Source organism: Streptomyces sp. AgN23, from assembly GCF_001598115.1.
Classification (GTDB): Bacteria; Actinomycetota; Actinomycetes; order Streptomycetales; family Streptomycetaceae; genus Streptomyces; species Streptomyces antimycoticus.
Genome location: NZ_CP007153.1, coordinates 1 through 55,902 on the forward strand (window position 1 = coordinate 1; position 55,902 = coordinate 55,902).

A 55,902-nucleotide genomic window follows, 5' to 3' on the forward strand; every position below is an offset into this window, starting at 1 on the left:
GATCGGCAGCGCCCGCCAGGCGCTGGAACGGATCCTCGCCCTGGCCGACTGGCCGTCGATCAGCAAGACCGACGATCTGCACCAACGCAGCCAGGCACAGCGATGGCGAGCCATCTACAAGACAGCGTTCGACCAGGCGTCAGGTGCCGAACACGCCGACGAGATGACCAAGGACTTCTCCTACAGCCGCGGGGAAGCCGAAGCCCTGATCGGAATCGCCGCAAGCCTCCTACGAGCAGCCCCAGCACCCGGCATCTGACGCTCGGCGCCCCGCCCGACGAGCCGGAGTCGCCGCCGTCGTCGCCAATTGGCGACAGCCGAGCGCGCCCTCTCGGCTGTGGACGGACCGCCACCGAGCCACCCACCCCACTCGACGAGGACCAGCTCCAGACGCGGCCGCCGGGACGCCGTCGACTGGAGCCGGGCCAGCTGTGAGCCCTCACAGGGCCCCAGAGTCCTAGCTCAGTCACCAGCCGCAAGGGCGCCTGCTGTCGAAACCGCCGATGTCCTGCGGTTCCGGCGTGCTTTGGTTGCCCTCCCTCATGGCACGATCGCCAGATGCTCGCCTTATTCAAGGAACCGGAAGTCCTCGCTGTCCTGGTTGGCGCCCCCCTGGTGCTGATAACAGCCTGGGCCTCCTACGCGGCTGGTAAGCACTCCGCCCGTGCGGCCATCGACGCCGTCCGCCGTCAAGAGCTGGAGACCGCACTGCGCGACGTCGCTGACGCCGCTCTGGAGTTCCAAAGTTACTGCTCCGAGGCCCTGCGCCCTGTAATTGACGGAGGGCCCCGTCCGGACAGGCCGCACCCGTGGGAAGTGACAGAGCGGTTCATTACCACGCTCGGCCGTATCCAGAACGGCACCCTGGCCGCAGGAAATCTGGTCCACGACGCTGGCGGCGACCTCCAGGAGGCCGCCGCCGCCCTGCAGGCAACCGTCCGCGAGGCGGTTACCGACAACCCTCCGCAAGCGGCGCGGTATGCCTTCGATGAGGCTCAGGCCGTCTTCGCTGACGCCCGCGGCGCCTTCCTCCTCGCCTGCCGCATGGAGCTGTCCGTCTTCCCTAAGTACTCCTTGGGAACCGGCCACAGACTGACTGCCAGCTGGTCAGCCAGCGGTCCCAACGGCAGTCACCACCGCACCGGCACCATCGGCCCCCACAACGACGAACCTGTCACCTGATCGGGCCCACGGTCCTGCGGTCGCCGACACCACGGCAAGCGCGGGCAGGCATACCGGACGGGGCAGGAGGACCAGCTCCGCGCGCTCGGCCTGGTGCTGAACGCCGCAGTGCCGTGGACCACCCGCTACCAGGACGCCGCCGTCACCACCCTACGGGCGCTGCCCGCCGACCAGCGGGAGCACGACGTTCTCAACGAGGACGTCGCCCGACTCTCCCCACTCCGCCACGCCAACCTCAACATGCTGGGCCGCTACAGTTCCCGCGCCACCGTTCCGGCTGGCGGGACCCTGCGGCCCCTACGCGATCCAGACGCCACCGGGCCCGACGAGGACGGTGTAGAGGGCTGACAGGGGAGCGCACCGAAGGGCCCGATCCTTGATCGGGCTCTGTTCGTCCGGGCCGGGCCAGGGCGGCGCGGCGCGGCGAGCGTAGCGGTGTCCCGCCCTGAGTAGCCGCCTCCGCCTTTCTCCCCATCAGCAAGGCGGCGTAGGAGGGAAGTCCGGCTGTTGACTACGGTCGTGACCTGCGTAAACGGCCCTGCTTACGGGGTCGGGGTGTACCAGATAGTGCGCGGGACGGTGTGCACCGTGGTGTGCAGGATGGTGTCCGCCATGCCGCGCCGGGCCGGCGGGCCGAGATTGCCTTCCGGGTTGCCCGGCAGAGAGCCCCAGGGGTTGCCCTGCGAGACGTCTCTCGGGTTGCTCCTCACGTCGCCCCCAGGCCCGGACGCGAGGGGACGACGCCGCAGCTCAGGCCCCGTGGTCAAGGGGTGCCGCCCGCGCCGACTACTTCTCATAGACACCCCCTGTCTCCTCGAACACACCTCCGACGCCCACCAGGTCCGCGATTGATGAAGAACTTCTCAATCGCCCAGCGCCGCAGACCAGGTCACGCTCCCGGGGCCCCGCCGGGCCCCGGGAGCGCCAGCGTGAGGGCTCGCCTCGGACAAGGCACCCGAAGTCCCGCGGCGCAGCAGCTGCTTCCCGCAGCGGGGGGTCAGCTCGTGCGGGGGCGGCGCTTTCCGGGCGTCCCGTCCCCGCACGAGCGTCCCGGGTCACCGGGCGCCGGCGGTCACCGCGAGGGTGACCAGAGCGGCCAGCAGCATCGCCCCGGAGAGGGCGACGACCACCGGCTGGGTCAGCACCGGACGGCGGTACACGGCGTAGGCGAGACCGCCCACGGCCATCAGGCCGACCAGCACCAGGACCAGGACGAGCAGCAGGGCAATCGTTGACATAGCGGTGGATTCCTCCAGGGTTCGGGCATACGTGTCTCGCATGCGGGACATGGCGGTGGAGCGTGTGAACTCCCATGCCTTGAGGCGGCATAGGGAGACCCCGGACAGGGCGACGCCAGGATCGAACGCGGAGGGGTTAGCGGGGCAACCACGGCCTGAGCAGGGCATTCACCGGCGACTGTGACCCTGGTCACGTGGTAGTCGGGGCTTGCGGCCCCGGGAGCCTCCGGAGGGGTTGTTCCGAAGGTTGGCCGGGTCGTGTGCTGCGGGGTGGGACCGGACGTTGCACCGAAGGTCACACCGAAGGTGTGAGCCCCCCAAATCGGACACCGCTCGTTTTTGCAGATCAGACCCCGTGGGCAAGTGGGTCCGCGACGGCGACACCTCTTCCCGCAGCCAGCCGGGAGAGGTCTGGACAGTTCCGGGCGGGGCGGCGGGCGCCTCCTGGAGCCCGGCGTCCCCGGCCGGGACCGCGGCTGTGACCGGAACGGTGACCACGGCTGTGACACGGCGCTGTGACGGCCGAAAGCAGGCCGACCCGTACGGGCACGCGCACGTACGCGTGGATCGCGCGCACGTGAAAGCGCGGGCGAGCGGCACGGGCAGCACGCCACACACGCGGCACGCGTTGGCCCCTGCCCGCGCCCCGTCCCCGGCGCTCCGTCCGGCCGCCAGAGCGAGCGGGACCGCCGCGCCGAGCAGCCACGGCTCCTGCCACCCACCCGCGCCTCGACCGCCCAGCGCTGCTACCTCTCGTGTGCACACGCGTGCACGAGCACCCGTGCATGCCAAACGCGCGCAAGGCCCCGCCGGGCCCAAACCGACCCCGAAGACCCCTTCCGGCTATCCGGCCGCAACCAGCCCACCGCGCCGCCCCGGACGGGCCTCTCACGGACGCGGACGCGCCCAGACGCCCAGACGCCCAGACGCCCACCCGAGCCCGCAGACGCCCCCACAGCGGCGCGCAGCCGCGTGGCCCCGGGCGCGGGTGAATGAAGACGTCGGCCCCGGTGATTCACGAACTCCGGCGCGGTGATGAGAAACTGGCCACCGAATCGGGACCCGGGCAAAGTGACCGCGGTGGCTCCTGCCCCAAGCGCAACAACCGCCCCAGAATCCCGGCGACGGCGGCGGCCTGGTCAACGACCCGTCCCGGGATGCGTCCGAGATGCGGTCCGCACCCGCCACAACCTGTCCCCGAACCGCCCGGATGCGTCCGCGGCCCGGACGCGGCTGTCCGCCAGGACGCAACTCGGACGCAACGCGAACCTGCCGCGACGTGCGCTGACACAGCGGACGCATCAGATCGACACCCCCCACCCCCAGCCCCCCAATCCCCCAGAAGTGCCTATTCACCTGGGGAAAGAGGCCTCCAGTCCCCCAGTTCCCCCAGTTCCCTCAGCCGCTCCAGGCCGGTCCCTGACCACTGCACTCCAAGGGAACGCCGCGTTGACGGCCTCGAGCTGCGCGCGCCTTCGCGGTCCCTCGAACGGGTGCTTGGAGAGACGTCACGTTCCCGTCTTCTACTCCGGTTTTGCTGCGGAGCGCAGCGAGCGTTCGTCGGCAGGGCGACATCGTGCTCGAAACGCGGCGAGCCCGGCCGGGCTCGCCGCGCGCCAGTTCGTGGCCGGCCAGTCGGCGGCCCCGGCCGAGGGCGGCCGGTGCGGGCGCACCCCGCCTACGCCCCGGGATCGGTGCTCCAAGGCGCTGGGGAGCCGCTCGCTACGTCCCTTCGCAGTGGGAGTGCCCGGCAGGTTGTTCCGCTGGGTTTGCAAGCTGGGGGCGGGATGATGAGCGCCATGACCGAGGCAGGGACCATCACCGTCACCGCCCGCGTGGCGTTCGGCACCAAGGAAACCCTCAGGGGCCTCAAGCCCCTGTTCAAGGCCGAGCGGGAGCGGGCCAAGAGATTCGCGCGCGAGCCGGAATGGAGCACCGAGGGGCTGTCCGGCCGGGAGGCCGCGGCGAAGCGGGCGCAGTGGGAGATGTTCAAGGAGCACCTGCGCGAGACCGGTGAGCTGGTGGACACCCTGGACGTGCTGGTGGCGTGTGGGGTGCGGGCCGAACTGGCGGAGCGGGGCTGGGATCGGGAGTGGCCGCCGGTGCCGGCGCAGGCGTTGCTGCCGGGGCGCTGGCCCGGTTCCCGGGATGGGGCGTGGCCTGAGGGGGTGACGGTGCGTCTGCCGTCTGGTCTGGTGAACACGGTGTGGTCGGCGTGCTGGCACACCTCGGAGGAGGCGATCGGGCAGTTGCGCGACTGGCGCGACAGGTACCCCGATGCGCTGCCCAATCGGCGGTTCCGCTCCGAGGGTGAGGACGAGGCTCTGGCCGAGTACGAGCGGCTGGCGGCCCAGGTGACGACGGCCGGCGCGATCTGGCGGGCGGGCGTCCGCCGCGGCATCGACTCCGAACCTACCATCAGCGCACGAATTGCAAGCTAAGAACACCCATGTCAAAGGGCATTTTGATGGTTGTGCAAGGAGGAATGGAGGGCTACCGTCACACCCCATGGGCGGTGACGGATTGTCGCCGCGCGATCACAAGGGACGGGTGTGCAGTGGACCGGGTGGACGAGCTCGAGCACGGCCAGGAGCAGCGGCAGGACGACAGCACGACGGTCGGGAACAGCGCGGCGCCGCGGCCGCGGGATTCCGCGAAGTCGCCGGTGTCGTATCGGTGGTGGGGTGAGGTGCCGTGGACGCTGGCGTCGAAGTCGCAGCTGGGACGGGCGGATCTGCCGCGTGAGCCGGGCGGGCCGGTGCGCGGCTGGGTGACCGGGCGGGATTTCCGCGGCCGTGAGATGGACATCGAGCTGTACGCGGTGGCCGAGGCGGTGCCGACGAAGGCCAGTGGTGGGCAGCTGGCGGCCGCCGACCGGCGCCGTACCGCCACGGTGCGCGTGTGCTCGGACTGCGGGGCCAACTGCCAGCAGCCGCTCGCCGAGCGGCGCGGCCGGTACCTGTGTGCGATGTGCGCGAAGCTGGCGCGCATCGTGGACTTCCAGATCGAGCTGCGCGAACGGCGCGCCGAACTGGCCGAGTGGGCGCAGAGGGTGCTGGCCGATCCGGCGCTGGCGGTGGTGTGGGTCGAGGTGCTGGAGGCCGAGCCAACACCGTCCGGCCGGCGGCGGCCGCCGCTGGCCGCCCGCATCCACGCGGTCGACGGCCACGGCCGCCTCCTGGTCGACGTCCTGGTGCGGCTCGCCGGGCCGCGTACCAAAGGCGCCCCCGCCGGTGCTGTCCCGCCGGAGGAGGGCGCCAAGGCCCTCCAGGCGGCCTTGGAGGGCCGCAGGCGCATCACCTGGACGGCCGATGTGCTCAAGGGCGTGACGGAGCGTCTGGCGGCTCTGGGGTGCCCTGTGCAGCTCGGTCCGGCCATGCCGCACGGTCAGGTCGAGACGGGGGTCTGGAGCCCGCACCGCAGGGTGTGGCCGGGCCAGGTTCGCGACCGCCTCGCGCAGTGGCGCGGCGAGCTGGACCCGGCGACCGGGGAGCTGCGCGCCCCGTGGCCGCCCGGCACCGCCGACCGGCTCCTGCTGTGCCTGCAGCGCATCGCCGACGGCACCGGTGCGGGACGGCCCGGGCGCAGCCGGGCAGCACGCCGTGAGGACGAAGGCGCCGGGCCCGAGGGCGCGTACGAGATGCGGATCGCGGTCACCGGCCCGGCCGGCGCCGCCGAACGCCTCGCAGGAGTCCTGGCCGCCATGGGCGCCGCCGAGCACGGCTCCCTGGCCGGACCGGTGCCCTCCCGCGAAGTGCCCGGCGCCCAGGTGACGTACTTCGCGGGGAACCCCGAGGTGCTGCTGCCCGGGGATGATCCCGCCGATGCCGCGCAGTGATCACAGTGCTCCGCCGAAGCTGTCACGCTGTCACGGAACGGCGGGAAGGGGCCCCGTCCGGCAAGCAGGACGGGGTTTCCCCAGTTCGGAAGTGTCACGCTGGAGAGCGTGACACCTCCGCCGTGACAGTTACCCCGCCCCTCACGAACGCCGTGAGGAGTGGCTGAGCGCCTTCTTCAGGCGGTTGCTCGTCGCGGATGTCGCAGGTGTCTGATGCTCTGGGCGGCCGTCACCTCGCGAGCGGAGAGATGCTGTTCCCACAGCTGCTGCTGCCCGGATACGTACCGCTCCATCTGCTGCTGCACGGTGCTGAGCCGCCAGGTCTCCTGACCGTCGGAGTTGCGTGAGCGGTCCACATAGACCTCCACTTCTCCGCCCGGGTGGCGGATGACCTCGAACGCGGGGCGCCGTCGCTGTATGACCGCTTTAGGGCCGCCGAGCCGCTGCTCCTCGGCCCGGTCCCACGCCTGGCCCCACCCGTTGAGGGCCAACCCCTTTATGCCGCATGCCTGGGCGAAGGCCAGGACGAACAGGCGAGTGGGGCGCCCGGTCACGCCGCCGATGACGCGCGCGACCGTGGAATGGGCCAGCACACCGTCGCTGGCCCTCTCCAGTTCCTCGTACGGCCGGGAGCCGTCCTTTTCGTAGAGGTCCACGAGCGCGGCGCGCAACTCGGCGAAGTTGCGCACGTAGTTGATGTGCTGGGGAGGGACTGTGTCCCGCCGCTTGGCCAGACTCTGGCGGTACCGGGCGCGTTTCCACAGGCGCTCGGCTTCTGTCTGGTCCGCGCCGCAGGCGTCGGCGTAGGCGGTGACGGTCTTCAGCCGCGGTACAGCGGCACCGGATGCGGCTCTGGCCAGGGTGTCGGCACTGCAGCGGGCAAAGGTGCCGTCGGCCGCGGTCAGATGATGGATGCGCTCGGCGAGCTGGACGTAGCTCAATCCCGCCTCGATCCGCCGTTCACGGAGCCACCGTGCCAGGGCCTCCAGGTCCTTGTCGCACGGGGCGATGGGCTTCTCCGGCCGTCCCATGGTCACCCCTGCTCCGTCATGAGCGGCTTGGCGGCGCTCAGTCGGCGTGCCAGGCGCAGGCCCGTGTCGGTGGCCTCGGCCAGCAGCACGAGCACGGAGAGGGACGGCATCCCCGCGAGAGCGAGGATCACGGAAAGGATCAAGACGACCACGACGATCGTCACATGCGGCCAGGTCAGCGGGAGTGCACCGGACTCCACGCAAGCGGCGCCAAGGGGTTGTCGGGACATGCGTCCTCCATCGGTTGTGGCTCCACACGTGTCTGCACTCGGGGGCGGTTGCCGTCGCCCGTTCGAGTGGCATGCACCGATGTTGTCGCACGTTCGCACCCGGCCTGACACCGAAGGGATGTTCGTGCGGGTTTAGCCGCATGCTCATCCCGTACTGGGCACGCCGAATCGAGACCGCCGCACCGACCGTTTCCGCAGGGCAACGCCCGGATCCGTCAGGGGTTTCCGCATCCCTATCCCAATTGGGATTGCCTGCCACCTGCACTGCAGTAACCATTCTCAGAAGCACCCAGGCGGTACACACCTCTGGGACACCTCTCCCGTCGGCTTGTGGCTCCACACAACCCCGGGACGATGCGGGCGGCCGCGTTGCCGCGAGGGCCCCCGCACCCGTGTCGGCTTCGGCACCGGCACTTGGCGAGGCCCAGCGAGTTTTGTCGCTGGGCCCCGCCAAGGCTCACATGGTGGCCGACAGCCCAGGACGGCTCTCTCGGTCGCCAGCAGCACCGCCGCGTCCCGGTGCTGCGGTACGAAACCAGCTGCGGAGCAGCGTGATGCCCCATCGGCTCTTCTCCACCGGATCGCGGCGGGGCCGGGGGCGTCCCAGGGCGGCGCCGGGCTCGGTGGTTGTGGAGGTCTAGGGGGCGGGGGCCTCAGGTGGACTGGACCTTCTGGGGCTGGGGGACTGGGGCGGAGCGTTTATCCAGCCCAAGGAAGCAGGAGACGGATGCCAAGTGCAGGCGCGGGTTGCCGGTCACGGGACGTTCCTCGGGGTGGGCACGGCAGGCGATGGGGGCGTGCAGGTGCCGCATTCGCTCCGGTTGCCGTCGGCAGGGAAGGGGCGAGCACAGCGCGTGCAAAGGGCTGTCTCTGTGGTGAAGTGGCAACAGAAGCAGAAGTACCGCGGCCGGTCCGGGGCATCGGCGAATAGGACGTCGCCCCGGAATGTCTCCTCTCCGCAGGTGGGGCACGCGGTCGGCACGGTCGATGATCCGGTAATGAACTGGTTACCCGCTTGCGCCAGGTACCAGATCGCGGCCTCGAGGGGGTGATCGCGCTCGGTGTTACAAAACAGGCAGCGCACTCCGCCCACGTCCATCACGAGGGCTGCCCACTTCCCGCAGTCCGCGCATTGGAGCGTGTACTCAGGGCAGCTGGCCAGAACATCCTTGATGTTGTTCATTCGGGCGTCGACGAACCTCTCGATTAGTGGCAGGTCGCTACGGATCGGGCCAAGTTCGCGCTCGGCGTGATCCCGCTGCTCCTGATCGAGGCGCCATAGCAGTTGCAGATGGATGAAGTCCATCAGAAAGTGCAGCACCACGGCGGCGCGGGCCTCTACCGCGTAGGCGTTATGGGTAAGTCCGTAGTGCTGGAGCTTGTTGCGGTCCAGGGTCAGGGCCTTGATCGCCTGATGATGCTTGTGCTCGATGCGAATGCTGGCGAATCGCTCTAGGCGGTCGATGGTTTCCTCGACGCCGCAGCTGGTGAAGGCACCGCTCCCGAGCTTCTCGCGGGTGGCGGTGAGTGGTTCGAGGAAGACCAGGCTCCAGTGCTCAATCTGGAGGCGGGCCTTGAGCAGTACCTCGGTGGCGGCGTGAAGGTGCAGGACTGCGTACTTCAGGTCCCGCGGATCGGGGCGGGTGTGGGAAAGGTGCTCGACCACACTGGTGAGGTAGTCGATGCCGTTGTGTACCGGCGGGAAGTCCACCTGGGGTGGGGGCGTGCCTTGACAGGTGGGGACGGTCTGCTGGCCGTCCTCCGGGAGTTGTTCGCTCATCGGTGCGGCATGTCCTCGCGTGGTCGGGGCACTGGATACTCCAGGGAGAATCATCGCCTTTCGCCGGTCATTCGACAGAGCCGTTTTCAACGAGCCTCATCAGGGGCGAAGTGGGGTGACGCGGCCGCCGTCGGCGGCGAGTTCCTGGCGGAGCTGGGTGTTGTCGTCGTGAAGGACTGCGATGGCGATTGCGGCAGCCTCCAGGCGCCGACTTATGGCGGTGCACTCGCGAGTCTTCTCGGCGAGCTTTCGGCGGAGCCGGGTGATCTCGTTATCGCGCCGGGCTTCGCCCGGCGTGGTGGTGCCGTGTTCGGCGATGTGGCTGTCCCACTCGGTGAGGATGGCGGTGGCTCGGTTCATGATGGCCCGGCTGACCTGGGCTTCTCGCCAAAGTTTCTCCTTGGTGAGGCCTCCGTCAATGTGCTGTGGTTTGCCGTCGAAGAGCCGTTGCATCGCGGCCCGTAGGGCTGCGGCAGTCTTCGCGGAGACACCGTCTTCGGTGAGAGAGTGGCTGTGCGGTGTGGTCACGGCGCCTCCTCGCGGACCTTGGCCAGGACGGCTTCGGTCCGCCCCAGTTCTCGGCTGATCAGTACCTTGCGGGTGGCGAGCAGGTCAGGGCTGTCCAGGAGCTTGAGCTGGGTGCGTCGGGTGTTGCGCAGCCACGGCCCGCTGGCCTGCCGTGGTCAACCTCGTGGTCACCGTTGACCGGTGGGTTGACCGCGGCGTACGCCCGGACTTCTCGGCACAGCGACCGGAGATCCGCGCATGGCATCGAACTAATATTCGTATCGTGAGTGGTAGGGCAGACACCCCGGTCGCGGGCAGCGGACCGTGGGTGCGCGTGCGGCTGCCGGACGACCAGGTCGTCCGGGCCGCCTTACGTGCTCGCATCCAGGAGCGGGACGGCTCCTGGTGGTACGCCCTGGAGCTGACGTTGTGGGGACGCCTGGAGACCCGGGACGGGCGTCTGGCGGGCGAGCCGGTCCCGGTCGACTTCCTGGCCCCGGCAACGGATGTGCGCCCCATCGAAGACCAGCGCAAGGCGTATGCGGCGGTGCCCACCCGGAGGCATCCGGTGGCGGTCCGGCGAGCCGCGCAGCGCCGCACGCCTCTCAGCCGCAGCGGGCCGATGCCGTGGGACGTCGGCGGCGCGTAGGAGTTGCGCACCCCTGCCGCGTGCGCGGTGCGCGCCCTGCCGCAGGGAGTGCGCATCGTCGCTGGCTGCCGTATTGCGCAGCCCGGCCGGAAACCGCCGCGTCATCCGATGGGGCCATGGGGAGAGATGGGCTGCTGTGGCGCTTGACGGCGAGGGGGCTGTATGACGCGGAGACAGGACATCGAGAAGATCCTCAACGAGCTGGGCGAGGTACGGCGGGTGCTGGACGACCCCGCCGTCGGCCTGGCGGCGTTCCACCAGGATCAAGAAGAACTGCGGCGCAAGGTGCTGGAGAACATCCAGCTCGGCACGACCGGGTTGCGTGAGGAGAACCGGGAGCTGCGGCGCCGCCAGGAGAAGATGCTCGGCGATCTGTCGGACACGCGCGCCGCGGTCGAGGCGCTGCGGCGGGAGATCGCGCAGGCCTGGGCGCACACGATCAGCGCCTCGAATCCGGCGGTCGCGCCGAGTTCGACGGCAGCGGAGCTGACACATCATGAGCAGCGGGCTCTGGAGGCCGGCGCCGACGGCAACGGCGGCGGCGGCGAGGGGGAGGAAACGGTGCACGAGGGTATGCAGTCGGCCGACGCGGGTGGCGGCACGAAGGACGTGCCGCTCGAACAGCAGCGCGCGGGCGAGGTCCCTTCCGCCCCGCCGGAGGAAGAGGTGCCGGCGCTTTCCTCCTCCGGGACCGCTCCGGAACCCGCCGTACCGTCTGTCGAGGCCTCGGTCGTGCCGCCGGGGCAGGAGACCGTGGAGGAGCGGAAGGCGCGGAAGGAGGCCGACTACGACCAGCACCTGCAGAGCGTGCTGACGGCGGCCGCTATCGCTTCCGCCCGGCTGGTGTGCCACCGGGACACCTGGGCGTTCGTGCTCGAGCAGACCGCCCAGCACCCGCATTTCCGTCTTCCCGACCGCACCAGCGACATCGCCGACGGACAGATCGAGGCGTTCCTGTCCGGCCGGTCCCTGCTGGCGGTCCTGGTCACCATGCGCAAGATCCTCGACGACCGTGTTGCGGGCGATCCGGAGATGGCGACCTGGGCACTGGCCAGCGCGGTCTACCGACGCACTGTGCTGGCCGTCACCGACACCACGCATACGCGGCCCGATGGCAGCGAGGTCACCACCATCGTCCTGGATGACCGGCCCGTGCCTGCCAGCACATCCTGACCGTCAGCAGCATGCCGAGGCCCGGAGACCGCCGGCGGTCTCCGGGGCTCCGTCGCTGAACGTGCCGGTTCTGCGAACGGCTTCTGACACACTTGTGGCCCGGCCAGACTGGCCGGGCCACCTGCTGTCCTCAGCTTTGCTCACCTCATAGGGTGCATGCCGAGAAGTTGGTGGGGGTTCCGCTGCAACGGAAGCTCCCCGTTTGTCCCTGGGTGCGTCCACAGCAATACGGATCGTCGCCCGGAGAGACCGCGCTGAAGTGCGCGTTCCTACGAGATAAGAGTCTCGCCCGCCAAAGTGATCAACAGCAACCTCTGGGCGCCGGAAGTTACACCGCACAAAAAACTCCCTGCTGTGACCTGCGGAAACGTGAGTCCGGCATGCGCGATCACAGCGGATTATTCGCGACACATCCGCGACACTCCGCGAAAAACTTCAAAGAAGCGGAGCGCGGACAGTTATTTACTCCCTGTCGGAGAATTACAAGCTTCTCTTCCTCCGAAGTAACTGCGGCCGTGACCTGCGGAAACGGTGCCGCACATTCTTGGAAATCCTATCTTCCGGGCGAATCCATGCAATCCGGCCAACTGTGCAGCGTGCCACGCGTGTCGCGGATCCAGGGCGTGTTGACCACGTGTGCGAGTACCGCAACTTACGTCGTACACAGGCGCGTTGGTCTCAGTAGCGTGAGGAATAGCCCTGGTCCACCGGCTGCAACCGGTCCAGGGCGCGTCCGCAGCAATCCCGTCCGGACCTGGAGTTCGCTTGTCCCTGATTCTTCCTGAAGACCCCGGCACCTCCCAGTCTCCTTCCCAGCCCGAGCCCTCGGCCCCGCGCCCCCGCCTGTCCTGGATCGACGTGGTCCTCCTGGTCGTGGTGCTGGGCGCGCTGGTCGCCCTCCTCGCACTGGGGATCGATCTGCCCGAAGCTGTGACCGTGGTAGGCGTTGCCGGGCTCGTCAGCGTCGAAATGCGCCGCCGTTTCACCCAGTCCTGACCATTCCTCCGGCCCGGGGCCCAGCACCCCGGGCCGCGGGCTCACGGAAAGGAGACACGGTGGCCCGCCCCATGAACGCCCTGCCCACCACCAACGAGGGCGAGAACAGCTCCTTGGTGGACTTCGCCTCCGCTCTGCGCGCGCTGCGTGCCCGGGCGGGGGAACCGACGCTGGCCGAGATGGCGCAGCGCTCCGGCGTCTGCACCGCCTCGCTCTCGGACGCGCACAACGGTCGCGCGTTGCCCACCTGGCGCACCGTGCGCGGGTACGTCCGTGCCTGTGGTGGCGATCCGGCGCTCTGGCGCTCGCGGTGGGAAGGCGTCCGGCTTGCCCAGCGCACCGGTCATGCCGAGGACCATCACGCTGCGCTGATGAGCCGATGGGCCCGCACGCGGCAGCTCACTCCGCCTCAGTGGGTGAAGAGCCAGGCGGAGCTGGCGCAGCTCCTGGACCACATGCGGCGCTTCTGCGGCCTGAGCCTGAGGGACATGGCGCGCCGAAGCGGCGGCTTCTCCCACCACACCTTCGCGGCCGTTCTGCGCGGTGAGCGGCCCGTGACGACCGACATCCTCATGGCCATCATCCGCGCCTGCGGAGTGGATCCGGGAGCTGCCCAGCGCTGGCTTTCGGCACTGGCCCGAGTACGGCCTGCGGAGGCACTGCGCGTGCAGACGTACAACGCGAGCATCGAAAACTACCGGCGTACGCAGCACGCAGGGGGGCGGCCCCGGGCCGCGCGCCAGGACCGGCAGCGGAACGGTCTCCCGCTGATGGGTCCCAAGCCGGCGGCGCCCTCACGTGCCGAGCTGAGGGCGGGTGTGCTGTAGTGCCGGATCGCCCGTAGGCCAACTGCGCGGTTGCCGACCCTGCCGATGAAATGGGGAGGCTGCCGGTGCGTCCAGGCGGTACCGGCAGCCTCTCCGATGAGACGTCAGGTGGGTGTCCAGCCGCGGACTTCGAGGTGGGTGAGCTGCGCGTCGGGGGCGAGGCGGCCGGTGTCCACCATCCAGGCGCGTACCGCGGCGGCGACGTCGCCGCCGTGCGCGTCGACCCGGTCCTTCCACTCCCGTGCGTCGAATCCGGCTTCGCCCAGGCCGGGGCCGGCGCTGTTGCCGTACGCGCGCTCTTCGGTGCTGTCCCTGCGCTGGACGACGTTGCGTCGCACGCCCGGTGAGTCCCGCATGCGGCCGGAGTCGATCAGGAAGTCCTTCTTCTTGGCCCGGACGGTGAACGCGATCCGGCCCTCGGCCGCCGCGCTGTTCTCCACCACCGGGCGCAGCCGGGCGGCGCCGGAGGCGATGTGCTGCTTGGCGGCCCGGGCCATGGTGGAGCGGCCCGGGGTGGCGATCACGTCCTTGGTGCGCACCCGCGCGGTCTTCCCGGCCTTGGTGGTGCGGCGGTGGACGTAGGGCTGCGCCACTGCCTTGAGCTCGGGGACGGTGGTGGCGGCGCCGACCTGGAGCTCCTGGACGGCGTAGTGCAGCGCCTCCACGTAGGAGGCGCCTTTGCCCTTGGTGAAGAACTGGCTCACCAGGGAGGGGTTGCGTCCGATGATCTCGCCGACGTCGCGTTTGGTGAAGCCGGCGTTCAGCAGTTCCTGGGTCAGCCGGGCCGCCTCGTTCGCCTGCGGCCGTCCGGCACGGCCGCGTCGGCCGCCGCCTGTCCTGCGCCTGCGCGGTGTCACGCCGCCTCCTGAAGGTCGTTGCCGCAGTCGTGGTCGGAGTAGGTGACGGTGTCGTCGTCGAACAGGTCATCGCCCGTCGCACCGCACTCATCGCAGTGCCACTCCGCGTGCCAGGTCACCTCACCGTCGCGGCCGCAGGCGTGCTGGGAGAACACGGTGTCTTCGTCCGCCCACGCCTGCTCACCGGTGGCGCCGCACGCCGGGTGTTCCCACTGGCCGCCCCACTGCACGCTGCTGCTCACTGCCCGGCCTCCTGTTCCTCGGCGAGGTGGGCGCGGCCGAGGGTCTGCAGGGTCAGCAGTTCCTCCTCGGTGCGCGGGCCGGTGATCGGTCCGGGCAGGTGGCCTTTCATGAGGTAGTCGCCGGGCTGGCCGTGGTAGGGCCAGGGGGCGTCGTGGGTGGTGTAGATGGCGTCGGTGCGGAAGGCCACGATCGAGTCGGGCGGCAGGTGCAGCGCGCCGACGAACGTGTTGTCCTCGCGCATCTTGGTGGACAGCAGCGCGGCCCGGGCGCCGGACCACACCCCGGCCGCCCACTCGGGGTGCGCGTAGGGGTCGCGGGAGAATCCGGCGCTGCGCTGCCAGGTGATCGTCTCGCCGTCGGAACCGATGATCTGCGCGCCGGCCGGGATCTCGTGCTCGTGGCCGACGGGGACGGAGCGGGTGGTGATGCGGGGACGCTGGGCGAAACCGCCGATGCCGTACAGCAGGATGCTGCGGACCGCTCGGGAGGCGAGGTGGGCGGCGGTGCGCTGCCGCTCGTCGCCGTGGTTGGCCGCGAGCGCCTGCAGGGATGCCCAGGCGTCCTTGAGGTGGGTGGACCAGTCGCGCAGCGGGGTGCCGGATTCCCACAGCAGGCCGTCGAGGATCTCGATCCGCCAGGGGGTGATCGGGTTGCGCAGGGCGAGGTTGACCTCCGCTCCCCCGGCCCAGGTGGTGAAGGTCTGGCCGGGCTCGGCCGGGTAGTACCAGGCCCGGTCCCCCGCGGCCGGCGCCGGGAGGATCCCGACGTGGTTCCAGCCGTCGGGCACCGTGACGCGGATCTGCCAGTGGCTGGGGGCGAACAGCGCGTTCGTCTGCTCCTTCTCCGACATGGCGGCGAACGCGGCCGCGGTGATGCGGCGGGGGGCACCGACGCCGGAGGCCCAGGTGTGCTTGGCGTAGGCGAAGGTGCGGTCGCACTCCACCAGCCGCGGCAACTTCTCCGGTACCCGCGGGGGGAGGATGAGCTCGGTGCGGCCCTGCCCGGCGGTGGCGTGCAGCAGACCGCGGATCTCCTCCGACATCACCGGATACCCCTCGGCCCACCGCGACCCGGCCTTGGCGGGGATGGTGCGCGACCAAAGGTCGCGGCCGGTCTGCGAGGGCGAGCCCATCAGCGTCACATCCGGCCAGTGGTGGCGCAGCTGCTTCCACAGCAGCACGAACGCGTCCCGCACGGTGGCCGGGTCGGCGCCGTCGGGGTCGAACCACTCCCCCACCGACCGGATCTCGGTGTGCTGGTCGCCGCGCTGCCAGCGGCCCACCGGGTTGCGCGGGTGGACCAGGTGCCCGGCCAGGCGGTCCTTGCCCCGGGAGGACTCCACCTGCCAGCCGGGCACCGGCGCGTTGAGCCAGGCGGCCACGGCGTCGCGGAGGAACGGGTACCGGTCGGCATCCCAGTGCCACGGGTCGCCGGCGGTGATGTAGATCCGCTCCACCGACTCGGGGACGGTGGAGTACACGGCGGTCAGGATCTCCGAGACGCTGGCGGCGCCCAGGTCCAGGCGCACGATCTGGTCGCGGTGGACCAGGACACCGGTGTTCGTGTCGAGGAACGCCATCTGGCGCGGCTGCTGGGTGAAGTTGGGCCGCTTCGAGGCCAGGTTCGGTGTCGGGGCGCACCAGGCGTCGCCGCTCTCCCCGGCCGGGATCGACGGCAGCTCCCGGCCCTGCTCCACAGCAGACACGACGACCGGAGCGGGTGCGGGCTGCTGCTCCTGGTCGTGCTGCTCGGCCGGCTCCTCGAGGGCGGGCGCGGCACCGTCGGCGACGGCCGCGGTCTCCGGTACGTGTTCGCCGGTCGCGTCGTGCAGCTGCTCGCCGGGCGCGGTGTCGTTGTCGGCGGCCGCGGGCCGGGGCTCGGGACGGCGCAGGTGAGGGGCGAGCGCACCGACCGGTCCGGGCGCCGGCGCGGCAGCTGCGGCCTGGCCGTCGTCGCCGGTCGGCTCCGGCTGCGCGGGGACCGACGGCGGGGCCGCCTGCTGACGGGGGCCCAGATGCGGGACCAGGGCGACGACGTCAACAACGGCCAGGCCGGCCGCGGGGGCGATTCGGTCGGCCTTGGCCTTCTCGTACGCTCCCAGCGCCACGATCCGCTTGTCCCGGTCCGCTTCCAGCCGCTGCAGCTCCTTGCGGACGGACTTGATGTCGTCGCGGACTTGACGCAGCTGCCCGAGGGCGGCGGTAAATTCCTTGCTGTCCATCACGGTCTCTTCCGGGCGTCGCATCGGGTTGGGAAATGGCTGATGGGAGCTATGCGGGTGGCGTTTGTGTGGTGACGTAGGCGATGGTGCCGCCAGCGTGGGAGGTCAGGCGCGTGCCCAGCAGGAGATCAGCCAGTTCACGGTCGGCTGCCTTCGGTGCGGTCAGCTCTTTCACCGGGCGCGCAAGGTCGGTGATGTAGCCGGTCAGGGCCGCTTCAGGGAAGCCGTGGCGGCCGCGGCCGTCTTTTTCCCAGTGTTTTAGGCCGGTCAGGACGGCGACGACGTAGCCGGACAGTGTTACGGGCAGCACTCCGCCGGCTGCGATACTGGCCGCGTCGCATCGCCACCAGCCCCGCAGTGCCTTCAGCAGGTCCTCCGGCGGCAGTGAGGCCGAGAAGCCAAGCCACTGACGATCATGTTCCTTCACCGGCTTGGCCACATCGGCCCGCAGCACTCCGACCTCCCGGGCCTTGAGGTGTTCAAGCGGCGCGGCCACACGGTCCCGGAGCGTTTGCACGACCTCCAGCGGCACCATGACACGCACTCCCCGACGCGACAGGCCCGGCAGCACTCCGGCGTGGACGAGGCGACGGAAGGTGGTGACCGCGCAGCCCAGCTCTTCCGCAGCTTGCCCTGTTGTCAGCAGCACCTCATCCACCCGTTCAAACCGACTGCGATATCTGATGAGGCATCGAAATTATCGAATGCGGGACACCAAGTCAACGCAGGCCCGGGTACTCGACCTGGTGGAGCACCTTGGACGCGCCTACCGGCTCGCGGGGCAGAGTGAGCACCCAGGCACACGACGAGCTCCCCGGAGATGGCTGACTGAGGGCTCTGGGAGGTCGGTGATGCACGCGCATGAGGTCTTCGGCGTAGGACACGGCCTGGAAGAGCCGAGGGTGACGTCGGAGTCGTATGCCTGGCGCACCCTGGCGATGGCGTTCCGGGTGACCTGCTGAATTGTGGGATCACGCTAGGCACGCGGGGCCAGGGGCCGACTGGCTGCAGCGGGCCCGCCCTCATCAGCTACTCCGCCCGGGCCCTCTATGGTCAAGGGTTGGGCCAGCAAATTCCCTGAACACGGCCACGAATGGCGTGCCCTCCGGCACCGGGATGCGGCCTTCTGCCGACATGATCCAACCCCTCACAGAAGGCACGGTGGACCAGGCGCTGAACGCGATGGACGTCTGACAGACGTGCGGGCGACGGCAAGGTCATGCCCCTGCGTCCGCGGCATCAACCTTTTCCGGACCGCAAGCCGAGCAGACGTTCTCGTCGTTGTCCTCGGGGTGCATTTCAGACGGAATGAGATGATTTGTTCGGCAGACGGTGCAGAGATCTCCACCGCATGTACGGCAACCGACGTACCGTCCGCCCGCGTACTCGTAACGCCGCTTTTCAATACACGGGTCGTCGCACGCCATGAACAGTCCTCATCGTCCGAAATTTCCATCCGCAGCAGGTACAACGACCACTTCTCTTCCAGGTTCTCGAGTCGATCATAAGGTCGCTTGTCGACGCGGTAGGTGCCTTCGGCGGGCGGCCCGGCACACAGATCCAATGCGCTCCGCCTCTCGCCCACGGGAAGAGCCGGACGTTGCCCGATGTGGACACCGCCCAGCGTCAGTCGACCCAGTCGGTCGGGATCAAGGCTTTGCGATGCCCGTCGACCGGTCGCCAGTCCTCCACGATGGCCTCCTGGAACCAGGGTTGCTCGGTGAGGTTGGCGTGGTCGCACACGATGATCTGTAGGGCGCCTTCGTTGAGGTCGGCCACATCCCGCAGGAGTTCGAAGTAGGCCGTGACTGTGGCCCAGTCGGCATCCTGGACGGTGGTGGCGTCCTTGATCTTCGCGGGGAAGAAGGCCTGGGTCGGCTGGTCCAGCATGAGGAAGTTCGGGACCGGCCGGTTGTGGAGCCGGAAGTAGGTGTGCAGGGCGAGGTGGGCGACGAGGTGGTAGCCGATCCAGTTTTTCGCGCTGCCGATGCGGTTCAGCGGGAGACGTCCCAGGGGACGTCGGACCACGACGTTGAGCTGGCTGAGGCTGATGGCGACTTCGTCGGCTGAGGCGGCCTGTCCAAGGTTCAAACGCTTGGCCCAGGTGGTCATGTTGGCGGCGATGTCGGTGAGCCGTCGTTCCGTCTCGGCGGTGACGTCGTCCTCGTCGATCAGGGCCTGGAGTGTAGCAACGTTTTCCTGAGCCAGGACCAGATCGTTGCTCAACCGGCCAATGTCGCCGACGGATGATCCTGTACCGGCGGTGAGCGCTTGGTCGATCCGTCCCTGGACCCTGGCGATGCGCACATGCTGTTCCTGAAGGTTGCGCATGCGTTCGTCGCTGGCGGCGAGTTCCCGTAGCTGTGCCCCGTTGACTCTCAGGCGTTCGACGACGGCTTCCCGCTCGGTCTGAAGGGAGCGGCGGTGTTCGTCGCGGATGGGCTGGATGGTCTGGGCCTGATCGAGTTCCGCGGAGAGCTGCTCGGTGAGCCTGTTGATCTCGGCGGCTGACGCATCCGGTTCGTCCAGGGGACGCGTGCACATCGGGCAGACGGTGCTGTCGTGGTCGCGTTCGGGCCCGAGGAGGTCGAGGGACTTCAGACGGCCGAGCTGAAGGTTCAGCTCACCGGTGAAGGCTTGTCCCTGCTTTTGCCAGCGTTCCACCAGTGCAAGCCCCTCATCGAGCTGTTGCAGTTGTTCGCGCAGATCCCGCCGCTCGTCGTTCAGCGCTTGGCGCCGGTCCCTGAGGTCGACCGGGCCTATGGTCGACACCGTGACGGTGAGTGCCTGCTCGAGCAGAGCTCGGGTCTCCGAGGGGGCGGGAGCTGCCGGGACCTCTTCCAGGATTCCTTCGCTTTGAGCGAGGCGAAGCAGGGCAAGGCCGCTGGCGTCCACGGCTGCGGCGTGGCGGTGGGCATCGTCGAGCTTGCGCTGGGCGGCCCGCTGGGCTCGCTGGGCCTCGTTCAAGTGGTATCGGTGCAGGGCCTGTTCAGGCCCTGCGGCTCCGAGGAAATAGGGAAGGGTGTCTTTGAGTGCCTGGGCGATGCCGTTCTCGGTCTGGCGGTGGAAGAGGGCCTTCTTGTCGGCGATCTCATTCTGGTTCTGGAAGCACAGGAGAGCTGCCTGGCCGATGGAGACGTCGAAGGCCGCGCGTGCGGCGCCGGGGGGCGGCTGGAAGCGGAAGTCTTCGATTCCCAGACGGGCGCTGAGCTGGCTGCGCAGCGCAGCGACGTTCGAATTTGGCGTCAGCTCGTCGGCGCGGGGGAGGTCGAGGGTCTCGTCACCGGTGCGAATCATGGCCTGGGTGGTCGAGGCGCCTGCGGGCCGGGGTCGCGCGAGAACCATACGGCTGTCGCGGAAAGCCACCAGGAGCGCATACCACCCCACGGTCCGGTCGATGGGTTCGTCGGGCAGGTTGGGGGTGCTGCGTCCCAGGCAGTAGTCGACGATGTCGAGGATCTCGGATTTCCCGGTCTCGGACTCGCCGGTGAGGATGTTGAGCGCCCCGGGGCGGAAACGCAGGACCCTGGGGGCGGGTCTGCCGTCTCGGTGGTAGAGGGCCAGGGCGAGTAGCTGCATGGTGGTTCGCGAGCTCCTTGTGGGGGTGGTTAGGGACGGACGCCGAGGAGGTTGAAGGCGAGGGAGGGGTCGACGACTGCAAGCCAGCGTCCGACGAGGCCTGCGCGGCGGGCGCAGTCAGCGACTTCCTCACTGGCAGCGGCCGAGGCGGGTTTCGGCGCGCGAGGGCAGCGCAGTCCTGAAGCGGTGACGTCGATGGCGTGGTGGCGGGCGGCGGTGCGCAGGCTGGCGCGGGTGTATTCGGTCAGTGCGGCGGCGCGTTGCGCGAAGGCGGCTTGGTGTTGGGGATGTTCGTTGAGCCACGCGGACATGGAGTGGACGGATTGTGTGGGCAGGTCCTTGCGTGTGTCTGCGGGAAGTACGAAGGGCAGCACGAGGAAGGCGCTGGGCCAGGGCAGGAGGCGGCCGGCCTTCTGGGTGGCGGCGTGGACACTGGTGGCCAGGAGGTAGCCGCCGAAGGCCGTGTTGAGCAGCGTCTGTGCTTCGGGGACGCGGTGGTTGGTCATGGTCACTGGTCCCATGGCTCGTCGCGGGTCCGGCACAGGTCGGGGTAGTCGGGGTGCCAGCCGACGGAGTCGTCGTCATCAGCGGTCTGTGCCCGGCCGGCGAGGCTGTGTATGGTGCCGCGGCCGATCCATCCTTCGGTGGTGCTGCCGGGGCGGGCGGGTTTGTCGGCGACCTTGTCCATGGTGTCGTCCAGGACGCGCTTGCCAGCGGCCCTACGTTCTCCGGCGGGAGTGTCGTCCTCGATCGCGTCGGTGTGGCGGGTGAAGACGTGGTCCCACTCGTCCCACAGGAGCCGCTCGTAGTCCTCGAGCCCCTCTTCGGTGATCTTGAAGGTGCGAAGCCATTCAGAGCGCTGAGCGCGGGCGTAGTGGTAGTCCCGCAGGTGGGTGGCGATGGTGCGGTCTTTGAGTCCGATCCACTGCATCTGGGCCACGACCAGGTCGTCCTTGTAGACGTCGATCTCGGCGACGGTGAGGCGGCGCAGGGTCTCGGTGATGGGCAGGTTCTTCCCTGCGTACCGGTCGGTGATCTCCTCGAGGCGGCACTGCAGTTCCTGGGCGGTGACCGAGGCCCGAGTCCGGTTCTTGCGGTCCAGCAATTCGACGGCCATGCCGTACCACCAACCCTTGATGTCGTCGAGGATGGCGCGGGCGTGCTGGCCCCTGATCCCCAGTGTCCGGGCCAGACTAGAGTTGAGGTCTGACATCAGGGGCGACGCATCGTTGACCTCGATGGCGGCAACAAGCCGGTAGCGCTGCGCGGGCGTGAGGTCGGTGAACTTCTTGCGGTCCTTTGCTGTGTTCTCGGGCTCAGATGCCTGAGCGATCTGCTCCATGCCGACCAGGGCATCGGCCACAGAGCGCCCGGGGCCGGGGCGGAGCTGGTGGAGGAAGGTGCCTTCCGGCCGCCACCTGGGTAGTGACCAGCCGCAGCAGGGGCATCGCCCCGGCGGACAGGCTCCCCAGTACGATCAGCGCGTCGATCCACGAGGCGACAGAGCGCCAGAAGTCCTTGCCGGTCTCGCTCAACCGCCCGGCGTTCTCACGGTGTTTGGACTGCAGCAGCTCGAACGGGTCGCCCGTGTCCTCGTACAGGAACTCGATGTCGTCGAGGACCTCCATACGGACTTCGACCGTGATGTCGTCCCAGCTGCGCTGGGCAAGTTCCAGCAAGGCCAGTTCGCACTGGTAGAGGTATCCGGTCATCTGGCCTGCCGCCGAATGCGACCCTGCTTGCGCCACGTTCCCCACTTGTGGTCGAGCCTGTACCAACGACAGTTCCCTCGCCGGGTCATGACAGCCACGACGAGACACGGCGCCGACGGCTGCAAGCGAATCCCCCACGAACCAGCCCACCGCTCCCCTGTTTGGCGTAATCTAGCACCTCCCGGACAAGCAATATCCAAACGATCAGCGGGGCCACGGGAGGCAGCTTCTTAGGCGGTCGGGGCAGAACAGCACGCAGCAGTCCTCGTCGGTGACCACCATGACCTTGACCGCGTTTTGCTTGCCCTTGCCGGAGATGAACGCGTCCCGGTCCTTGCGTCCGGCGGCCGAGCACCGGACCCCAATCCCATTGCCGTTGACAATGCCGGTCTTCCTGCTGGCGCCAAGATGGTCGACGACCTCAGCGAGAGTCCGCAGCCACATGCCCGGGCGGACGGTACACCCTCACTCAGCGAACAGGGGCCGCACCTCGCCCGATGGCCCGGGTGATGGTGGAGCGGTCCACGCCGAACCAGCAGGCCAGCACGTCGTGCGTGGTCCCCCTGACGGAGATGGACGAGCGCGACCAGACTGCTCGACGATCAGCGATCACTTCGGCCGACGGGCCCGTGATCCTTCGGTCACTGGTGATCGTTCACGATCCGCGTTCCCTACCACACAACCATGATCGACGATCAGGAGCCCGACATCTCACCGCCAACCGTGCATGCAAAGGGCGCCGCAGCATCGCCGAAGCTGCTGGCCCTGGGCACCTCCCGCGCAGGGAGCGACCGAATGAGTCGGAGAGCCTGAGGCAGGACAGCGTCAACTGACGGCGGCCTGTATGCAGGTGGGAACAGTCTCTTCGCGACACGGTGACAGGCCCTGTGGACCTGCATCACTACGCTTCGCGGTGTGTGCTGCGCGGGCTCGTTGTATCCATCCAGTGTACTGGTACGAGCTTTTCATTCTCCCGCCAGTTCTGTACCACGGTTTCCTGAAACCACGGTGCCGGGAGGTTCACATGGTCACACACAATGACCTGCAGTTCGGGTGCCAGTTCCTGAACCACTTCCTGGATTAGCCTGAACAGCCGTTCTGCCGCCAGATTATCTTCGTGACCCTGCTCGTCGCCATCGTGAGTCATGGAGGCATACCAGGCTTGTGAGGGCTGGTCCAGGAAGAGGATGCGCGGAACCGGTCGCCGCTGGCGCACGAAATAGCGGTGCAGGGCCAAATGGGACAGAACATGATAGCCAACCCAGTTCTGTCCGCTGCCCACACGCGAAAGGGGGTGCCTGCCCTCCTGGGTGTCGAACTCAACGGTCAGCCTGCTTAAGTTGAGATGCACACCGCCGTCACCGTGCTCGAGCTGCAGCTCGTGGGCCCATAGTGTGATGTCCCGGCTGATGGGAACGAGTCGGGCGAGGAGCTGGTCGCGCTCCGCTTCGGGGTCGAGTTCGGATTTAAGGGCCTCTACTGCGGCCCTGGCCGTGTCCCGTGCCCGCCTGAGTCGTGTTAGGTCAGCCCCTGAGGTGCGCTGTAGTGCGGTGAGCATGCCGTGGATGCAGCCACGGACAAAGTCGCTGCGATCCGTGTACGGGAGGCGCCTGCTTGCTGCCTCTCCTTCCGCGAGAGCCTGCAAGGCGTGCTCGGCCGCGTTGAGCTGGCTGCGCAGTCGAGCGGTCCGCTGCTCGATGGCCTCGAGAGCCGCTCGCCTTGCCGGGCGTATCGAGTCGATCCCGTCCAGTTGTCTGTCGAGCCGGTGGAGGCTGTGCCTGAGCGTCGCCACTGTCAGATCCGGTTCAGGCAGAGTCGAACCGCACAAAACGCATGTGGTCGCGTCGTCGTCCTTGGGCGACGGGATGAGACCGAGGCTCGCCAGCCTGTCTCGTGGGATACGTGCGGCGGCTGAGTAGTCGTCCGCAGCGACAGTCTCGGCCAGGAGCAGTCGACGATCTGCCGCGAGAGCTCTGAGCTGGTCGCGCAGGTCGGCGCATGTCTGCTCGAGCTCAAGGGTGCGCTGACTCTCGTATTCCGCACTGGGCATCTCAGCACGTGATTGGACGGCGTCGTGAAGGGTTTCCAATGCCTGAACATGATCGTCGGGAGGAGTCGGTGATGAGACCAGGCTCAGGGCATGGGCTTCATGCCACAGCGCAGCAAGTGTCTCTTGGGCTGTGTCGTTTGCGCGCTGGGCCTGGCTGAGGTTGTTCTCTGCCTGCTTGAGGCGTCTGCGTGCGGCGGTGAACTGCGCGTGTTTACGCGCCTGGTCGTGAGGGGCTGCTCCGAGGAAGTACGGCAGAGTCTGCTTCAGGGCAAATGCGACGTGGTGGTCGCTTTGACGGTGGAAGAGTCGGTTACTGTCGGCGATCTCGCTCTGGCCTTGAAGACACAGCAACGTTGCGTGGCCGAGGTGGGCCTCGGTCCCGATGCCGTCCTGGCCGTGGGTATCGTGGTTGTGGTTCTCCGCGATCCCGATGATTTGGCTGAGCTGTTGGCGCAGCGTGTGACGGTCGGTGTTCGCTGCGAGGTCCTCGTAGGGCAGGGCTTCGAGATCTGCCCCAAGTTTCAACATGACTGGGTTGGTTGTCTTCCTGCCTGGTCCGGGTGCTGGCCGGGCCACGAATGCGCGCGTCTTGCTCATCTGAAACAGGGCTGCGTACCAGGAGACTGCGTCAGTCATGGGGCCGAGAGGGAACATGACTGTTTTGCGCCCCGTGCAGTACTCGAAGATATCGAGCAGCGTGCTCTTTCCTGTTGCTGAGTGCCCCGTGATCACGTTGAGTGCGCCTGGCTTGAAGTCCACGACGCGGCGGGCCCCGTCGGTGCTGTATAGGATGATGGCGAGCAGCTGCACGTGCTCAGGGTCTCACGCCGAGACTGGCGAAGACTGCGGCTGTCTCGTTCTTGGCCATCCAGCTGCCGATCAGGCGGGCGCTGTGAAGGATGTCTTCCAGTTCTGTACGTTCGGGCGCCCCTGCTCGCAGCCGTGTCCGCGGTTTGAGGCAATCGCTGCGCAGTTCCAGCACGTCATGCAGGAGTGCGAATCTCAGGCCGGCTTGGACCGGCATGACTAAGGCCTTGGCCTGGCGGGGAAAGCCGGCCCGCAGCATGGGATTACGTGTTACCCAGGTGGAAAGGTGCGTTCGTGTGTTGGCAGGCAACGCCTGCCGCGTGCCTCGGTGCAGCGTCATGGGGGCGACGATGAAGGATAGGTGCCACGGCATGCCCGACACTCTCTGCCGCTCGTAGGAGCCCGCGGCAACAGACAAGAGGCTGGCGATCAGTGCCGGGTTGAGCATGGCGGCGACGAGAGCCGACGGTTCGCTCCAGGCGGTGTCTGCGGCTGGGGCGTGGATCTGCCCAGTCGGTGGCGTGGTCACGATTCCGCCCGCAGAGTCTGCATGCGGTGCTGGAAGTCGGGGTGCCATCCCACTCGCCCCGTGTCCGCGAGCTCATGACGTTGGCCGCGGACGAAGAACGCCTCGTGATACCTGCCGTGCAGGCAGGGGCCGTTACGCTGCGAGAGGTCTTTGAGGAGGCTGGCTCCTGCTCGCTGTTTGGTCGCTTCATCGGCCGCATCTGCGAGCTCTAGTCCCATCCATTCGAACTCGCTCTCCCATTCATCGACGATGTCGCGGCTGAGGCTGCTGAGCTCGTCTGCTGCAACGAGGTCTTCAGCGATCCAGCGGATGGCCTGGGCCTGGGCACGGTGGTAGTCGATGACCGAATGCCGCAGGTTCACCGGCGGATAAGCCACCCACCTCATCTGGTGCACGAAGGGACTGTTGCCGTAAGTCGCGGTGAGTACGTCGTCGGCTGTCCCCTCATGACCGACGATCGTGGGAAGCCTCTGCCGAGAGAACTGATCACGCAGATCGGCGATGGCCGCACGCGCCATACCGACGTCAACGGCCCTCCTGCGGCGCTGCAGCAGTTCCAGAGCCCGTTCGTCCCACCAGCGCCACACCATAGCCAGGAAGAGATCCTCGTGCCCGACTGGCAGGCTCCACCGGAGTTCCGCACGAACGAGAGCCGGAACGTCATCGATATGCGGCGAGGCGTCCATCACGGTGATGCGTGAGAGAAACGCGGCCCGGTCCGCCGGCCCCAGCTCGAGGAACTGCTCGCGCGCCTCCCGGGTACGTCCGGAAGCTCGCCGCAGGGCAGCACGCTCGAGCGCGCTCAAGGCCATTTCGTCATCGCGTGAGTCCGGGCGGAGCGCGGCCATCGCACTGCCGGGGTTCGCTTCTTGAGTGGAGACAAGCACCAGCGTCGGCCCCTCGACATCTGACGGGACCGCCGTGTCCATCCAGGTCTTCAGCGTCGACCACACGTCCGGAGAGGCGTCCGTGAGCCGGCGTTCACCTCTTTGATGATGCTTGATCTGCAAGAGCTCCGTCGCTGATTCGGCCTGCTCCCACGCGACGTCGTCATGAAGTTCCAGGGAGATCGCCGCGTCGGGGCGTGCATGATCCGCCCGCAACAATTCCAGCAGCGCCCACCAGGTCTGATGCTGGTAGCCCAGCGCGCTGGCTGCGGCGCTGTGCACGGACTCCCCCATGCCGCCACTCCTCCCCTGGCCGCCAGGCACAACGACGAGACCTTTGTACCCCATCACAGCCGACTCCCTGGCCTGTTTGGATTTGCAGCTTCGACAGGTCTGTTCCGGCAAGTCCGAAAGCAGTAGGAGCCCCGTTCTGTCCGTGCCCCTATTCAGAGCGCGTGTCTCCATGGGGAGGGTGCAGTTCGAGAGACGCATCGTGCGAAACGGCAAGGGGTTGTTGTCCGGGGCTCCCCCGCCAGCCGCCCTTGACGTACCAGAACGCGGTGCATGTATGCGAGCCGAGCTTGGTAGTCCTGGACATCACGGCCGGAGATGGAGACCGCGGTGGCGGTGATGTCCCGGCTGGATGAGCTGTGGGTGACATCTGGCGTCGGCCCAGCGCGGCGGGTCGCGGGTGAGCCCGGAGTGCAAGCTCGCCCATATGCGGACATCTGACGTCCTGGCTTCCCCAACCCGTGTGACGGTGCCCGCCGGGCGACCACCGCTGCGGTTTACCGGTGATGTCTACGGACAGGGCGCCATCGCGTAGCGAACCAATCCGGGGAGGCGGGGTGCTAAACACGCGCTCCGTCCACAGGAGCGCCTGGACAGTCCAGGCTTGATGAGACCGTGGTCTGGACGTCGACCAGCAGCAACAGGACTTGAGCTGGCCCGTAGTTGGGTTCATTTCTTGGGGCGAAAATGCTTGACAATAGTACCGAGTTGGTTGATCCACTCGTCGAGTTCATCTTCATCACCTGTGGTAACTCGGCAGCTGTGTGTAGTGCCATTGACCAGCGCGACGGTGATCGTCAGCCCGTATCCGCGGCCGTTCTCGGCGTGGGTGACACCCCTGACGGCGTCCCAGGAGAAATCACGACAGCGACCATTGCGACCAAGGGAGATGCCCTGGGCATCGGCGACCCCCGTTGACGGGGTGTCCCTCTGCTTGCTCCGGAGCCAAGAATCCCGGAGTGCCCACTGTGGTGCCGGTCGTGGTCAGGCGGGAGCCTTCCAGAGCCCGTGCGATCCCGAAGTCCAGCACCCTGGGGCCATCCTGGGCCATGATGATGTTGCCTGGTTTCAAGTCGCGGTGAACGAGTCCGCAGGCGTGAATGGCCTGCAATGCCTCGGCGAGGGCAGCTCCGAGTCGGCGGAGCGTCTGCTCGCCCATTGGCTCACGTGGGGCGAGCAGCTGGGACAGTGTCGGGCCCGGTATGTAGGCGGTGGCAAGCCACGGCGGTTCCGCGTCCGTGTCGGCATCCACTACCGGCGCCGTGTGGAATCCGCCCACCTGCCGGGCTGCGGCCACTAAGTGCAATGGCCTGGCTTCAGACGACCAGTCAAGCACAGACTGAGCAGCCGCCAGGCGCTGCACTCGATGTGGCCCAGCTCGAAAGGGCGAAGGCGAGGAGACTGGTCATGGCCAGCACGGTGGTCGCAGCGACGGCCCAACGGCACATCGTCATCGTCATGCCCGCACCGTGGCAGGGCGAGCGCGGCCAGGCGGGTCCTGAGCTCGGGAGAACATCGCTGTCAAGAGGCAATTCCATGTCTTCAGGACCTGGCGGGCGAGGCCACCCCGCACCTCCAACCGGATACGCGGCCTGCTTACTCAGTTCCACACCAGCCTGGGGCGCGTCCTCGGCCCGTGACTGGACCATCAGGCCGTGAACTGGCTGCTGAAACGCTACGGGTCCCCGACCACCCTGCGCAGAGCCGGACGCGGCAGGCTGGTCGGGGTGGCCCAAGGCCCCGCACATGGCGCCCGGCTACTCGACGACGCCTACGGTTCCGCTGCGCAAGCCGGACGCCGGGGAGCGCACGGAGGCCGCCCGGCGGCTCGACGAGGTCGGCGACGCGCTGAGCGCGGACCAGCGGCTGCTCCGCGTACTCCTCGACGACGACCAGCACGCCTTCGAGGACGCCCTCGTCGCCCGGCTGGTCGCGTACCGGGAGAGCGTCGAGGCCGATGCCGGTGATCCCGCGCCCCGGTCCCTCCTCCCCCTCGGCACCCTCGCCCTGGCCTGCCTCGCCGTCCAGGTCCATGGGTGGGAACTCGGTGTCCGGTCCGGGTACCTGCCGTACGGTCTGCTGGGATCGCCGGACGCGCCGCGCCGGGCGGCGGAGGGAAGCGGAACAACTTGGGCTGCTGGGCCGCCAAGTAGGCCACACGGGGTGCGGAAGTGGGTGTGGCCCGACATCCAGGACATCGTCGTGGAGACGGACTCGTCCCCACCGAGGCAGCGCGTACGTCTGTGCGATAGCCAAGGACGGAAGACCACCCTGCCCCACGTCGGCGAACGCCATCTGCCGGATCTCCACGCCCTGCGACACCGGTAGCCCCGATGGCGCCGAGCCTCAACACGTGTCTTTCGCGACGATCCGAAAGACACGGCCTAGCCCAACGGGTGGATCGACAAGTGCTCGGTGGCATTGGTGCGGGGCAGTACGATCACTGCGGATTTCCGGCGGGGTGATCGTTGATCCATGACAGGCCGCCCAGGTCCAGTTGCCGGCGGGCTCGGGTGACGGCGACGTAGGCCAGGCGGGCTTCGCCGTCGTCGATCGGGCCGGGCACCGGAGCGCCGGTCTCGTCGTGGTCATCGCTGTCTTCGGGCGGGGTGAAGTCGTCGGCGATGCGGACGCGGAGCCATTCGCGGCCCTTGGCCTTGTGGGCGGTGGAGACGGTCACCTGGGCCTGCTCTTCGGGGAGGATGCGGCTGATGGCGGTGAGCAGGGCGTCGGTGCCGTGGGTGTCGACGAGGTCGACCAGGGGCTGGAGGTCGCGGCCGGCCGGGTCGTGGGCGGCGTAGTCCTGGACCTCGCCCCAGCAGGTGAACAGCACCAGTTCCGGGTGGCCGGTGCGGCGGCCTTCCTTCAGGTCTCGGGCGGCCAGTGCCAGGGCCTGGAGGCTGCCCCCTCCCCCGACCAGGCCGACCTGGTGGCCGGTGGCCAGGAGGTCCATGACGGTGGCCATGGCTCCGACGTTGGTGCGGCAAAGCACCGCCTCCGGCTGCTCTACCGGCCCCATTTCGGTGAGCACTGTCTCGCTGCCGGTCAGGCGGATCGGGGCGTCGGTGAGGGCGAGCCAGCGGTTGGCCTCGGCCGCCAGGCGGGGACCGAAGCGGAAGGACTGGGACAGGGACAGGGCGGTGCCGTCGAAACCGGTCATGACGTCGCGGGCGCCGCGCCAGTGGTAGATGGCCTGGGCGGAGTCGCCGACCATGACCAGCTGGGCGTGATCCCGCTGGGCGGTGAAGATCTGCTCGACCACGGGGTTGGTGTCCTGGGCCTCATCCAGGAGCAGGTACTCGGCGGTGGTCTGCGGGCGGGTGAGGGCCCAGATCTTCAGGTAGTGGTCGTGGTCGAAGCGGACTACGCCGTCCTCGGGGTGCTGCAGGTCCGCCCAGACCTTGCGGGCGAAGGGCACGATCGTCTCGGCGAACTGGGCGTAGTGGTCGTCACCTTCCAGACCGCGCAGGCGGGGGACGTGGTGGGGGCGCAGGTGGTCGTCCGCGGAGTGGCAGAAGCGGGTGACGGTGCGCAGGGTGGTGTTGGACAGGGTGCGGGGGCTGATGTCGCGGCCGCCGATACGGATGGGTTTGGTGATGCCCAGGGCCTGGCCGGTGCGCCAGCTGGGCTGGCGGGGGCCGCCCAGGCGGCGGGCGTAGCGGTGGCCGATGGCGGCGTAGGCCATGGCGTGCGCGGTCTTGCAGATCACGGTGTTGGGGAAGCGGGTGGCGGCCTCTTGGGCGATGGCGCGGTTGTAGGCGAGGTAGCGGCCGCGGCGGGTAGTGGCTTTGGCCAGGAGAGCCAGGGTGGTGGTTTTGCCGGTGCCGGCGCCAGCTTGGAGGACCAGGTGGTCCCCGGTGCGGAAAACGTCGGCTGCGGCGGCCTGTTCATCGGTGGGGTTCAGCACGAAGGCGGTCCAGGATGGCGGGGCGGCGCCGGCGATGTGCACTGGGGGTGCGGCGCCTGGGGCGGACGGGTGGTCAAGTCTTGGCGGACGGCGATGGCCGGGGGTGGTTGGCGGGTGGTGCGGCCGTCAGCGGGGGTGGTGTTGCCGGGCGGCGTTGGGCAGTCGGCTGTGGATGTGTCGGTGGTGCAGGAGCGGGTCAAAGACTTCCCAGCCGGGGAGGGTGACGTCGGCGGCGCCGGGGCGGCAGTGTGGGCGGGGCAGCGCTGGGTGCGCCAGCGCATCTGCTCGGCGTAGGGCAGGTGGCTGAGGTTGTATACGGCCATCAGCTGCTGGGGCAGGGCGAGTTGGCCGTGGGTTGGTCCGGTGGGCAGCAGGGTCCAGGTGCCGGGCGTAGTGGCGAGGATGGGGCTGGGGCAGCGGTGGCGGTGACGGGTCTGGGCCACGCAGCGCAGTTCCTCGATGGGGTGAGCGGCGAGGTAGCGGGTGTAGAGGATCTGTACGACCGGGCGGGCCGGGCGGCAGGGCTGCGGACGCGGCTTGGTAGCAGGGGGCGAGGGCGGCGGGGTGAAGGTGTGGGCCTGGAGGCGGCGGGTGCGGACGGCGAGCTGACGGCGGGCCGCTTGCAGGGGTGCGCTGAGCGGGGCGGGGGCGGTGTGGTGGGTGCAGAGCAGGGTGTGCGGGATGCGGCACCATGCGCTGCCGTCACCGCTGGGGTAGGCGGTGCCGCAGCTGAGATGCCAGCGGCAGGATTCCGGAACTGTCGTGGCTGGGATCTCGGCGGGGTGCAGGGCGATCGGCTGGCCGTTGCTGGTGTGGAACCACTCCAGGCGGTGGCCGCAGTGCCGGCAGCGGGCTCCTTGTCCGGCGCGCAGCAGGCGGCTGGGGCTGTAGGGGGCGACGCGCAGGGAGCGGTGGCGGGGGCTGCCGTCCCGGTGACGGCCCTCGGTGGCGGGGGTGGGCTGCATGGCGGTGACCGTGCCAGAGGCCGCGCCGGAAGGGCGGGGTGGCGCCGTGCGGTTCGCGCGGACAGCCCAATTACGCAGGGACGTGCGTACGAGGGCCGATTGGGCGTTCGGTGGTGGTTCGTCGGTTCGGGTGATGTGTGCGCGGCGCGGGCGGGTCGGCGCGGCAGGGTCAGGCTGGGGGTTCGGCGGGTGGGGTGTGGCCGTCGCAGAGGGTGCCCAGCAGGGGCCGAGGGGGACGCCGAAGGTGTGGGCGAGAGCGTGCCAGGTGGTGACGGACCCGGTGGTGCGGCCGTGTTCGAGGTCGATGACGGTGCGACGGGACAGGCCGCTGCGCTCGGCGAGTTCATCGAAGGTCCAGCCGCGCTCATCCCTCAGCCGGGCGAGCTGCACGCGCAGCGCGGTGAGGTTGGGATCGGGCGGGAAGATCGTCACTGCCCTATCCGACGGTGCAGAACCTCGCCCTGTCAGTGCAGACTTCTGCACTATCTGAACCGGTACAGGACGGTCTCGACCGGCTCTGCAAGAGTGCGGGGGTCTGCACCACGGGTGCGGCCGACCGCCGCCCCGACCAGCCCCGGGAACGGGGCGTTATGAACCACTGCGGACCGAACAGGAGGACGCCGGGCCCGATGAGGCTCTCCCCCACCGACATCGCGGTGCGGCGCACCTGGACCGTGGAACTGCGCCCCCAGCCGGGCGGACCGATGCTGGCCTGCTCCCAGTGCCCGCCCCAACCGCACCCTGTCGCGGCGGTCTCGGCACGATCAGTCGCGCTGGCCCATCTGTCCCAGCATGCCCATGAGAACGCCGTACCGGATCATCTGCGCACCTGTCAGTGCCAGGCCCGCGGCTGCCACTGGCACCCACGCCACCGCGGCTGCGCCGGCTCCGTCCTCCTGGTCCTGACGGGCGACCGAAGCGGGCGACGATGGCGCCTGACCGATGCCTGCGCTGCCTGCGCCGCCGCCACCGAACAGGCGTCCGTGGTCCCGAATATCCTTGTCACCGCTCCCCCGGCGGCATGCTGTGCCCGGATCAACGGTCCGCGGAGGCCTTACACTCCCGGGCCACAGGAGCAGGTGCGGGTGCGGGAGATGCTCACCTACCTCGGTGCCGCGCTCCCCCGGTTCTCCTCGCCCACCGCCCGGCTTCTGGCCGTGCAATGCGCACTGCGTGCCGATGCCGGCGGCCGGGTCCGCCTGCCGGCCGGCCTGTTGCGCAGCATGCGGCTGGCCGGATACGCCGCGCCCTGGCACGAACTCACCCACGCCGGGTGGCTGAGCTGCCTCTCCCCCACCGCACGGCGGACATACGGCGGCGTTGTGGCACAGCTGCTGGATGCCGCCGTCCTTGACCAGGCCCCTCCCCGCCGCGCTCGCGTCCGAGCCGCCCACTGGGCCCTGCACCCGATCCCACTCGCGGCCACGCGCGAGGCACCGCCCGCGGTGCAGCTCACCACGCTGACGCTGGCCGTGCATACCTCAGGCCGGTCGGGCAGCGTGGAGGTGGACCTGCTCACCCGCCTGTGCGGGCTCTCCCTGGGGCAGGTGGAAGAGCTACTCGACCGTCTCGTCCGCGCACGCCTCCTGGACGGCTGGCAACGCTTTGCGGAGGCCGGTGAACTGCGTTGGCATCTGCCCCCAGAGCCACCCCCTGACGCATGACCGGCCCCCACCTGCCGAGCCGGCGGCCACAAGCACCGAGGTTGTCAAAGGACATGCCCCTAGTACTCCAGTCGCAGTTCTCCATTTTCGCTGGTCACAGCGCCTTCTCGAGCGTAGTGGGTTGGCGGTGGTCATGGCGGCGGTGGTTCGTGACTCACCCGATCGGGGTGCGTGCGGCATTGATAGTGGAAGTGGCAGGCGACGGCTTGGTGGTGTCGTCTCCAGTACGACCAGCAGAGCCTGTGTTCGGTCCGAAGTAGGTGGGCTGCTGGGAGATGGGCAAGATCCATGAGCCGTCGCACTTCTGCCAGAGTGAGGGAAACGAGGCTGCTTGGACCGTTTCTCCGGCCCCCCTTTCAACGGCGTGGGCGACCATCGCGGCGAGGAAACAGTGGTCGAGCATGGCCAGGACTGTGGTCTTCTGTTGCAAGAAGCGGAAGCTGGTCAGCAGTCGGTTGAGCCGAGACCAGTCGCCCGCCTCACGCAGGTGCGTCGGCAGCGCGAGGAGGGTGTACTGACGCTTCTCGGCATCCATGGCATCCCCGCCGGCCAGTAGATGGGGGATACGACATCACAGCTCGATGGTCGGAAGGATCCCTGCTCCGAATGCAGGTTTCCTTCTCACAGTATCCACGATTCCGTGAACTCGCACTCTTCCGACCGAGCGGCGCAGAAGGTACACCGCCAGAGCAGGGACACGAGTATGTCGAGTCCATGCTGGTCCGCCTGGGGGCTCCCGTGGCGAGGATCTGAAGCTTCGGCTCACATCGGGCGGATCCTGGGCGTGAGGGAGGGCCGGGCTCAGTAGGAGAACTCGATGTAGTCGATGTCCTTGAGCTCCACCATGCGCAGCCCGCGTGTAGGTGAGACGCGGAAGTACGCCTCGCCGACCGCGTCCGCAACGATGCCGCGGAGCGTTTCCTCATCCGCCTCACGCTCTCGCGCCCGGAACAGTCGACCGATGTAGAGGGTCGGCAGTTGTTCGGTGAGGAGGCGGTAGCGGCCGTCGTCGGAGGAGCCAGCGGCTCCGGTGAATCCGAACCATCCGCGAAAGTGCACCATCAAGCCGCCTCGTACGACGAGCGATTGGTGGGCCCAGCGGCGAATGAGCGGCTGCCACAGCCTGGCCACTTCCCGCGTGATGGCGTGGTGCAGTTGCTCGCTGGGGGCTCCCTGTCGTCCAGGGAGTACCGCCTGTAGTTCGGCGGGTGAGATGCGCAGGCGGGCGGCCAGGGTGTGGTGGTCGGCGTACTGGGAGAGGAGAAAGCGCAGGCGGGCGCTGTCTGATCGGGGCGGTTGGCGGGTCCACAGATCCATGTCGGCGCGGTCGAGGGCATCGGTGATGGATTCCGGGTCGAAGGCAGGATGCATGCTGGCTCCTGGTCGGGATGAATGGCTTCAAGGTCGGTCGGGGTGGGGTGGTGGGGCGTCCTGCGGTGGCCGTGGTCAGGACCGTCTGGCCGGTCGTCTGCGGGCGGCAGCGGGCGTGCGGGCTGGCGCAGGCAGGAGGAGGCGGCAGCCTTCGATGGCCTGACTGACTTCGTGCTCTTCCCATTTAGGGATGAACAAGGGGGTGTTGGCGTGGACGTAGCCGCGCAGCTCGGTGAGGGCGAGTGCGGCCTGGGCCAGAGGTCGGGCCCATGGGGGCAAGCCTTCGGTGGGGTGTTGGCCGTGGTCGGGGCTGGCGGAGGAGGTTAGGTCGTCGTGAGGGAGGTGGTTGAGCTGGTCGGGGGGCGCGCCGGTCAGGAGATGCAGGGCGACGCGTGCGGCGTGCACGGGATGGGCGATGCGGTTGTGGATGCGGGCGATGGCCGGAGCGAGGTGGGGGTGGGTATGGTCCCAGCGGGTCGGTGGCAGGGAAAGGAGGCGTGCGTCGGGGGGTGGTTGGGCGGCGATCATGGCGTAGTGCCGGTCTTCCCAGCGGTGGCGGCCGCTTGGCGGGGGTGGCAGGCGGAACCAGGTCTCCTCCGGTCGGGCGGGAAAAGAGGGGCGTACCTGCCACCACGGGAAGTTCCCGTCCGTGAGAGGCGGTGGGGAATGCTGGAGGTGCCGCAGGGCGGCGTCAGGAGTGTTGAGGTCGTCGTGGCGGACCGTGGAGAGCAGTTGCTGGACGTTGTCGGTGAAGGAGCCGTGGCAGAGCAGTGTCAGCTTCAGGCGGGCGTGTTCGCGCAGGGCCAGCAGGTGTTGGATGTAGCCGGAGCGGAGGCGGTGGGCCCGGCAAACGATCAGGTGGGTGATGCCGAGTGCGGTGGTCCATGCGGCGGTGTTGCGCCAGCTGTCGTCGGTGTGGCGGACCCATGCGGGTTCGGGGTGGAGGTCCTCCGGGACAGGCAGGTGTTTTCCGTAGGCGCGCATCAGGTCGTGGGCCAAAGTGGCGCCGGTGGGGGTCAGGGGGGTTGGGTGCACGGTGATGCGTCCGGCGCTGGGCCGGTGGGCGGCCAGGGCAGTGGTGGTGAGGGCCGGGTGATCGTGCGGGTCGAGGATGAGGGTGAGGGGCGGCAGGGCAGGGTCGGTTTCACCGGGTGACCACACCGGCTCCCAGGCCTTGGGATCGACGAGGGGTGTGGAGGGGGTGAGGTGTGCGGTCGGGGTCATGGCCTTGTCGTGGGTCGGGGCTGGAGTTGCTTCAGCAGCGGGTGGGCGTCGTGTAGGGGGCGGCGGCCGGTGCGGTGGGCGAGGCTGGCCAGGCGGTGGGTCAGGGCCGCCCAGCGGCGGAAGTTGCCGTGTGCCCAGGCGGTGTTGAGCGTGGTGATCAGCTGGGGGTCGGTGTCGTGCCACTGGGGGTGGAAGGCGGGGAGTGTGGTGAGGAGTTCGGGCTCGGTCAGCGACTGGAAGTGGTGCCAGGTGTGGACGCGGCTGGTCAGTACCGGTTGAGCGCGCAGGGCTTTGATCCGGTGGTCGCTGGCTAGCAGGAGCACGGCGAGGCGGGTGTGGGTGTCCTCGTGCAGGAAGCGGAGGTATTCCAGGCAGGAGGCGGAGAGTTGGTGGGCTTCGTCGATGGCCAGCAGCCGCGGCGGATGATGCAGGGCGTGGCGGATGAGGTCATCGCAGATGCCGGGGTTTTTCGGGGCGGTGCCGGGCAGTTGCAGGGCCCGGTAGAGGCGGGCGCGCAGGTCTTCGGGGCGGGCCTGGGGGCGCACAAGCAGGGAAAGGGTCTGCCAGTGGGGGTGCTGGGCGATCAGGGTGTGGAGGGTGAAGGTTTTGCCGGTGCCGGGCGGACCGCTTAGGCACATCATGGCCTGCTGCTCGACGGTGGTGTGGAGGGCGTTGGCGGCGGCCCGCACCTGTGAGGTGGTCACGGTGCGGGCCTGGGGGAGGTTGAGGTAGTGCCGGGCAGCGCTGTGCGGAGTGGGGGCGCTGGGGGTCATCGGCTCTCGTCTCGGCGGTGGCGCTGCCTGGGGGGCCGGACGCGGCGGATGGCCCAGCGGGCGATGGTTTCGTCGACTTCGTCCAGGCCGCGGCGCTTCATGCCCTCGAGGATGTGGTGGGTGATCTTGGACCACATGCGGAAGGTGCCAGCGCCGGCCTCCTGGTCGATGTAGTTGATCAGTTCGGGTGAGGTGTTGGCCCACAGGGGGTGGAAGTGCGGGATGTTCTTGAGGACCTCGTCCGGTTCCATCGGGGTGAATTCCTGCCAAATGTAGATCCGGGAGGCGAGGGCGGGATCGTTGTAGAGGGTCTTGTAGCACTCCTCGCCGCCGATGAAGAGGACGGCGGGGCGATTCTTTCCCTGGCCGGTGTCCCACAGGTGGCGGACGAATTCGAAGCACTCGCGGCTGAACTGCTGGGCCTCGTCGAAGGCCAGGACGTAGGGGCGGCGGGCGAGGGATCGCTTGAGTAGCTGGTCGAACTCGCTGGGGTGGGTGGGTGCCTTGCCCTCGAGATTGAGGAGGGTGAACAGTTCGTGGCGGATGTCGCGCGGCGTGGGCCGGGAGCGGAACTGCAGGAACAGCACCAGGTCGGCGGCCACTTCCTTCAGAGCGGCCAGGACGGAGAAGGTCTTGCCCAGACCGGCGTCGCCGTAGATGCAGGACATGGCGCGGGCGTCGATGGTATCGGCGATGTTCTCCCGGCCTCCAGGAGGGCCTCGGTGGCGACGATGCGGGCATCGGCCAGGTTGAGATAGAAATCGGGTTCGGCTCCGCTTGCGTCGGCGGCCGCGGTCTCGGTGCCGGTGGTGTCGGTCATAGGTGTTCCTTCGGTTGAGGCAAGGGTGATGGGCAAGGCGGTGCCCAGGCGGCGGCCGCTGGGGTGGTAGACGTCGATGCCATCCCCTGGGGAGGCGTGGGGGCGCACTACGACCTGGGCGGTGACTTGGCCGGTGATCCAGCTCGCGTGGTAGAGCCGACCGCGCCAGTGGATGCCCTCCGGGCGCAGGAGGCGGGGGTGGGTGCCGGGCGGGAGCTCAGCTCTCATGAGAGTCCTCTTCGGAGGTGGTTTTACAGGGGGTGGTGGGGATGACCCATCCGGCGCCAGGGGCGAGCCGGCGCGGCATGTAGTTCTCGGGCAGCTCGTCGGGGTGGGCCGGGGCACGCAGTGTGCGCAGTTCCTCGGTGGCCGCCTTGCGGGTCATGGCGCCTTCGGCCTGGGCGGGTGCGGGGGCGGTGGCGGCCTTGAAGCGGCGGCGGCGCTTGCGCTCGGCGGCCCGCAGGTCCTGCCGCAGGCGCTGGGCGCGTTCGTTGCGTGCCTGGTAGACGGCGTTGATCTGGTCGGGGTCTGCCTGGTCGGACAGGTGGGCGGTGCCCAGGTGGCGGTGGGTGTGCAGGTCGAAGACTTCGATGGTGTCCTCGTGGTGGGGCTGATAGCGGATGCGGACTTCGGTTCCGGTGCGGCCGGTCATCCAGGGGCCGATGTAGTCGCGGCCGCGCCAGCGGATGCCGTGGCCTTGGATCTTGCGGGTGGAGCGGTCGGCCTCGAGCAGGAAGGCGTGCAGGTCCTCGGGGGCGGCCTCCCGCAGGGGGGTGTCGTCCTCGTTCCACAGCTCCAGGGGGGTGAGGTTGCCGCGGGCGGTCATGCGGTGTTCGGCGTTGCGACGGCGCACCCACTGCCCGAACAGCTCGACGAAGGCTTCGAAGGTGAGTGGCGGGTCGTTCTCGCCCGAGCGGTGGCGGGAGTCCAGGCGCTGGGCTTCGGTGTAGCGGGGCAGGGTGGAGAAGAACATGCTGGTGGCTGCGCGGTTGAGGTTTTCGATGCTGCCTTTGAGGTGTGGGGTGTAGGGGGGCAGGATGTAGACGTCAACGGTGAAGGCGCCGAGGGCTTCTTGGACGGCGCGGGCGAGGAAGTCGCGGCCGCGATCGATGCGCAGCCGCTGGGGCAGACCGCCGGCCGGTCCGTGGGTGTCATCGCGCAGGATGGCCGAGCGCAGGGCGGCGAGGATGGATCCGCGGTGGGGGTAGTGGGGGGTGAGGGCCCAGCCCATGGTCATGGCGGTGGAGCAGTCGATGAACCAGGTCACCCAGGGTTTGAGGAGGCGGTCGCCGGCCAGCACCAGGACGGGGACCTGCTTGTGGTCGCCCTCCCACTCCTCGTTGCGGCAGACGGGCGGGCGGCGCAGGTGCGGGTCGTGGCCCCGGGAGGCCGGCAGGCCTTGGCGCAGGCCGGCGAGGTCGCCCGGGGAGAGGTCGCGGCGAATGGCGCGGTAGAGGGTGGCCAGGCTGGGTGCGGTGGTGTTGTTCTCTTCGGCTTCGGTGCGCAGTTCCTCGTGCAGGCGCTTGATGTTGCCGCGATGGTAGGCGAGTTGGACGCGGAGGTCTTCGGTGATCTCGAAGCGGGCGCGGCTGAGGCGTTCGGCGGTGCCGTTGGCTTTGGCGTCGGCCAGGCGCTTCCAAACGGTGCGGATGTGCAGGTCCAGGGTCTGGGCCACCAGTCGGACGTGGGCGGTGGTGAGCTCACCGCGGGCGTCCAGCGTCATCAGGTGGCGAATCGCCGGGGTGGTCAGCATCTGCCGCTCCCGGCGATGTGTGGCGGCCTGGGGGTGCGCGGCCGACGCGCTGTCGGGTGGTTGCTCATCCATGAGGGGGCTGCTCCTGAGAACAAGAAGGGCTGTGAGCGTGCGGCCGGCCGGGTCAGATGGGCATGCCGATATAGGAGACGTACTCGTACTTGCGCCAGTCCGAGTCCAGGTCGCAGATGGTGTGCTCCCACGCCGCGGCCAAGCGCATCTGGTCCCCCACCGACCACGCGGCCACGATGGTGTTCCAGCGGTAGATGTTCTTGCAGCGCCACGGCACGACGCGCCGGTGGCACATCTGGACCTCGGTCTCATCGACGGGGTAGATCTCGATGCGGGTGCCGCCATCTGCGTTCAGCGACCGGGTCAGGGCCGGCGCGATGTTGCGTCGGCGCAGGGTCTGGTAGGCGGTCTCCAGGCGGGCCTGTCGGTCCCGGTTGGGGTTGCGCATCTGGGACAGCCACGCGCTGAGGGTGCGGGCATCGGCGGTGATGCCTGCGTCCTCCATGGCCCGGTAGCCGGCTCCTGAGCGCGTGAGGTAGATCAGTGCGCGCCGGAGTTTCTCCTCCGGCGTCTTCCAGCGATCGTCTTCGAAGACCCTTTCGTCCAGTGCGATCGCCAGTGCCGTGGCGCCGTGCGTGCCCTGAGCACCGAATTTTCCGAAGCCCATGTTCCTCCTTGGTTCGTCCGACAGCCCGTGTGGCGTCATGGCAGGCCGGGCACATGTGCCGACAGGGCCGGCGGGCTGGTTGGGGTCCCGTTCTTGGTGGCGCTGCCCGGTAGGCGAAGCGCAGCGCAGTGGGGTGTGCCGCCCTCGGGCTGCCCCGGTGGGGACGGCGGAGGGGGGAATGGTCGACGCCTGGGCGATGTTGGAGGCGTTGTCCGGCCAGATATGCGGGACGCGAGTGGTTCGTCGAACGGCTCGAACTTAGGGCGGGACTAGATGATCTATTCCAAGGGGTTAGTGATCGTAGGCGGTCAGGGAACGTAGGACGGTGTGTCCGGTGGCGTCGTTGTGCCAGACCGCTGCGGTCAGGGCGAGGATTCGCTGCATGACGCGGGCGACCACGCCGCCGGGTGTGCGGCCCCGGTGCTGTTCGAGGTCAAGCTGTCCCTTGAACGTCTCGTTGATCGACTCGATGACCTGCCGCAAGGGCTTGAACAGATGCGCGCCCGGCCGCTGCCGTTCGCCCTTGCGGGCGGGCCGCAGTAGTTGGATTCCGTGCTCTGCGAGTTCATGTTCGAAGGCGCGACCGTAGTAGTTCTTGTCGCCGATCAGCGTCTGCCCGGTTCGACCTTGGAGAAGGCCGGGTTCGGCGGCGAGGAGGTCGAGGAGGGTCTCGCGCTCGTCGGCTTTTGCTCCGGTAAGGGCGAAGGCGACTGGCAGGCCCTGGAGGGTGCATATCAGGTGCAGGCGCAGGCCCCAGAAGAATCGGCTGTGGCTGGCGCAGTAGCCGTACTGGGCCCATCCGGCCAGGTCCGAGCGTTTGACGGTTTCGCGGGATCGGCCACATTCCACCGGGGTGGAGTCCACGACCCACACGTCGTCGCTCCACACCGAGGATGTGGTGGCCAGGATCCGGGTGACCCGTCGCAGCAGGCCGGCGGCCTTGCGCAGCCGCTTGTTGTAGCCGGGCTGCTGCGGCAGGTACGGGAAGAGGTGCCGCAGATGGGTACGGGCGTGACGGATCCACCTGGCCTCGGAAGTGAAGCCGAGCAGGGCCTGCATCACGGCGAGGGTGACCAGTTCGGCATCACTCAGGCGGGGTGCGATGCCGACCGGCGGGCGCCATGATGCCAGGTCCGGACGCTCCTTCAGCAGGTCGTCGGTGGTCGCGTAAAGTGCGGTCGCGAGGGTGTCCTGGTTGTTCGTCACACAACGATCTTGGACACCCTCGTTCTCATGCCCGCACACACCCCTTGGAATTGATCATCTAGACATCCAGACGGTGGCCACGCCCGAACAACTTGCCGACTACGCCTCCGCTCCCGGATCCTGCACGTCGCCGCCCGGATCACCCGGGGCGGCCGCCGCCTCCGCCTTCGGATATCTGCGACCTGGCCCTGGCGACATGAACTCACCGCCGCATTCCACCGCCTGACAGCACTACCCCGCCCCGCCAGCTGACTCGCCATCCCCGCCCACCCTCGACTGAAGGACCTCGGAGAACCCGACCCCGCGTCGGGCCCTAATCATGTCCACCGGCCGACACCGCCCCAAACGAACTCGCTCAGCCGCCCACCAGCACCAACTGAAACGGCGAGGTTAAGCTGGCCGGGCGCCAGAAGGAGGACACGATGACGACCGCATGGGACGCGCTCCCACCCTGGATGCTGCCGCCTCGGCAGAGTGGTTGGGAAGCCGATGACCTCGACAACGCACCCGACCTCCCACGACACACCGAGCTGATCGATGGAGCGCTGATCTTCATGATGTCCCCACAGCGGTCCTGGCACGCCCGCGTCGTCACACGGCTTACGACCGCACTGGACGATCAAGCTCCCGAGGGATTCGTGATCGACCGGGAGATGACAGTCAAGCTGAATGAGAAGAACCGGCCCGAGCCTGACGTCCTCGCTGTCACGACCCCATACGACCCAGACCGTACGTACTACCTTCCCGACCAGGTCGCCCTCGCCATCGAAGTCGTCTCAGACGAATCCGCCGACCGCGACCGGTCGCTGAAGCCGTTCAAATACGCGCAGGCGGATATTCGGCACTACTGGCGTGTCGAGGAGGAAAACGGCCTCCCCGTCATCCACACGTACGAGCTGGACGACACCACCCGCGCCTACGTAGCCACCCATATTTACCGCGAGCGCCTGAAGACCACGGTCCCTTTCGGCATCGACATCGACTTGCTCCGTCTCGTCCGCTGACCACAATGCCATTTGAACCACTGCGGACCACGCCCCACCTCCACGGCGGGCCACGAGGACGAAGACCGTCACCGTCACCGGCGCGTACGCGCCCCTGCAAGGGCCTCGTCACAGGACGTTGCCTTGCCGAACATGGGACTGTCAAACGGGCGGCTCTGGCCGTCCCTATTAACCTGCGCGTTTCACCTGCGGTGGTGTCCGGATCTTGAGCGGGAAAGCGAAAGTGCCATCTGACCTGGGACGATAGGGCTTGTGTAAGGCTTCTGTCGTTCCAGCAGGAAGGCACTTTCTGCGTGAAGGTTACCGGGTCGCGTCCCTCACTTGTCATCTCAGCTGACGGCCGGCCGTGGGATCGTCAGCCATGCTGGATCCTGTCTGCTGACCGATCTCGCCGATGTCACTGGCCTGACCGGCGCCCGGAGGTCTTCGGCCCGGTCGCCTCCACTCCAACCGCCTGGCGCCTGCTGGCCGGCATCGACCCAGCCGCTCTCGCCCGCCTGCGCTCGGCGAGAGCTGCTGCCCGGGAGGGCGTCTGGCTGCAGGCCGCCGAGACCAGGAACGGCATCCCCGCGGCCCGCGCCGGTGGACACGGCCTACCGGGCCTGATCCTGGACATCGAGGTTCCCCCGCAGTGCGGGAGTGGCTGACTAGCTGGTCACGCGCGGCGAGGGTCCAGCCGACCACGTACCGGCTGTAGATATCGATCAGGACATACAAGTGATACCAGTCGCTCTTGCCCGGTCCGCGGAGCTTGGTGATGTCCCACGACCAGACCTGCGAAGGCCCGTCGGCGACCAGTTCCGGCTTGACCTTGGCCGGGTGGGTGGCCTGGCGGCGCCGTTCGCCGTTCTGCCCGGCGGCCCGCAGGATCCGGTACATCGTCGAGGGCGAGCACCAGTAGTTCCCGGCATCCAGCTCCCGCGCCCAGACCTGGGCGGGCGGCAGCTCGGCGTACTCCGGCCGGTTCAGCAACGCCAGGATCGCAGCCCGTTCGGCAGCCGACAGGGCCGACGGCGGAGCTGGGCGCGGCGTGCGCCCGGCGGGCGGGCGGGGCTTGAGGCGCCGGTAGTGCGTGGCGCGGGAGCGGCCGGTCAGCCGGCAGGCCGCCACGATGCCCAGCTGGGTTTCCAGGCCGGTGAACGCTTCGTCCACGACCGGATCGAGGGCGTCTGTCAGTCCGCGCTCTCGGCAAGCAGTTCCAAGAGCGCGGAAGCTTTTCCCATGACCTGCAGTGCGGCATCCCGCTTGGCCAGGTCCATCTCCAGCCGGGCGACCTTCTTCCGCAGCCGTTCCAGCTCCGCGGCTTCCGCGGCCTTCTTCGGCCGTGCCGGACTGGTGCGCTGGTCGGTCAGCGTGGTCATCGCCCCGGCATCCCGGGCGGCCCGCCACTCGATGATGTGGGAGTGGTACAGGCGCTCACGCCGCAGGATCGCACCCTTCTCCCCGGTCGGAGCGGCGTCGTACTCGGCGACCATGCGCAGCTTGTACTCCGGGGAGAAGCGGCGGCGGGTCAGTCACGGCGCCGGGTCCTCGGACTCGGCTATCGGGCCGTTTGTGCTGGTCATCTGGGGTGGGGCTCCTGTCTCGCCCAGGAAGGATAACCCGGCATACCGGGTGTCTCACCAGAGACTGACAGGGAGGGCCCGGATCAGGATCGCGTCGGCACAGACCGCAGGTTTACCCCTATCCCAGGCGCGGTCCCGATCGAGTGACAGGTGAGAGACCGATTGAAGATCGCTTGAGAAGGAGAGCCCAGCGGTGACAGGACGCGGGTCCTCAGAACTTGTCCCGGGCAATGGTCGACGACATCACACACGGCCCTGCGGTCGGCCATCGCGCCTATCTGCGTGCCGATGGGCCCTCCAGAGCGAGGACAGGTCCGTGACAGACCGGGCGGGAGCCGAAACACCCAGCGGAGAGCCTCGTGGTCTGTCACGTTCTCACTGGTCATCGATGCATCTTCCATGATCGGGACACCGAACGTCTTACAGTCCCCGGCAAGGCAATCGCGAGTTTCGCGAGGCTGTCGGGTTCTTTCGTGGTCAGCGAAGTTCAAGTGGTCGGAACGTGTCGAGAGCGACGATGCCCTGCCGCGTACGACTGTCGGCAAGATCGACAAAACGCGATGCGCGGCCTCCGGGGGCGTCCCCAGCCGGCGCAGAGCGATTCGGGCACCTGGCGATCGTCCGAAGGTCCTCGTTCCGGGGCCAGCGGCAGCGGTGTCACCATCGGACCCAGTAGTGGACTGGCCCGGACCGCCATGCGTCGCGATCAGTCCGGGAACGTCTCACGGATGCCGCTGCGGGTAAGTCGGATGCAATCTAAGTAAAATTGGATACTATCTAGGGTATGGAATCTCCGCCCCGCCCGCTGGCTCCTACTCCCAGCGCCTTCACCACCCGGCCGACCCTGACGGGCTCCTTCGGCATGAGTGCCTCGACGCACTGGCTCGCCACAGCCACCTCCCAGTCCGTTCTGGAACAGGGAGGCAACGCCTTCGACGCGGCAGTGGCCGCTGCCTTCGTGCTGCATGTGGTCGAGCCACATCTGAATGGGCCGGGAGGCGACCTGGTCGCGATCCTCGCCACGGCCGATGACCCCACCCCACGAGTGCTGGCAGGCCAAGGTGCTGCACCGCAGGGGGCGAGCATCGAGCATTTCACCGCGCTGGGACTCGACCATGTGCCGGGGGCCGGCGCGCTCGCGGCAGCCGTGCCCGGCGCCGTCGACTCCTGGCTGTGGTTGCTGGCCAGGCACGGCACGTGGGAGTTGGAGCCTGTACTCGCCTATGCGATCTTCTACGCCGAACAAGGCCACGCGATCACCGGCCAACTGGCTTCGGTCATCGCCGCCGTGGAGGAGCTCTTCCATGCCCACTGGCCGACCTCGGCCCGCCTTTGGATGCCGCAGGGCAGGCCCCCCGCCCCCCACGACATCATCGTCAACCGGCAGTACGCGACGACATTGCGTCGTCTGATAGCGGCCGGTTCCACGAGCGGCTCCCGGCAGAAGCGGATCGAGGCCGCGCGTCAGGAGTGGAAGAGCGGTTTCGTGGCCACGGCCATCGAAAAGTTCGTCGCCCGGCCGCACCGCCATTCCACGGGGCGCGACCACGCCGGTGTCCTCCGCGCCGCCGACATCGCGGGCTTTGAACCTGAGCTGGAACCGGCGGTGACTTTTACTTTCCGGGGGACGACCGTGGCCAAGAGCGGGATTTGGGGCCAAGGACCCGTGCTGCTGCAAGCACTGGCCATCCTCGACCACTTCGAAAGACGGCTCATCGACCCGGACACGGCTGAGGGCGTGCACACCATCGTGGAAGCGCTGAAGCTCGCCATGGCCGACCGGGAGTCCTATTACGGGCACCTGGAGGCGGAGGAAGCGCGCGGTGTGGTGGCCCAACTGCTGTCACGGGAATACGCCAAGGAACGGGCGCGGCTGATCGGGCCCACTGCCTCGACGGAGCTGCGTCCTGGCGTGACTGGACGGACACCGTATGTGCCGCCTTTGGCGACAGCCGAGAGTGTCGAGGCGGGCGCGGGCCTGGGTGAGCCCACGGTGTCCAGGTCCGGGCAGACCCGGGGGGACACCTGCCATCTCGATGTGGTGGACCGGCACGGGAACATCATTTCCGCCACGCCCTCCGGAGGCTGGCTGCAGTCCTCCCCGGCCGTACCCGACCTCGGCTTCTGTCTGGGCACCCGCTTGCAGATGACCTGGCTGGACCCGGCGGCCCCGTCTCGTCTGGAGCCCGGTCGCAGGCCGCGGACGACGCTATCCCCCACGCTGCTGCTGCGCGACGGGGAACCGCTCGCCGCCCTGGGCACACCCGGCGGCGACCAACAGGACCAGTGGCAGTTGTCGTATCTCCTGCGCACCCTGGTGGGGGGCCAGTCCCCCCAGCAGGCTATCGACGCTCCGATGTTCCACACCACGGCCGTTCCCAGCTCTTTCTGGCCGCGCACCTGGACCCCGACCGGTCTCGTCGTCGAAGACCGGGTGGGCCCCACGGTCGTCGACGAACTACGACGGCGAGGCCACGAGGTCACCGTCTCCGCCGCGTGGAGCCTGGGACGCCTTTCCTGCGCGGGGCGCGACCCCGGGAGCGGTCAGTTGTACGCGGCCGCCAACCCGCGCGGCGCACAGGGTTACGCGGCGGGCCGCTGATGACGGACACCCGGACGAGCCATGAGTCATCCACCGCTCGCCGCACCCCCGCCCACCGGCTCCCCGAGACACTGCTGCTGGTGCTCACCTTCGCCACGGGGATCGTCGACGCCGTCAGCTTCCTCAGCCCGGAGCGCGTCTTCGCCGGCAATATGACGGGGAACGTGGTGATCATCGGCGTCGTCCTCAGCGGGACACCAAGTGCCTCCGTCACCGCTCCCGGCTTGGCGCTGGTCTGTTTCGCCCTGGGCGCCGCGGTGGCCGGAAGGGCACTGCGGAAGGCGCCACCGGGATGGAACTCTCTGTGCACGGCGATGATCACAGGCGTCGGAGTCATTCTCGTCGCCGTGTCCGGCACGCTGCTCATCGCCGGCGGCTTTCCCGGACGCCTGTGGGGCCTGGTCGTCGCGGGCGCCCTCGCCCTGGCGCTGGGCGCGCAGGCCGCGACCGCCCGGCAACTGGCCGTCAAAGACATCCCCACTGTCGTGGTCACCTCGACCATGACCGGTCTGGCCGCCGACTCCCGGCTGGGAGCGCACCGTCCGCAGCCCGCCGTGCGGCGTGCCGCGGCGATCCTGCTGCTGGCGGCCGGCGCGGGGCTGGGCGCGGGGCTGGTCCACTGGCAGCCGGGCTGGGCCGTGGCCGCGGCGGCCGCGCCGACCCTGGCGGTCGCGGTCGTGGGCAAGGTCGCCACGACACGTATGTCGGGACGATAGCCGTCACCTGATGCCATCGCCGATGCCACCGCGCCGTGGGGCGGTGGCATCAGCGATGGCTCGTAACCGCCTCTCTTCGGTCCTCACCCGCCCCGCTAGGATTGGATGCAATTCAAGGCGGCATTGATCCGCAGGGGCGGAGCAGCGGAGGCGGCAACGTGGCACAGGCGCGAGCCCAGGAGCAGGACCAGCTGGTCAGCAGCATCGTCGATGACCTGCAGGACCGCATCGGGGACGGGGATATCAAGATCGGTTCATGGATCCGCCAGGAGCGGATCGCCCGCGAGTACGGGGTCAGTCGTACGCCCGTACGGGAGGCGCTGCGCCAGCTCGAGGCTCTGGGGGTCGTTGAGATCGTCGCCAACAGGGGCGCACGTGTCACCTTGCCGTCCTCGCGGGACATCGCCCAGGCATTCGAGGTGCGCGGGGTCCTGGAAGGACACGCGGCGCTGCTGGCCGCGAGGAACATCGGTCAGAAGCAACTCGACGTCCTGCACGGCACAGACGCTCTGTTCCAGGAAGCAGCCGAAATGGCCGGGGCGCAGACCGAGGAGGCACTCGCACAGGCCCGCCGCATCTGGTTTCAGGCCAACGGCACCTTCCACACCACCATCATCGCGGCCTCGGGCAACCGCCAACTGGAGATGTCCATCGAGGCATTGCACCACCGCATTCCCCGCGGACTCACCTGGACCGCTCTGGGCGGGGATGTGCGCCTGCTGAAGGACAACGCCGAGGAACACGCGCGGATCAGCGCGGCGATCGAGGCCCGTGACGAGGAGACGGCTCGTGACCTGACTATCGAGCACAGCCGTCGTGCCCAGGAGCTCATCGCGATGAGGACGCGGGATCAGACCTCATCGACGTGACCGCGGACCATCCGCACAGGGATGGTCCGCGCGGGGGGCGCCTCGAACCATGCCCTGGGGCGGGCAGCGCCCCTCACCGCCGCCGTCAGGCCAGTTGCCGGAATGAGCTGCGGTGGAAGATCAAGGGGGCGGTCGCCGGGTCGTACGTCAGGCAGTGGATTTCCAAGAGGGCTATCGAGTGGTCGCCGGCTTCGGCTTCACGGTAGAGCGAGCAGTCGAACGCCGCCACGGCGTCAGCGAGGAACATCGCGCCCAGGTCACTGGTGCGCCAGGTGGTACCGGTGAATCGGTCTCCTTCCTTCAGGGACAGCTGACGGCATTGCTCGCTGTGCTCCTCGGTGAAGATGCTGACGCCGACACGCGGCGCCTGGCGCAGCTTGCGCCAGGTCCGTGAGGTGTCCTGGATGCACGCCGAGATCAGAGGCGGGGCGAGTGAGACCGCGTTGAACGAGCTCACCGCCATGCCGATGGGCTCATCGTCGATCATGGCGCAGACAGCCGCCACTCCGCTGGGGTAGCACGCGAATGCCTTACGGAGGACGGCCGGATCTATCGGGGCGTCAAACGACATCAGAGTCTCCAAGGTTCCAGGAAGGATGCGGCGGAGCGGTCAGGTAGAGGCAGCACATGGTGGTGAGTGCGCGGGCATAGGTCTCCCAGTCCGGTGGGGAGGCGTACGTGGTCTCGCCGGGATCGACACTGCCCGCGGTGACCGAACGGGAGATGAGGCTGTGGATGATCGTCTCGTACAGGATGTCCACGGCTTTCCGCGCCGAGGAGTGGGGGCCGGGGGTGAGCGGGAGGAGAGCCTCCATGAAAGCGCTCTTCATACGGTCGTGGAACTGGAACCCGCGGCGGCGCATCTGCGGGTCGTCGCCGCTGTGGAGGAAGACGAAGGCGAACAGGCGGCTTTGCTGGTGCAGGGACCGGGCGATGACGGTGACCAGCGCGGTCATGGCCTGGCGCAGGTCGCCGCCGTGGGTGGTCTCCACGGTTTCGGCCACGGCGGCTTCGAGGGTGCTGAGCACGTGGTCCTTGACCTCGCGCAGCAATGCTTCCTTGGTGGGGTAGCGGCCGTAGACGCCGCCGATCGACAAGCCGGCTCCCCGCGAGACGTCCGTCATGGTGAAGTCGCCGATGCCGTTGTCGGTCAGGAGCGTGATCGCGGAGGTGAGGATCTGCCGGGCGGATCGGCGGCTGCGGTCCTGCTGCGGCGCGCTGGGCAGAGGTCCTGAGGAGGCTGCGGACGTCATCAGGTCCTCGGGGTGGGCGGGTACCAGGTGCGGAAGAGGAACGCGGCAGCCTCCTTGACGCGCTCCGGGGTGGTGAACTCCGGGCCCGCGTGATCGGCCCCGGGCACGACGACCAGTCTGGAGACGATGCCCGCCTCGGTCAGGCCCTGGTGCAGCCGCTGACTCTGGCGCAGGCCGACACGGTGATCGCCATCGCCGTGCAGGATCAGGAACGGCGGTCCTTCTCCGCGGCCGACGGCGAGAGCGACCGGATCGGTATCGCCCGCACGTTGGGGGTCTTCCCGGGGGGCGAAGCCGAGGAACTGGCGGGCCACGTTCTCGATCTCCCGGATCTGCTCGTCGGTGTTGTCGAACGCGTCCTGTCCCAGCCGGGCCGGGTCCGCGACGCCGTAGTGGCTGATGACCGCGGACAGGGCGCTCGAGACGTGCGTGTGGTCGCCGACCGGTCTGCCGAGCGGGCTGTCGCCGGTCAGTGCGGCCATGGTGACCAGGTAGGCCCCGGCGGAGCTGCCCCAGCCGGAGATGCGGCCGCCGTCGAGGTTGTAGTGGTGGGCGTTGGCCCGCGTCCAGCGGACGGCCGCGAGGATGTCCTCGACCGGTTCGGGGAAGTGCGCCTCGCCCGAGAGACGGTAGCTGACCGAGACCACGGCGATGCCGTGGGACGGCAGGTCGTGCCAGGGCCCCATCGCCTTGATGCCGCCGAGGAAACTGCCTCCGTGGGCGTACACGACGACCGGGTGGGGCCCACGGCCGGTGGTCGGCACGTGCAGGTCGAGCAGCAGGGGACGCCAGCCCAGGGCCGTGGCATAGGCGATGTTGAGGTAGCTGCGCGTTGCGGGCAGGAGAGTGGCCGCCGTTGGTTCCGTCAAGGCTTTGGGCGCCAGCGCCGTGTAGTCCATCGGGGCCACGATGTCCGATGGATGGGGGGCTGCGGTCATGGTCCCTCCTCCGGGAAGGGGTCTGGACGCGGAGCGTCAGATGCGGATGTAGTCGGGGACGGAGGGCAGGGTTCCATCGAGTTCGAAGGCGCCGATGAACGCGTTCTTGGCATCGACCGAGTCGTGGCTGCCGAAGGTGCGGGCGTTGCGCCAGAAGCGGTCCAGGCGGTACGTGTTCGAGGTGCTGCGGGCGCCGGTCAGGTCGTGGATGCGGGAGGTGACGTCCAGGCCGGCCCGGGTGCTGGCGACCTTGGACCGGAAGCCCCGGATGGCCATCTCCTCCGGCTTGGCGGACAGACCGGGGGCCTCCAACTGGTCGGCAACCGCGATCATCAGGGCCCGGGAGGCGGCGAGTTCGGTGGAGAGCTCACCGAGCTGGCGATGCATGAGCGGATCGTTCGAGGCGGTGCCGAACTTCGGCATGCTCGGCCGGTTGAGCTGCCGGACGAAGGCCACGGCCGCCTCGAGGGCGCCTTCGCCGATGCCCTGGAGAAGTCCGGCGTGGAGCAGCATCGCGGCACAGAAGAAGTAGGGGTCGGCCAGGTGAGCGGGGAAGTGCCAGCCGTCGGGCACGAAGACGTCCCGGTAGGTGATGGTCTGGCTGTAGGTGCCGCGCTGGCCCATGTTGTCCCAGTTGTGGTGGGCTTCGAGGGCCGGGTCGTCGAGCCGGATGAGGGCGTGGTGGCGGGTGGCGGTCTCCAGCTGCTCGTCGTCCCCGAGCAGGGCGAAGCTGACACAGCTGATGTCCCGGCCACCCCCACCGCTGTTGGTGTTGAACGTCTTGACGCCGCTGACGATGAGGCCGCCGGGGACCCGGCGTCCCACCACGCGCCCCGTACCACCGGTCTCCGCGTTGGAGGCGACGAACCGGCGGCTTTCCTGCAGCAGTTCGTCCGCCAGCTGTTCCTTGGTGTCGCGGGCGAGTCCTTCGGAGGTGAAGATCTCCCGGGAGACCAGGGCGGTGCTCACCCAGCACTGCCCGGTGGAGCCATCGGCGGCGGAGAGCTCCGCCAGGGTCTCGATGACCTGGCGCCAGGCGCCGAAGGAGGGGCCGTCCCACAGGCCGCCGAACTCGACGGGAACGTTGATGCGGTGCAGGCCGGCCTCTCCGATGAGGCGCATGTTGCGGGTCGGGTCCTGTCCTTCGGCGTCGATGGCGATCGCGTCTTCGGCGAGCACGAGGCGCAGGGCCCGTGCCCGGTCCACGACCTCCTGGCGGCTGGTCGGCAGTGCGAGGTGGGCGGGCGTGTGGGCGTTCATGCAGTCTCCTGTGTGTGATGAATCCGAGTACGGATTCGCTTTTTCGGGCAGGCGTGTGGTGCGGCCGAGGGGGGAGGAAGACGCGGGGCGCGGTGCGCCCCGCGGGAGGTGGTGGTCGGTCTTACGTGGAGAGGTCGGCGTCGAGGGTCATGGCCTGGTTCCTGGACGAAGCGAAGGCGCCGTAGAGGGCCGCGGCGATGGGGATGAGCGGCATGAGAGCGATGATCAGGGCGTCGCTTCCGGTGACCGCCTTGTAGTTGTCCACGACGATCCACATCGTGGCGAGCAGTCCGGCACCCGCCAGACCGGGTGCGACCAGCGTCTCCCAGCGGCTCTCGGTCAGCTTGCCCCGTAGCGCCGCCGCCATCACGCTCACGCAGCAGCCTGCCATGAGGGCCAGCAAGGAGAGGGAGGTGATGCCCGAGACGGCTGGGAAGAGATTGATGAGGGGGTCGGCGTGGGTGAGGACGAAGGGGACCAGCAGGGTGACGGAGAGGACGATCTGTACGTAGGACCCGAGGTAGGGGGTGCCGTGGCGGGCGTGGACGCGCGCCAGGGAACTGGGCAGCAGTCGGGAACGTCCGAGGGCGAACAGATAGCGGGTGGACATGTTGTGGAAGGACACGGCCGAGGCCAGAAAGCTACAGGCGACCAGGGCGCTGAGCAATGACCCCGACCAGCTGCCGAGGTAGCGGTCCGCGGCCGTGAAGATGAGGGCCCCCGGATCGCCGGCGGCCGTTGCCTCCACGTCGGCGAAGGCGGCGGTGATGGACCAGGTGGAGAAGGTGAAGATGGCGACCAGGATGGCCAGAGCGCTGTAGGTCGCCACCTTGATGCTGCGGCGGGCGGCCCGAGCCTCTTCACCGTAGATGGCCGCTGCCTCGAAGCCGGTGAAGGAGAGGATACAGAACACCAGTGTGAGGGCCACGTTGCCGTGGATGGCCTCCTGAGGGGAAAGGACCTCCATGGACCAGCCCTGCGGACGCTCGAACAAGATCACCACACCGAGCACCAGGATGACGGCGAACTGGGCCAGGGACACCACGGTCGTGACGCGCTGGGCGATTTCCACGCCGCGTATGCCGAGGACGAAGGTGATCACCAGCGCGACCGCGCCGTAGACGTACCAGGCGGCCTTGAAACCGCTGTAGGACTCGACGGCCAGTCCCGCGAAGTAGCCGGTCGCCGCGATCATGCCGCCGGTCGCCAGGTTGTAGACGAGAGCGGCGACGAAGGCCGACGCGGCACCGGCCGTCTTGCCGAGCCCGTAGCCGATGAAGGCGAAGTACGCGCCGGCGTTCGTGACGTGCCGGGTCAGGACCACGTACCCCACGGCGAAGAGGGCCATGAGGGCCCCGACGACGAGCAGAAGTGCGACCGTGCCACGGCCTACGCCGAGGCCCAGGCTCAGGGAGAGGTTGGAGGCCATCGCGGTCAACGGCGCCGTTGCGGCGATCACCATGAAGACCATGCCGAAGGCGCCGATGGAGCCACGGCGGAGTGATGTCTGTTCCGGGGGTCTCTCAGTCGTGGATTGACGCTGCACGGTCATGGTTCCTCCTGGGGGAATGCACCGGTCTTGTGGTGCGCTGGAGACAGCGTGTGCAGCCGCGTGACGAGGGAACCGGGCAGGGGTGAGCGGCGTCCTCAGCCCGGTTTCTGGTGGATGATGCCCTGCATCGGAAGGTACTCACGGGCCGGCTCGGGGGAGGGGGAACGACCACCGGCCCGTGAGGCTTAGAGGGGAGCGCGGAGTGCTCAGGCGGTGTCGCCGTCAGCGGTGAATTCGCCGCGGTCGTTGGAGACCCACGGCTCCGGCTCCGCGCTCGGTGACTTCTCGAGCAGCTCGATGATGTAGTGGGTGTTGCCCTCTTCACCGACATTGCGGATCCGGTGGGGGTTGATCGGTCCGCTCTGGCCGACGGTCCGGTAGAGAACGAAGCCGGGCTCGGCGTTCTGTACGATGCCCCACTCGTCATGGCCGAGTTCCTGCCCCTGAGATCGACCGGAGACGGGCCAGATGATGACGTGGTCGTGGTGATGCTGGTGGAAGGGGGGCTCGGCGGACTGACCTGGGGTGAGCGTCATCGACCACACCCGCACACGGTCGTTCTCGAACAGAAGTGTGTCGCCCGGCGCGTCGGTGTACCGGGTGTTGGCCTCCGTCATGAGGCGCCTCCGTTTTCGCTTGCTCGCAGATGCCTCTCGGCTGGAAGCGACGAGGCCGAGGGAGCCACGCCGAGACCAAGTTGGATCCGCAAGTGCACAGATTGGATACCATTCGGGAGACTGGCAGCCGGTGCGCGGCGACGTCAAGGTTTCTTCGCGGGAAAGATATGAACTTGTTTTCACGTCTGCCCGGTGGCCGGGCAGTACGGACGTCCGTGCGTACGGAGGAGATGGGTGTGGGCGCGGTTCATGCCGTGGTGGCGAACGGCGTTTCACAGGCCGTCGTAGATGACGGCGAGGCGCCGCAGTACCTCGGTGGCCGCGTGCAAGGCGTGGTCATCGAGGTGCTGTAGCGCTTCGCCGAGGGCGCGCCCGAGAACCTGCTCGCGTTCGCGGTGGCGCTGCAGCCCGGCCGGGGTAAGGGCTACGAAAACGGATCGGCGGTCGTTGTCGGGGCGTTCGCGCGTGACATGGCCGGCCCGCTCCAAACCGTTGACCAGTTGTGTGGCCGCCGCTCCGGTGGTTTCGGCGTGTTCGGCGAGTCTCGTGACCGGAAGCGGGCCTTCCTCGGCCAGAACCCGCAGCACCCTGGCGTGGGTGAGTGAGAGGGCCCCGGGGGTCCTCGTCGCCCTCCCCCGCAGCCGGGCGTCGGCGGCGCTGAGGCTGTAGGCGGCCCGCGTGAGGGCCTCCAGGGGTGCGCGGCGTTCGTGGGCGGGGGTGCGGGCTTCGGGCACCGGCGACACGGCCTCTCTGGGGCGGGAGTGGTGGGTTGACCTGGCAAGAGGCTAGCATTAGTACTTATTAGATAAGTACTTAGCAACACGGTGCTGAGTCGTGAACGAAAGGACTTGCCATGACTGTGCGTTCCGCGGGCCAAAGCTGGGCTCTGGACATCGCCCTCGCTCAAGGTGGCTTTGACGCCCTGCACCCTGCCGCTAGGGGCACCATGGAGCAGTTGGGGCACGACCACACCGACTTCGACAAGGTCTTCGCCCAGGTCAAGAGCGGCGCGATGCTGCCCAAGGCGTGGGCCACCGTCGCCGCGCAGGCCGAGGAGCGGGCCGCGCACCACGAGGCCGGCGGCTATGTGCGGACGGCCGCGGACCTCTACGCGCGGGCGGCGGTGATGTGGGGACGTGCCCAGTACTCGATCTTCGATGCGGACGACCCCCGCAAGATGGCCTTCCGCGAGCGCTGCAACCACTGCGTGGCCCGGCTCGGGGCGCTCCGTGACAACCGGGTGCGCCGGGTGGTTCTGGACTTCGAGGGCAAGAACATCTACGCCCTGTTGCACCTGCCGGTGGGGGAGGTCCGCGACGCCCCGGCCGTCCTCCTCGGTCCCGGTATGGACATGATCAAGGAGGACTACATCTACGCCGCCGAGCGCTACTACACCTCCCACGGCATCGTCGCCCTCTCGATCGAGGGGCCGGGCCAGGGCGAGTCACGCGCCAACGGTCTGACCGTGGACCTGACCAACTACGAGCGTGCGATCAGCCGCTATCTCGACTTCCTGTCCGACCTGCCGGAGGTCGATGCCCAGCGCATCGGCATGTTCGGGATCAGCATGGGCGGTTACTGGGGCTTGCGGGCGGCGGCCACCGACTCCCGGCTGGCGGCCATGGCCGGGTTCGAGGGTGTGACGGGCGACTTCGAGACGATCTTCAGCAGGGCTCAGCCGACCTTCAAGAGCAATTACATGTACATGGCTGATTACACCGACGAGGATCTCTTCGAGACCGAGCTGGCGCAGCGCATGCCGCTGGGCAACCTCGTCGCCGACATCGCCTGTCCCGTGTTCATGGGGATCGGCGAATTCGACGAGCTCACCCAGCTCGAGCAGGCGCTTGCCACCTACGAGCGCGTCCGCGCGCCCAAGGAGATGCGGGTCTATGAGAACGAGTTCCACCCGCTGGGAGGCACCGCCGCGGAGGTCTTCCGGTTCGGCGCCGAATGGCTGGAGAGGGCACTCGCGGGCGAGCTGAGCACGCCGGGCCGGGATGTGCGGCACTACGTCCACGACGACGGCCGTACTACGGATGGCACCGCGTGTCCCCGTTGGTGGCTGGGCACCACTCCTCGGCAGCTCGCCGAAGCGGCCGGTTCCGCCGCCTCGGCGAGCTGAGGGAGGGGCGGCTGGTGTGAGCGCCGATCGACGCCCACACCTCAGTCACCCCGTTACGTTCCGCCATGCCGAAGGCGTCGCTCGTGCCCGTCGCTCTCACCGGTGCGGCCGGCGTGCGTCCCGGCCGCTCAGACGCAAGGGCGCAGCCAGCCATGGAGATCGGCATCCAGGCCGGTCTGGCGGCGCAGCAGGGCTTCGCGCAGCCGCAGGGAAACGGGGCCGGGCCGGCCATCGCCGACCGTCCAGCCGGCCCCCGCGGTCTTGGCCTGTCCGACCGGAGTGATGACGGCCGCCGTGCCGCATGCGAAGACCTCGCTGATGGAACCGTTCGCGCAGCCGCTTCGCCAGTCCTGAAGGCTGATGCGGGTTTCACATGTCCGATAGCCGAGTTCGTCGGCGATCGTGAGGAGTG

At 68.5% G+C, this 55,902-nt stretch carries 53 protein-coding genes and 7 pseudogenes (1 of these 60 only partly in view); 19 read left to right on the plus strand and 41 right to left on the minus strand.

The annotated features are described in order from the left end of the window. From AS97_RS00005 to AS97_RS00015, 3 genes and pseudogenes are all read left to right on the plus strand, one after another. A partial coding sequence (locus AS97_RS00005) for a hypothetical protein (protein ID WP_210564052.1) occupies positions 1–259 on the plus strand: 259 nt, incomplete at its 5' end. 299 nt (positions 260–558) lie between these two features. Beyond that, positions 559–1,182 carry a hypothetical protein gene (locus AS97_RS00010; protein ID WP_210564053.1) on the plus strand — a complete coding sequence of 208 codons (624 nt, stop codon included), beginning with the start codon at positions 559–561 and terminating at the stop codon, positions 1,180–1,182. A 45-nt stretch (positions 1,183–1,227) separates the two neighbouring features. Continuing rightward, positions 1,228–1,530 (plus strand): annotated as a pseudogene (locus tag AS97_RS00015) (Tn3 family transposase); the annotation flags it as partial. Positions 1,531–1,724: 194 nt separating this feature from the next. On the opposite strand, the gene AS97_RS00020 reads toward AS97_RS00015, so the two are convergent. Together AS97_RS00020 and AS97_RS00025 are read right to left on the minus strand one after the other, a co-directional pair. Continuing rightward, positions 1,725–1,892 carry a hypothetical protein gene (locus AS97_RS00020; protein ID WP_210564054.1) on the minus strand — a complete coding sequence of 56 codons (168 nt, stop codon included), beginning with the start codon at positions 1,890–1,892 and terminating at the stop codon, positions 1,725–1,727. Between the two features lie 345 nt (positions 1,893–2,237). Beyond that, entirely contained in the window at positions 2,238–2,420 is a 183-nt protein-coding gene (locus AS97_RS00025; RefSeq protein ID WP_210564055.1) for a hypothetical protein, read from the minus strand. A gap of 1,799 nt (positions 2,421–4,219) precedes the next feature. Between AS97_RS00025 and AS97_RS00030 the strand changes: the two genes are divergently transcribed. Next, the gene (locus AS97_RS00030) at positions 4,220–4,861 is read left to right on the plus strand and encodes a hypothetical protein (protein ID WP_210564056.1); all 642 of its coding nucleotides are present in this window, start codon (positions 4,220–4,222) and stop codon (positions 4,859–4,861) included. Positions 4,862–4,986: 125 nt separating this feature from the next. Further along, positions 4,987–6,258 carry a hypothetical protein gene (locus tag AS97_RS00035; protein WP_210564057.1) on the plus strand — a complete coding sequence of 424 codons (1,272 nt, stop codon included), beginning with the start codon at positions 4,987–4,989 and terminating at the stop codon, positions 6,256–6,258. Between the two features lie 176 nt (positions 6,259–6,434). On the opposite strand, the gene AS97_RS00040 is transcribed toward AS97_RS00035, so the two are convergent. From AS97_RS00040 to AS97_RS00055, 4 genes are all read right to left on the minus strand, one after another. Further along, positions 6,435–7,289, minus strand: coding sequence for a helix-turn-helix transcriptional regulator (locus tag AS97_RS00040; protein ID WP_247204748.1), 855 nt, complete (start codon positions 7,287–7,289; stop codon positions 6,435–6,437). A gap of 2 nt (positions 7,290–7,291) precedes the next feature. Then, a complete protein-coding gene (locus tag AS97_RS00045) occupies positions 7,292–7,519 on the minus strand; it encodes a hypothetical protein (protein WP_210564059.1) in 228 nt (75 codons plus the stop codon). A gap of 754 nt (positions 7,520–8,273) precedes the next feature. Next, the gene (locus AS97_RS00050) at positions 8,274–9,299 is read right to left on the minus strand and encodes a hypothetical protein (protein WP_210564060.1); all 1,026 of its coding nucleotides are present in this window, start codon (positions 9,297–9,299) and stop codon (positions 8,274–8,276) included. 99 nt (positions 9,300–9,398) lie between these two features. Further along, positions 9,399–9,827: a hypothetical protein gene (locus tag AS97_RS00055; protein WP_210564061.1), complete on the minus strand. Its 429-nt coding sequence runs from the start codon at positions 9,825–9,827 to the stop codon at positions 9,399–9,401. A gap of 262 nt (positions 9,828–10,089) precedes the next feature. On the opposite strand from AS97_RS00055, the gene AS97_RS00060 reads away from it, so the two are divergent. The 4 genes from AS97_RS00060 to AS97_RS00075 all read left to right on the plus strand — a co-directional run bounded on the left by AS97_RS00060 (position 10,090) and on the right by AS97_RS00075 (position 13,451). After that, positions 10,090–10,455: a hypothetical protein gene (locus AS97_RS00060; protein ID WP_210564062.1), complete on the plus strand. Its 366-nt coding sequence runs from the start codon at positions 10,090–10,092 to the stop codon at positions 10,453–10,455. 162 nt (positions 10,456–10,617) lie between these two features. After that, positions 10,618–11,628, plus strand: coding sequence for a hypothetical protein (locus tag AS97_RS00065; RefSeq protein ID WP_210564063.1), 1,011 nt, complete (start codon positions 10,618–10,620; stop codon positions 11,626–11,628). Positions 11,629–12,393: 765 nt separating this feature from the next. Further along, on the plus strand, positions 12,394–12,624 hold the full coding sequence (locus tag AS97_RS00070; protein ID WP_210564064.1) for a hypothetical protein: 231 nt from the start codon (positions 12,394–12,396) through the stop codon (positions 12,622–12,624). 59 nt (positions 12,625–12,683) lie between these two features. Beyond that, on the plus strand, positions 12,684–13,451 hold the full coding sequence (locus AS97_RS00075) for a helix-turn-helix transcriptional regulator (RefSeq protein WP_210564065.1): 768 nt from the start codon (positions 12,684–12,686) through the stop codon (positions 13,449–13,451). Positions 13,452–13,555: 104 nt separating this feature from the next. Here the strand turns inward: AS97_RS00075 and AS97_RS00080 are convergent, their stop codons facing one another. The 12 genes from AS97_RS00080 to AS97_RS00135 all read right to left on the minus strand — a co-directional run bounded on the left by AS97_RS00080 (position 13,556) and on the right by AS97_RS00135 (position 26,630). After that, on the minus strand, positions 13,556–14,308 hold the full coding sequence (locus tag AS97_RS00080) for a hypothetical protein (protein ID WP_210564066.1): 753 nt from the start codon (positions 14,306–14,308) through the stop codon (positions 13,556–13,558). Beyond that, complete coding sequence (locus tag AS97_RS00085) at positions 14,305–14,550, minus strand: hypothetical protein (RefSeq protein WP_210564067.1); 246 nt, start codon at positions 14,548–14,550, stop codon at positions 14,305–14,307. The genes AS97_RS00080 and AS97_RS00085 overlap by 4 nt, the downstream gene beginning before the upstream one ends. Beyond that, entirely contained in the window at positions 14,547–16,772 is a 2,226-nt protein-coding gene (locus AS97_RS00090; protein ID WP_210567099.1) for a Mucin-19, read from the minus strand. The genes AS97_RS00085 and AS97_RS00090 overlap by 4 nt, the downstream gene beginning before the upstream one ends. A gap of 49 nt (positions 16,773–16,821) precedes the next feature. Further along, positions 16,822–17,430, minus strand: coding sequence for a helix-turn-helix domain-containing protein (locus AS97_RS00095; protein ID WP_247204159.1), 609 nt, complete (start codon positions 17,428–17,430; stop codon positions 16,822–16,824). Between the two features lie 968 nt (positions 17,431–18,398). After that, positions 18,399–20,351, minus strand: coding sequence for a DUF3732 domain-containing protein (locus AS97_RS00100; protein WP_210564068.1), 1,953 nt, complete (start codon positions 20,349–20,351; stop codon positions 18,399–18,401). A gap of 29 nt (positions 20,352–20,380) precedes the next feature. Next, positions 20,381–20,857, minus strand: a complete 477-nt coding sequence (locus AS97_RS00105; protein ID WP_247204749.1) for a three component ABC system middle component — start codon at positions 20,855–20,857, stop codon at positions 20,381–20,383. Between the two features lie 2 nt (positions 20,858–20,859). Further along, entirely contained in the window at positions 20,860–21,693 is an 834-nt protein-coding gene (locus tag AS97_RS00110; RefSeq protein WP_210564070.1) for an ABC-three component system protein, read from the minus strand. After that, positions 21,668–22,063 carry a hypothetical protein gene (locus AS97_RS00115; protein ID WP_210564071.1) on the minus strand — a complete coding sequence of 132 codons (396 nt, stop codon included), beginning with the start codon at positions 22,061–22,063 and terminating at the stop codon, positions 21,668–21,670. Before AS97_RS00115 ends, AS97_RS00110 begins: the two co-directional genes overlap by 26 nt. 204 nt (positions 22,064–22,267) lie before the next feature. Beyond that, positions 22,268–22,507, minus strand: coding sequence for a hypothetical protein (locus AS97_RS00120; protein ID WP_210564072.1), 240 nt, complete (start codon positions 22,505–22,507; stop codon positions 22,268–22,270). 457 nt (positions 22,508–22,964) lie between these two features. Further along, positions 22,965–24,923, minus strand: a complete 1,959-nt coding sequence (locus tag AS97_RS46555) for a DUF3732 domain-containing protein (RefSeq protein WP_247204160.1) — start codon at positions 24,921–24,923, stop codon at positions 22,965–22,967. Between the two features lie 4 nt (positions 24,924–24,927). Further along, a complete protein-coding gene (locus tag AS97_RS00130; protein WP_282615666.1) occupies positions 24,928–25,497 on the minus strand; it encodes a three component ABC system middle component in 570 nt (189 codons plus the stop codon). Next, entirely contained in the window at positions 25,446–26,630 is a 1,185-nt protein-coding gene (locus AS97_RS00135; RefSeq protein WP_210564074.1) for an ABC-three component system protein, read from the minus strand. The genes AS97_RS00130 and AS97_RS00135 overlap by 52 nt, the downstream gene beginning before the upstream one ends. 336 nt (positions 26,631–26,966) lie before the next feature. Between AS97_RS00135 and AS97_RS46560 the strand changes: the two genes are divergently transcribed. After that, on the plus strand, positions 26,967–27,068 hold the full coding sequence (locus AS97_RS46560) for a DUF6207 family protein (RefSeq protein WP_247204750.1): 102 nt from the start codon (positions 26,967–26,969) through the stop codon (positions 27,066–27,068). 413 nt (positions 27,069–27,481) lie between these two features. Here AS97_RS46560 and AS97_RS00140 read toward each other — a convergent pair. Then, positions 27,482–27,924, minus strand: a pseudogene (locus tag AS97_RS00140) (protein kinase); the annotation flags it as partial. 246 nt (positions 27,925–28,170) lie between these two features. Here AS97_RS00140 and AS97_RS46565 point away from each other — a divergent pair. Then, positions 28,171–28,955: pseudogene (locus AS97_RS46565) on the plus strand (Imm49 family immunity protein); the annotation flags it as partial. A 112-nt stretch (positions 28,956–29,067) separates the two neighbouring features. Here the strand turns inward: AS97_RS46565 and AS97_RS00155 are convergent. The 3 genes and pseudogenes from AS97_RS00155 to AS97_RS00165 all read right to left on the minus strand — a co-directional run bounded on the left by AS97_RS00155 (position 29,068) and on the right by AS97_RS00165 (position 31,931). Continuing rightward, positions 29,068–30,531 carry a UvrD-helicase domain-containing protein gene (locus AS97_RS00155; RefSeq protein ID WP_210567102.1) on the minus strand — a complete coding sequence of 488 codons (1,464 nt, stop codon included), beginning with the start codon at positions 30,529–30,531 and terminating at the stop codon, positions 29,068–29,070. Beyond that, the gene (locus AS97_RS00160) at positions 30,528–31,499 is read right to left on the minus strand and encodes a DUF6083 domain-containing protein (RefSeq protein ID WP_247204161.1); all 972 of its coding nucleotides are present in this window, start codon (positions 31,497–31,499) and stop codon (positions 30,528–30,530) included. Before AS97_RS00160 ends, AS97_RS00155 begins: the two co-directional genes overlap by 4 nt. Positions 31,500–31,668: 169 nt before the next feature. Further along, positions 31,669–31,931: pseudogene (locus AS97_RS00165) on the minus strand (helix-turn-helix transcriptional regulator). Between the two features lie 197 nt (positions 31,932–32,128). Between AS97_RS00165 and AS97_RS00170 the strand changes: the two are divergent. Beyond that, a complete protein-coding gene (locus AS97_RS00170) occupies positions 32,129–33,163 on the plus strand; it encodes a hypothetical protein (protein ID WP_210564076.1) in 1,035 nt (344 codons plus the stop codon). Positions 33,164–33,317: 154 nt separating this feature from the next. On the opposite strand, the gene AS97_RS00175 is transcribed toward AS97_RS00170, so the two are convergent. From AS97_RS00175 to AS97_RS00215, 9 genes are all read right to left on the minus strand, one after another. Then, a complete protein-coding gene (locus AS97_RS00175) occupies positions 33,318–33,698 on the minus strand; it encodes a hypothetical protein (protein WP_210564077.1) in 381 nt (126 codons plus the stop codon). 266 nt (positions 33,699–33,964) lie between these two features. After that, positions 33,965–34,534, minus strand: coding sequence for an XRE family transcriptional regulator (locus AS97_RS00180; protein ID WP_210564078.1), 570 nt, complete (start codon positions 34,532–34,534; stop codon positions 33,965–33,967). A gap of 75 nt (positions 34,535–34,609) precedes the next feature. Continuing rightward, a complete protein-coding gene (locus AS97_RS48400) occupies positions 34,610–35,758 on the minus strand; it encodes a hypothetical protein (protein ID WP_210564079.1) in 1,149 nt (382 codons plus the stop codon). Continuing rightward, the gene (locus AS97_RS00190; protein ID WP_210564080.1) at positions 35,755–36,531 is read right to left on the minus strand and encodes an ATP-binding protein; all 777 of its coding nucleotides are present in this window, start codon (positions 36,529–36,531) and stop codon (positions 35,755–35,757) included. Before AS97_RS00190 ends, AS97_RS48400 begins: the two co-directional genes overlap by 4 nt. After that, positions 36,528–37,199, minus strand: a complete 672-nt coding sequence (locus AS97_RS00195; protein WP_210564081.1) for an ATP-binding protein — start codon at positions 37,197–37,199, stop codon at positions 36,528–36,530. Before AS97_RS00195 ends, AS97_RS00190 begins: the two co-directional genes overlap by 4 nt. After that, positions 37,139–37,579, minus strand: coding sequence for a Mu transposase C-terminal domain-containing protein (locus tag AS97_RS00200; RefSeq protein ID WP_210564082.1), 441 nt, complete (start codon positions 37,577–37,579; stop codon positions 37,139–37,141). The genes AS97_RS00195 and AS97_RS00200 overlap by 61 nt, the downstream gene beginning before the upstream one ends. Then, positions 37,569–39,176 carry a Mu transposase C-terminal domain-containing protein gene (locus tag AS97_RS00205; RefSeq protein WP_210564083.1) on the minus strand — a complete coding sequence of 536 codons (1,608 nt, stop codon included), beginning with the start codon at positions 39,174–39,176 and terminating at the stop codon, positions 37,569–37,571. Before AS97_RS00205 ends, AS97_RS00200 begins: the two co-directional genes overlap by 11 nt. Positions 39,177–39,228: 52 nt before the next feature. Beyond that, positions 39,229–39,783, minus strand: coding sequence for a transcriptional regulator (locus tag AS97_RS00210; RefSeq protein ID WP_210564084.1), 555 nt, complete (start codon positions 39,781–39,783; stop codon positions 39,229–39,231). A gap of 291 nt (positions 39,784–40,074) precedes the next feature. Then, complete coding sequence (locus AS97_RS00215) at positions 40,075–40,989, minus strand: IS982 family transposase (protein ID WP_210564085.1); 915 nt, start codon at positions 40,987–40,989, stop codon at positions 40,075–40,077. A 99-nt stretch (positions 40,990–41,088) separates the two neighbouring features. Between AS97_RS00215 and AS97_RS00220 the strand changes: the two are divergent. The 3 genes and pseudogenes from AS97_RS00220 to AS97_RS46580 all read left to right on the plus strand — a co-directional run. Next, positions 41,089–41,241 (plus strand): annotated as a pseudogene (locus AS97_RS00220) (IS1380 family transposase); the annotation flags it as partial. Between the two features lie 170 nt (positions 41,242–41,411). Next, a complete protein-coding gene (locus tag AS97_RS00225; RefSeq protein ID WP_059142935.1) occupies positions 41,412–41,993 on the plus strand; it encodes a Uma2 family endonuclease in 582 nt (193 codons plus the stop codon). Between the two features lie 263 nt (positions 41,994–42,256). Next, positions 42,257–42,544, plus strand: a pseudogene (locus AS97_RS46580) (IS1380 family transposase); the annotation flags it as partial. A 115-nt stretch (positions 42,545–42,659) separates the two neighbouring features. Here the strand turns inward: AS97_RS46580 and AS97_RS48835 are convergent. Continuing rightward, a pseudogene (locus AS97_RS48835) lies at positions 42,660–42,872 on the minus strand (DDE-type integrase/transposase/recombinase); the annotation flags it as partial. A 293-nt stretch (positions 42,873–43,165) separates the two neighbouring features. Then, complete coding sequence (locus AS97_RS00235; protein ID WP_282615720.1) at positions 43,166–43,507, minus strand: transposase; 342 nt, start codon at positions 43,505–43,507, stop codon at positions 43,166–43,168. A gap of 835 nt (positions 43,508–44,342) precedes the next feature. Between AS97_RS00235 and AS97_RS00240 the strand changes: the two genes are divergently transcribed. The 3 genes from AS97_RS00240 (at position 44,343) to AS97_RS00250 (ending at position 47,745) form a co-directional block, all read left to right on the plus strand. Beyond that, on the plus strand, positions 44,343–46,160 hold the full coding sequence (locus AS97_RS00240; RefSeq protein WP_247204163.1) for a gamma-glutamyltransferase: 1,818 nt from the start codon (positions 44,343–44,345) through the stop codon (positions 46,158–46,160). Next, the gene (locus AS97_RS00245) at positions 46,160–46,876 is read left to right on the plus strand and encodes a YoaK family protein (RefSeq protein WP_210564088.1); all 717 of its coding nucleotides are present in this window, start codon (positions 46,160–46,162) and stop codon (positions 46,874–46,876) included. Before AS97_RS00240 ends, AS97_RS00245 begins: the two co-directional genes overlap by 1 nt. 158 nt (positions 46,877–47,034) lie before the next feature. After that, positions 47,035–47,745, plus strand: coding sequence for a GntR family transcriptional regulator (locus AS97_RS00250; RefSeq protein ID WP_210564089.1), 711 nt, complete (start codon positions 47,035–47,037; stop codon positions 47,743–47,745). Between the two features lie 85 nt (positions 47,746–47,830). Here the strand turns inward: AS97_RS00250 and AS97_RS00255 are convergent, their stop codons facing one another. From AS97_RS00255 to AS97_RS00285, 7 genes are all read right to left on the minus strand, one after another. Then, a complete protein-coding gene (locus AS97_RS00255) occupies positions 47,831–48,316 on the minus strand; it encodes a flavin reductase family protein (protein WP_210564090.1) in 486 nt (161 codons plus the stop codon). Beyond that, positions 48,306–48,998, minus strand: coding sequence for a TetR/AcrR family transcriptional regulator (locus tag AS97_RS00260; protein WP_210564091.1), 693 nt, complete (start codon positions 48,996–48,998; stop codon positions 48,306–48,308). Before AS97_RS00260 ends, AS97_RS00255 begins: the two co-directional genes overlap by 11 nt. After that, a complete protein-coding gene (locus AS97_RS00265) occupies positions 48,998–49,936 on the minus strand; it encodes an alpha/beta hydrolase (protein WP_210564092.1) in 939 nt (312 codons plus the stop codon). Before AS97_RS00265 ends, AS97_RS00260 begins: the two co-directional genes overlap by 1 nt. Before the next feature lie 36 nt (positions 49,937–49,972). Next, positions 49,973–51,196: an acyl-CoA dehydrogenase family protein gene (locus tag AS97_RS00270; RefSeq protein ID WP_210564093.1), complete on the minus strand. Its 1,224-nt coding sequence runs from the start codon at positions 51,194–51,196 to the stop codon at positions 49,973–49,975. 121 nt (positions 51,197–51,317) lie between these two features. Beyond that, on the minus strand, positions 51,318–52,748 hold the full coding sequence (locus AS97_RS00275; protein WP_210564094.1) for an APC family permease: 1,431 nt from the start codon (positions 52,746–52,748) through the stop codon (positions 51,318–51,320). A gap of 206 nt (positions 52,749–52,954) precedes the next feature. Continuing rightward, complete coding sequence (locus AS97_RS00280; RefSeq protein WP_210564095.1) at positions 52,955–53,365, minus strand: hypothetical protein; 411 nt, start codon at positions 53,363–53,365, stop codon at positions 52,955–52,957. Positions 53,366–53,637: 272 nt separating this feature from the next. Beyond that, positions 53,638–54,099 (minus strand): MarR family transcriptional regulator, encoded by a 462-nt coding sequence (locus tag AS97_RS00285; protein ID WP_247204164.1) that lies wholly within the window; start codon positions 54,097–54,099, stop codon positions 53,638–53,640. Between the two features lie 119 nt (positions 54,100–54,218). Here AS97_RS00285 and AS97_RS00290 point away from each other — a divergent pair, with 119 nt between their 5' ends. Then, entirely contained in the window at positions 54,219–55,490 is a 1,272-nt protein-coding gene (locus AS97_RS00290) for an alpha/beta hydrolase (RefSeq protein ID WP_210564096.1), read from the plus strand. A gap of 128 nt (positions 55,491–55,618) precedes the next feature. On the opposite strand, the gene AS97_RS00295 is transcribed toward AS97_RS00290, so the two are convergent. Continuing rightward, on the minus strand, positions 55,619–55,902 hold the end of the coding sequence (locus AS97_RS00295; protein WP_210564097.1) for a branched-chain amino acid aminotransferase. The gene runs 817 nt beyond the window's last position; 284 of the gene's 1,101 nt are visible here — the last part of the coding sequence; the start codon falls outside the window, past its right edge; its stop codon occupies positions 55,619–55,621.

Coding starts and splice junctions, on each gene's coding strand:
- AS97_RS00010 (WP_210564053.1), top strand. CDS start 559: ATGCTCGCCTTATTCAAGGAACCGGAAGTCCTCGCTGTCCTGGTTGGC.
- AS97_RS00025 (WP_210564055.1), bottom strand. CDS start 2,420: ATGTCAACGATTGCCCTGCTGCTCGTCCTGGTCCTGGTGCTGGTCGGC.
- AS97_RS00030 (WP_210564056.1), top strand. CDS start 4,220: ATGACCGAGGCAGGGACCATCACCGTCACCGCCCGCGTGGCGTTCGGC.
- AS97_RS00040 (WP_247204748.1), bottom strand. CDS start 7,289: ATGGGACGGCCGGAGAAGCCCATCGCCCCGTGCGACAAGGACCTGGAG.
- AS97_RS00045 (WP_210564059.1), bottom strand. CDS start 7,519: ATGTCCCGACAACCCCTTGGCGCCGCTTGCGTGGAGTCCGGTGCACTC.
- AS97_RS00050 (WP_210564060.1), bottom strand. CDS start 9,299: ATGAGCGAACAACTCCCGGAGGACGGCCAGCAGACCGTCCCCACCTGT.
- AS97_RS00065 (WP_210564063.1), top strand. CDS start 10,618: ATGACGCGGAGACAGGACATCGAGAAGATCCTCAACGAGCTGGGCGAG.
- AS97_RS00090 (WP_210567099.1), bottom strand. CDS start 16,772: ATGGACAGCAAGGAATTTACCGCCGCCCTCGGGCAGCTGCGTCAAGTC.
- AS97_RS00100 (WP_210564068.1), bottom strand. CDS start 20,351: ATGCAGCTACTCGCCCTGGCCCTCTACCACCGAGACGGCAGACCCGCC.
- AS97_RS00105 (WP_247204749.1), bottom strand. CDS start 20,857: ATGACCAACCACCGCGTCCCCGAAGCACAGACGCTGCTCAACACGGCC.
- AS97_RS00110 (WP_210564070.1), bottom strand. CDS start 21,693: ATGGAGCAGATCGCTCAGGCATCTGAGCCCGAGAACACAGCAAAGGAC.
- AS97_RS00115 (WP_210564071.1), bottom strand. CDS start 22,063: ATGACCGGATACCTCTACCAGTGCGAACTGGCCTTGCTGGAACTTGCC.
- AS97_RS00120 (WP_210564072.1), bottom strand. CDS start 22,507: ATGTGGCTGCGGACTCTCGCTGAGGTCGTCGACCATCTTGGCGCCAGC.
- AS97_RS00130 (WP_282615666.1), bottom strand. CDS start 25,497: ATGGCACCCCGACTTCCAGCACCGCATGCAGACTCTGCGGGCGGAATC.
- AS97_RS00135 (WP_210564074.1), bottom strand. CDS start 26,630: ATGGGGGAGTCCGTGCACAGCGCCGCAGCCAGCGCGCTGGGCTACCAG.
- AS97_RS46560 (WP_247204750.1), top strand. CDS start 26,967: ATGTCCCGGCTGGATGAGCTGTGGGTGACATCTGGCGTCGGCCCAGCG.
- AS97_RS00160 (WP_247204161.1), bottom strand. CDS start 31,499: ATGCAGCCCACCCCCGCCACCGAGGGCCGTCACCGGGACGGCAGCCCC.
- AS97_RS00170 (WP_210564076.1), top strand. CDS start 32,129: ATGAGGCTCTCCCCCACCGACATCGCGGTGCGGCGCACCTGGACCGTG.
- AS97_RS00175 (WP_210564077.1), bottom strand. CDS start 33,698: ATGGATGCCGAGAAGCGTCAGTACACCCTCCTCGCGCTGCCGACGCAC.
- AS97_RS00180 (WP_210564078.1), bottom strand. CDS start 34,534: ATGCATCCTGCCTTCGACCCGGAATCCATCACCGATGCCCTCGACCGC.
- AS97_RS48400 (WP_210564079.1), bottom strand. CDS start 35,758: ATGACCCCGACCGCACACCTCACCCCCTCCACACCCCTCGTCGATCCC.
- AS97_RS00190 (WP_210564080.1), bottom strand. CDS start 36,531: ATGACCCCCAGCGCCCCCACTCCGCACAGCGCTGCCCGGCACTACCTC.
- AS97_RS00195 (WP_210564081.1), bottom strand. CDS start 37,199: ATGTCCTGCATCTACGGCGACGCCGGTCTGGGCAAGACCTTCTCCGTC.
- AS97_RS00200 (WP_210564082.1), bottom strand. CDS start 37,579: ATGAGAGCTGAGCTCCCGCCCGGCACCCACCCCCGCCTCCTGCGCCCG.
- AS97_RS00205 (WP_210564083.1), bottom strand. CDS start 39,176: ATGGATGAGCAACCACCCGACAGCGCGTCGGCCGCGCACCCCCAGGCC.
- AS97_RS00210 (WP_210564084.1), bottom strand. CDS start 39,783: ATGGGCTTCGGAAAATTCGGTGCTCAGGGCACGCACGGCGCCACGGCA.
- AS97_RS00225 (WP_059142935.1), top strand. CDS start 41,412: ATGACGACCGCATGGGACGCGCTCCCACCCTGGATGCTGCCGCCTCGG.
- AS97_RS00240 (WP_247204163.1), top strand. CDS start 44,343: ATGGAATCTCCGCCCCGCCCGCTGGCTCCTACTCCCAGCGCCTTCACC.
- AS97_RS00245 (WP_210564088.1), top strand. CDS start 46,160: ATGACGGACACCCGGACGAGCCATGAGTCATCCACCGCTCGCCGCACC.
- AS97_RS00255 (WP_210564090.1), bottom strand. CDS start 48,316: ATGTCGTTTGACGCCCCGATAGATCCGGCCGTCCTCCGTAAGGCATTC.
- AS97_RS00260 (WP_210564091.1), bottom strand. CDS start 48,998: ATGACGTCCGCAGCCTCCTCAGGACCTCTGCCCAGCGCGCCGCAGCAG.
- AS97_RS00265 (WP_210564092.1), bottom strand. CDS start 49,936: ATGACCGCAGCCCCCCATCCATCGGACATCGTGGCCCCGATGGACTAC.
- AS97_RS00270 (WP_210564093.1), bottom strand. CDS start 51,196: ATGAACGCCCACACGCCCGCCCACCTCGCACTGCCGACCAGCCGCCAG.
- AS97_RS00275 (WP_210564094.1), bottom strand. CDS start 52,748: ATGACCGTGCAGCGTCAATCCACGACTGAGAGACCCCCGGAACAGACA.
- AS97_RS00280 (WP_210564095.1), bottom strand. CDS start 53,365: ATGACGGAGGCCAACACCCGGTACACCGACGCGCCGGGCGACACACTT.
- AS97_RS00290 (WP_210564096.1), top strand. CDS start 54,219: ATGACTGTGCGTTCCGCGGGCCAAAGCTGGGCTCTGGACATCGCCCTC.